Raw genomic sequence first — 57671 nt, forward strand, 5'->3', positions numbered from 1 at the left:
TTGCCATGTATGACCTAAACTATTAGACCAGGGTAAGTTTGGCTCTAATGTATGCATATCATGCATGGTAATTATCATTGGAATCTCTCTGTTCACAGGAACATATTCTGCTACAGGAGAATACAAACAATCGGTTGTGCCAATAAATTTATCCATTTTGGGAAGGCTACAAAACTTCCATAACCGCTCAGTCATTAGCCTTTTATAAGGATAAGTACACAGGTCAAATTCATGTAATGGTGTACGAGGATCAAGTTTTCCATTGGCATCAAAGTATTGATTAGAAACTAATAATGAAATTTCAATATCTTGGTGCTGAGACAGATGAAGTAATATATTATTAATATGTCTTCCTACACCTGTACAAGGTAGATATGTGCGTTCAGGCTGTAAATAAGCAGTAATATGCATTGTGTACTCAGAAAATATATAAATGTGATGAGATTATTTTGCTAATTTATAGAAACAACAAATTAATTTATTAAACATTTAAAACCATAGCTGATTCAAATTAATATTTGAATACAAAAATTTTTGAATAACATTTCAAAATTGTTGTCCTGATTAACTTATATTTATGTTCATATTTATCTATCTTAATTTTTTAAGCCAGGACGCATACATAGCTATCTCAAACAAAGCAGGAAAATTACGTAGTAGTGGTATGTATTTCTTAATAATTCGTAAACCTTCCACTAGGAATTTAGCGTTATAAAAATAATTTTGTTTCATCGGTTGTGGCTGTGGCGGTTTATCGTTATAGATATCAATGAGTAATTCTAACCATTGCTTGACAATAAATTGATAATCAAAATTTTCTCTAACAAAATTAATTCCATTTTCCCCAAACTGTTTAGCCACTTGAGGATTATTCAATAAATACAAAATATTTTTTGTTAGATCTTTGTCGCTTTTTCCTAGCAATCCGGTTTTTTGGTGTACTACAGTATCAAGCAACCCTAATTTAGCAACAGAAACAACTGGAGTACCACAAGCTTGAATCTCCAGAGCACTTGCTGGACATACTTCCGTAGCACCCGTGGGATTCACAACTCCTACATCGGCATTTTGCAAAATTTCAATCTTCTCCATACCTAATAAACCTGCAAAATGCACAGACTCAATTAATTTACCATTCTCATCGGATAAAAATGGACGTATGTAATTAGCTTCATAACTTTCTTCGGCTATCCCCCATTTTCCTAATTTCTGATTTCGATCATATAGTTTACCACTCCCAATAACAATCAGCTTTGCTTCTGGTTTTTCTTTGATGATATCAGACCAAACTCTAGCAAGAACATGAAATCCCTTTGAAAAAACAAGGCTTCCAATAAATACTACTGTATTTCCTTGTTTTAATATTTCATGTTTAGGAACAAAGTGTTCAATATTAAATGGGTCAAAAATCCGAATGGATTTATTAAAAAGCTTATGGTCTCGTAAAATATCTAGTTGCTCTTGACCAGTACAAACATGACCTTTAATTTTTGAACAATCTGTTATTTGATTTAAAGCATGAATGTTAAAATAATTAGTAGAGCGTGCTATGGCTTTTATGTTCAGTTGGCCTAGTTTTTGATATAATTCCTCTGTCCATAGGACTGTTCTAAAGACAAATATATCACATCCTTGGCGTTCACTTTTTTCTGCTGCATCAACTATATTGTCTGCATGATAAACATTCAATGATGGTGGTAACAAATCGATAATATTTGCTATTACTAACACCTCAATTTTTTCTGAATAAAGTTTATTTAAATAATAAGCTGTAGCAAGTTCAGTAAATTCACTTCCACCAATACCAGGATTCCCTTGTTCTGGAAATCTTAGATCTACATTAGGATAGTGTTTATTGTAGACGTAAAATCCTACTTTTATTTTTTTGATCATTATTGTAAACTTAAGTGATAAGTCTGTTTAAGTGTCCCACAATCAAATCTAGTTGTGACAGTTTTTATCATCAAAAAAGTATTCTTTCAACTTTATACAGGATTTTTTAAAGAATGGACTAAGCAGCTAAAATGAAACAGTTGCACCCAATCATTTTTGTATGACCAAGATTTCCTTCTCCGTTGCTATACAAAGATATAAAAATCGCATCTACAAACTCACGATGGGATACTAATCCCATCTGTTAGAATTTCTTAGTAAACCACCTTCTTTGACAAAGCAAATATCTACTTGACCTAAAGCACCATCATAACTTCTCCGTAAAAAACCAGGAAAATCGTACACAAAATAATCTTTATCTGCCATAAAAGAAATCACTTCATGAAAGATAGGCATATCTTTCAGAAATTTAAATAATGAAACTTCTAAAATGAATACCTCCGTTTGACCAAATAACTGTGAACCTCCGGATAAAGCTTCTAGCTCAAAACCCTGAATATCCAGCTTAACTAGTTGAGGTATAGGAATTGCTCCATCTTCAATTAAACTATCAATAGTAGTAATTTTTATAGACCGTTGTTTGCCACTATTTTCTGATTCTTCTGAGAGGAAAGAAGAAATATCAAGATTATCCCCCCAGATGTTAATTTTTAATTCTTCCGGTTTTGCACCAACACCAACCATAAACCAACGAGACCCAGGAAAGTCATTACAAAAACTCTCTAAATATGGCTTCATTTCAACTAGTGGTTCAATCAAAAAACAATTTGCTTTTGGAAAGACACTTTTAGCTATCCGACTCCAATGTGCATGATTTGCACCAACATCAAGAATAGACTGTGGTACAAATCCCCTTGCTCTTAAATCTTGTAGTGATGATTCTAAATTTCCAATGCTACGTTTGGGTGAAGCAGGCGGAAATTCTTTATCTCTATATCGGTGTACTTCTAGGCCTAAACGCCGGAAAATTTTCTTTAATACTTGCTTCATTTTGTCTTGACTTTAGGGTAAGTTCGGAAATTTTGTAATGTTGGAAAAATATTGCGTAGCATAATTTATATATATTTACATACAATACTAACGAGAGCTATGAATGAAGCATACACACTATTAATGTAGCCCAAGAACAATGTGAACTAATTTTACCTTTAATTTTCTCTGAGAACCCAGGGTTTCATCTGAGAGAAGTGTATATTTACCCGAAAATTTAGCAAAAAGCAAGTTAAAACTACAACAAAAATTTTCGTTATGCTGCTAATCTTGTATTTGCTACTTTATTTTATGATAAAAACTGTTAACAAAGCGATTTCTACGCAAACCTTCTTTTATAAAAAGAATAGGTTGGACTATACTGTATTGCCAGTCATATAAACTACTGTATATCCAAGATGATTTAATAAATCTGTATTTTTTAAATAGTGAGCGTTCAGGCATAATTGAATTAAGTGGTATACCTGCCCAATGAAGAAGAATTACCCTTTTTTTGTGATCTAAACCTCCATAATCCCACAAATAGTATTTTCCTTCTTTCGAGTAAATTTTCCCCGATAGTCTTGCCCAACCGTTTTGACAGATACCTCCAATTACTTCTGCCAAATGCCCATAGCATACAGGCTTCATATCGCAGCAATAGTTGATGAAAGCTTGATCTGTATTTCGAGGGTTGAGTTGGTTACGAATTTTCAAGGCACTCTCTGCTAGTTGCTCAAACTCTTCTATTGAAAATAGTCCTTTTCGGGAAGCCCAACGACCAGAGTTAAACCCACGCCCTCGTCCTTGCCTTAATAATTCTTGGCGAAATTCTCCTGGTTCGTAAACTTGATCAATGGCGCAGTCATAATGTAAAAAATCAAACCCAAAATTTTCTACTGCTTCAATAAAAGGTTTGAGATCCGCCAAGATGATTTGCCTAGCATCTAAATACATGAAATAGTCTAGTGGTCCCCAAAAAGTTGCATAGCGTCGGAACCAGTAGGGGCCTGTAGGCGTGTAACCCAGCTCAAATGCTTGACCGATCGCCTCTAAACGAGAAAAGGATGAATCAGTATATACTTCAAATTTGTAAGTATCGCTTAATTTTAGCAGGCGATCGCACTGGTCATTAAACGGAATCAAAATCAGGCGTAGTTCAGGGTTGAAGGTGCGGTAACTGTTGAGGAAAGCGATCGCCCAATCATAAACAACGTCATTAGCCGAAAAATAGACTCCAATACTCTGAGCATGAGACATATAATTGCTAATATAATTACTTAATTAACTTAACCTCAATATATTCCTCTATATTTACGTATAGCTACAATCCATTGAATAGGAAGCAATTCACGTATTTTACTAATAATGTTTTTTTGGAACCAAAAACCTTTATATTCATTAATAAAATACCAATCTTTTTGAAATGATTTACCAAAGTATTTTCTGCAAAGAGACCAACGTTCTCTAGTAAAGCTCAACAAATCTCTAGATGCTCCTCCTGATACATCAAATTTAGAGATGACTAAAGGAATTTCTAGAAAGCGGTAACCAGCCACGTACAGTTTAGCGAGGAAATCATGATCTGCACACCAAGTTAACAAAGTATTAAAGGGGTATTTAACTTGCAGTGCTCTTTTAACAAAAACACTTTGATGGCAAGTAGGTATTTCACGCCATATTATAGATAGAGGATATGGCTTGCGTTGATAGGTACGATAGCCATATTTATCATTGACAATAGATTCAAATTTTCCATAAACAACATCTACGGAATTTTCTAGGTATTCTGAAACTTTAGTGAGTGTATCTTCTGCAAAAAACTTATCCCCAGAATTCATAAATACTATCCAATCTCCAGTAGCAGTCAAGGCTCCTTTGTTCATTGCATGATAAATTCCAGCATCTTTTTCACTCACCCAATAAGTTATTATATCATCATTTACGCGCAGGAAATCCAGTGTGCCATCCTGCGAACCACCATCAATTACAATGTATTCTATATTTGTATATATCTGAGAAGTAATACTAGCAAATGTTTCGCGTAAATCTTCAATACGATTATAAGTGACTGTAATTATAGAAATACTAGGTAAGCTATCGTCAAATGTTTTTTGGTTACTATGCAAACGTCTGCCACCAACAAATTTTTCCATAAAATAGTTTATGTAAAATAAAAAATTTGTATTTTCTCGCAAAATGTAAAAAAGTTTATCTATAATTCAATTATTTTAGCACTGTACCATGCTCTAAATAAAAGTTGATTTTGCTTTTTTAATTACAAAAATTCTTGATTATAGTGAGGTAGATAATTTACTTACTATAAACATCTGCATCAGTTAATTTTGTATCTGGATCAATTCTTCCAATATTATCTGTTGGATACTTCCAGTATTCATTAAACAAATAATTTAAACGCCCATTTTCACTTGTGTCCCAACGTCTTCCTCTCAATCCAAAAAGCAACTGCACTGTACTTGCCAAATGAATAGCAGTTTTGTGGAGTTCTTCTTTTATAAAAGCCGCTAATGGAATCCCATAAGCTCCACAGCCAAGTAATGCAATATCGAACTCTGTTGCTTTTATCATTCCCTTCATAAAGTTTAATGCTTCAAACCACGAATAAAATTTATCTTGCTCAGGAGAATTGCGCTGAATTGCACGTATTGTTTTTAATTCAAAATCTGGCAATATATTAGGATTTTTGAATAAAAATTTGCGATTTACATATTGCTTTTTAATATCTTCAGCAAATGGATGAACCACTAAAACGCGTTTTCCTTCGAGTTTTTGCGACCACGGATTTTCGTAAAGCCAAGGTTCAATATCTAACATTCTAATATAGGTAGCTTTTGGGCAAATCTTAGATATTATTTTTTCTTCGTTAGGTAATCCTAACAAGCCCATGACATCTATTGCGGAAGAAGCACCTAAATATACTTCTGAAAATCTTTCGAGAAACTGAGATTTATGAGTTGGGAAAAAACCTGAATATTTTTCCATAGTAAATCTAACAAGTGCATTATAACGTTTTTCATACCAAGGTATTTCCTTGAGAAAATGTTGAATACACTCATATTCTGTTGTTCCCCATCTCCCTAAAAAAAATGGCTCTCCTTGAGCCAGAAGTTCAAAAATATAATTATTAAGCTTTTGTCTTTTAAGAATTTCTTTATCACCGTAAAATTCTGGCAAATCATCTAAAAATGAACATGGATTTTCTTTTAAAATTCCAATATGGTAGTTAGAACCAAGTAAATTTAACCCATATTTTAAGCCCATTTTAATTAATTTAGAAGTTTTATTGCCCATATTTAAATATTATAATTAATTATCTTATTTTTTCAAATTTAATTTGATTAACTTTTTAATACGGCTTGTACGAAAGTATAAACATGACCATGCAAATTTAACTAAAGATAAAATTGAGCATTTCTTTGGTTCCATCTGAGATGGAAACCAAGAAAATCTTTCACATAATTGTTCACTGTAGTAAGTGTAAAGATGGCGCATAGGTACATAATTTTGAGATGACCAGGGTTTATCTGCTCCTGTATAATGAATTATTTTTGGATTTTGCATTCGGTTGGTTATTTCCTCATGTTGAGGTAAACCTAACAACTTTTCTTTATATAACCGTGCTTCTACATTCCAAACTCCTGGTAGGTGACAATAATTTTCCCAGAAAATCACATTCAAAGCATCCTGATCTGCAAAATGCAACTTACTAGAATTTTCTATACAAAATTCTAAAACAACGTCACCTGATTTTTTAAGCCGCCAATCAGTAGCATCAATTAGCATCACTCCTGAATTAAAATAAATATCTTCATTAGCAAAATTAAAGTTTTTTCTAAAAATATATTGATAAGGTAATTGGACATGGGGAACAGCACCAATCGGTTTACCTTCTAGCTCAAAATCAAACAATTCACTTAGGTCAGCTAAAACAACAATATCACAATCTAAATAGATGACTTTTTCGCAGTTTTTGCATTGATTTAACCCGTAAATTCGTGAATAGTTATTGAGATTAAAATGCTTTTGAAAAGCAGGTAGAGAACTAAATAATTCTAGATTAATGGGAATTACTGAGACTGTGGCATCAAAGTGAGTGCAAATTTTTTCAATTCTTTGAATATTCTCCTGGGAAATATCTGGTGATAAAATATGAAACTCAAATTTCTCTGGGCTAGATGTGTTTTCCAATATTGAAAGTATTGTTACTGCACAGTATCGAGCATAATGGTTATCTGCTGACAGTAAAATGTAAACTTTTTCCTTCACTTGATTCGGCATTGATAAATTTTTTTTCAAATTAAATATAATTTATATTTTGCGTGCAACACAAAAATATCCTGATGGATATAATGAATCTAAAGTTTTCATTTTTTTACTTATATAATTACTTTTCTTCAATAAAAAAACAAAATAAAAAAGCATTATAGGTAAAATTTTCTCTATTAACGGTAAAAATCTAGAAAGGTTAGCAGTCATATATGACCAAGATTCGATTGCACCCCCTACCACTTCAAAGACTTCCAACTTAAGTCCCACTGAGCTTATAATTTCCTTGAGTGTGAATTCTGTGTACCGATAGTAATCATAGGGTGATTCATGAATGCGTTCAAAAAAAGGTACATTGAGTATAACTACTCCATCTTTTCTTAACAGGCGGTGAATTTCTTGCAATAAACTCTTGGGTTCAACTATATGTTCTAAGACATCTGAAAGTATTACTGTATCAAATGAATTATTTTCCAGAGGAATTGAATTGTTAATATCGCATAATAAATCGGCATAAGGGTTAGGATAAAGAGAATTGTCCCAATCTATACAGTAGTGAGAATTTGATAAGTCTTTGTATAGTCCATATAAAGGACACATTCCACATCCTAAGTCCAATAGATCACCTTTAACATAAAGAGGTAAATATTGACCATAAATTCTTGCTGTAGATTCAGCAAAAATCCAACCACTTGGATGAAAATTAGGGTTTTGTTGATTAACTCCTAGTCTATTATTTATTACAGAAAACTTTGTTTTTTCCCAATTAGATTTATTTTTCATATTATAAAAATTTTGTTTAATGGTTTTTGTTTACTAATTCAATGTATTACAAGCTTGAAGAATAGCTGACTGAAACCGTTCTATTGAGTAATCTTCTATAAAAGAAGAGTAACTATATTCATCTATTTTGAAATCTGTATCAATCAATTTTTCAATCGAAATTGCTATGTCTTCTGGTTGGCTTTCTGTAGCAACTTTCCAAGTATACTGGTTTATAGTTTTTTCCATAATGTAACCTTTACTAACAACGACTGGTTTACGGTGTGCCATTACTTTTATTAGTATATTACTACTAAAAGGATGATTATAATAATGTAAAAACACTATATCTGATAACTGAATTAATTCAGAAAACTCTTCTTCATCCCTTATGTAATAGTTAAGATCAATATAAGAATTATTGATTAGGACTTTTTTGTAAAACTCTATCTCCTGTTCTAAGGAGTTTGATTTTTCAAGTCTTAGTTCTCCTAGAACCAGGAAAAAATATTTTTTAAAATCAAGTTTAGAAGCTGATTCAAGAAATAAAGGCAGATTCTTTCTTGGCGTTATGATACCTAAAAGAGAGATTATTTTTCTACCTTTGGCAGCTTGTTTAATTTTTTGCAATAAATTTATATTAATATTTGATTCTACTTGTTGATTAATTTCAATTAATTCAGGGAGATATAAACAAGTTAATTGTTTAATATTTTTAGAAAAAAAACGTTGATAAATAGGGTGGAAAACCAAAATTGCTCGACAAGATGGCAAAGCAAAGTTTTTCTCACGATTAAAATTTATTCTACTTATTTCTAAACCACATTGTATTTTGGATTGATAAGAGGGCTGAACATACAAACCAACCCATTTCTTAGGCATAAAGAAGCGAGAAATGAATATTGGGACTGCGGGCATTATAGAATCAGCATGTGTAAAAAATACTGGTATATTTTCATCTAAATCTTTGAGCAGCCTTTTTACTCTCATTAGATTAATCAAAGAAGCAAATCGAAAATGCTGCATTCCTGGTAATTTAGGTGCAAAATAATCAATAGTAAACAAAACTCTGTAAATAATTTTATCTATAGGCTTGATATTGATATCGATTACTTGACAATTGTTGAGCTTTTCTTTATTAAGATTTTCTTTTAGTTTTCGGTTATTACCACAGCAAGCATATACAAAAAAATTATTATTACTTAATATTGACAAAATTTTCATGAAATAAAGTTCGAGATGGCCGCCACCATGATTTCCTATAAAGGCTAAATCTACTAACAGTATTTTTTGCATTTTTAATGAATTAAATTTAAAACAATTCGATACGATTTTTTATAGTTTGACTAAGAATTTACTGGTATAACTCCATATACTTTGAAGCGTGTAAGTCAAACCTACTTTTCACAAATATGGAAACCTAGTTGGCAAAGAAAGCGAAAACGATCGCTCTCTAATTCTGCAACACTTGATGATATAGCTCAATATATCGCTGCGCCTGAAGTTCTAGGGGGTATTCCTCTAGGGCGATCACTCGACAATTTTCACTCATTTTCTGCCGTAGCTGGCTATCTTCAAGTAATTGGACAATGCCATTACAGAAATCTTGAGTGTCTTCTGGTTGAGCCAAGTAGCCAGTCACTCCTGGACGCACTAAATCAGATACTCCACCAACTTTGAAGGATACCATTGGTGTTCCACAAGCCATGCTCTCTTGTAGTACCAAGGGTAAGTTATCAGCACGGGTAGGAAAAACAAATAAGTCAGCCGCAGAGTAAGCCATTGCCTTGAGGCGATCGCTGCTTACATACCCAAGTTTTAAAGTTGGTATGCCAACTAAATCAGCAATTTGTTCGCCTCCCTTACCCAAAGTGAGTAATAACGTTTCTGGCTTTAAAACTTCAGGGAAGTTTTGCAGAGCTTTTATAAGTAAATCCCCACCCTTACGGGAATCCCTCAGAATTTGTGCACCAAACATGAGAACTTTTTTGTTTGCTGGAATACCTAATATCTCTCTACATTTTTCTGTATTTAAAGGTTTATAAGCCTTTGTATCAATACCATACGGGATATAATAAATCGGAAAGCGACTGAGCATACTCTTTTTCGCCTGCTCAGTTAGCCATTTGCTAGGAGCTACTATACTGAGGTGAGATTTACTATAAACCCAGTTTTTCAGTTTCCATTCTAAACGCGTATTATCTCTGGCGATCTCTGGATATGTTTCAGGATAAGGACACTGACCACAGCCTTGTTTCCAGCGATCGCAATCATAAGTATAGGAACAATGTCCGGTAAAGCTCCACATATCATGGAGGGTAAAAATAGCAGGTTTATTTTCAGTTAATTTTGGCATTGCTAAGTAGTTAAAATAACCAGTATGTAGATTATGAAAATTTATAATATCTGCTTGAGTATAAAAAGGATGATTGTAGTTATCAAATGTGCTGATCAGATGGATATAATTTAATCCCAAGAACTTAGTCAAGCGGGATAATTGATTTTCTAAACGATATTTCCGATAGACAACAGCAACCCGATCGCTATCAAATTCAACATTGCCAACCAACAGGTTGGAGTGAATGCCTTGTGTCAATAAACCTTGGTGTAGTCGGTAGGCTGCGATCGCTGCTCCACCAGAAATATCCGATTGGTTGATGTGTAGAACATTCATATAAAATTTAAGATATAAAGTTCAGCTTTCTTTTTACTGCTGATAATTGCCGACGAATTTTCATAATTGGCTGATCTTGTTTTCGCATATTTTCACCTCCAAAAATATAGTCGAAGGTGTGTTGGTCTGCTTCTCGATGCCTAACCATAAATTCAGGATGCTTAATTTCCCAAATATCGGTTACTGGCAATTTGGAACGTGGGCTATCACCGGTTGTATGAGCAGCATCTGGTCGATTAAAACCTAGATTTGTAATCAGATTTTGATTAGGTGCTATCACTAAACCACTTTGAGACCAACAAGCATAAATCCATTGATAATCCCACGTGTCTAATACTTGTGGGTCTTCATACATTTGGTCAAAAATATTTGTCCAATATTGTTGTTCGTAGCAATCTTCAAAAATGTTTTCAAGTAAGCCTTGCTGTTTAAACTCCGGCCAAGTTTTCATGTAGTAATCGTAATGTTGCCAAGCTCTTCGCCAAGAAGCCCAGCCCCAGCCGTGCATATATTTTGAGAAGTAATAGCTGTATTCAGTTATACCTTGATTAACAGAATTATCACCATTAATGTGCATAATTCTTTCATCATGTCTATAACGTTCCAGCATCGCCTCACAAAAGCTAAAAAATGATGGTGCTGGTAAAGTATCGTCTTCTAAGAATATGGCTTCTTCAACCTGGGAAAAAACCCAGTCGAATCCGGTAGCTTCTCGACGACCACATCCTAAGTTCACATCTGAAAAATCCGTAAAAACTTCGCAATCCCAATCTACATTATTAATAATTCCTCTAGCTTGTTGGCACTTTTCCGCTTCTTCAGAAAAGCGTGGACCGTCAGCAATTACAAATAATTTTTCAGGTTTTGCTTGGGCAATAGCTGCAAATACCTGTTCGGTCAAATCAGGACGGTTAAAAATGAGAAAACCTACGGGAGTTTTGAGAGACATGGCTATAAATATAATCAATTTACTTTGCTCAATATAAAATTGAACGTCAATAGCTTAATCATAAATATTGAATGCTGCCATAAAATTTTAAAAAATGATTGTTTTTTTAATTTATTTTTTATTTGTTTAGAACGCAACTAATTAATTACATAAAATAAATTATGTGTTATTATTACTGTAACTCATTTTTATTTTTCATAAATTCATATCTTTGCTTAATTATTAGACAATAAAAACTGTATGTAAATTAGCTGTAAATGCTTGTACTAACTCGCTGCAAAATTTGCCGTACTCTATTTTTCAGGAAAAGCTTAATGGCTTGCTGACGAATTTTAAAGGACTGGGTACACTTGAGTGCCTCGTGAATTTGATTATTGGCACCCTCGACTTCACCTGCGGAAAGCATTTTTCTAGCAGTATCAAGAGCGCAGAGCGCGGAATGCTCTCTATTTTGATCTAATAATTTGCTAACAATTGTATTGGGTAGGTAGTTAGGTAAGTATGATTGAACAATCTCAAGACCCCTACGCACATCTTGAATATTTTCGCCTGTACGCATACTATGTCCACTATTGGAAGCTGATCGTAAACGATATACTGCCAGTGGTTCAACTTCGTACCAAACTGGATACTGTGTAGATATTCTTACCCACATTTCCCAATCTTCATAATAAAATTTGAAGTGTATATCAAAGCCTCCTAGACTTTCGTATACTTCACGCCGTACTACGATTGAGGGTGTTTGGATATATTGCTTAACAATAATGCGCTCTAACCAATTACTCAACACTCCACTTTTTGGTTGCAATAATTCTGATAGAAATTGCCAATGTCCATGTTCATCCATAAAAATATGGCGACAGAAGGCAGCACCTACTTCTGGTTTTTCCTCAAATGCCTGCTGCATTTTAGTATAAAAGCCTTCGCGCACACAATCATCACCATGCAGTAGATGAATTAATTTGCCACGCGATCGCTTTAAACAAGTGTTAAAGTTTAACGTATGACCTACATTCTCCGGTTGTCGATAAAAGCCAACACGGCCTCTTCCTAGTTCGGCAACTACTGCTTCAGGATCGTCTTTCGGAGAGCAATCATCAATTACCTCTATCTGCATCACCTCAGGCCCTGGATCTTGGGCTAATACACTAGCTAGTGTTTCGCGCAGATAGTTTGCACAGTTATAAGTAGGTATCATTACAGACCATAATGGCCGGCTTGTACCATCTGCAACTGGCGAAATAGTAGCCCGATATAGATGCTGTTCATTCATGGCAATTAACTCTGTCACTAGGCTGTGAAATTTAGCAAATTTTTAAGAAACATGATTTAGATTTGTATCTTTAAAGATAAAGTCACGCATTTGCTGACCAATGGCTTCAAAGGAAAAAGCTTGTTCTGCTCGACGACGTGCCTGCTTTCCTAATTCACGCCCAAGAGTTGGGTCATCTAAAATACGACCTAGTGCCAACGCTAAAGCTGTTGGGTCTTCTCTTGGTACTATGATTCCGCCTGAAGCTTCACCTTCGTTAAAAATATCGCGTATACCGTTAACATCGGTTGCGACTACAGGTAGTTCGCAAGTTATTGCCTCAATTGGTGCAACAGGAAAACCTTCATGTCGAGATGAAAGAACATAAACATCTGCTGCTGAGATGTATTGCCAAAGCAAGGTGCGATCGTGAATATATTCATTTACCCACAAAACATTTGTTAGTTGCATTGTGGCTATACGTTGATGTAATTCTGGTGCATCACTACCTGAACCTACTAAAAGTAAACACAATTCTTGATTTGGACGCTCACTACAAATTTGTTTCCAGGCTTCCAGTAGAATATCTAGACCCTTGTGGGCAATGTCTATGCGACCATGAGAAACAGCTACACGAGCATGATTTGAAATACCTAAAATTTTTCGTGCTTGGTCTCGATCCATAGGATGCCATGTTGTTACATCCATTGGATTGAAGATTTGTGCTAACTTTTGGGATAGTAGCTGATAGCGATCACTCACACGCTGGATTTCTGTTTTTGGCCCAATAATCAACCCTGTACTTGCTCGTAGTGCAAATGGGCGTATTGGGCGTTCAAGACGACTGCGCTGATAACTACCCCCTTGGAAACTGGCAAATACAGGCAGTTGTATTAATTTTCCTAATAGGACGCACACATCGAAGCTAGGATTTTCGTAATCTTGAAAGACAATAGCATTAATACCTTGTTGCTTTAATTCGTGAGTCAGCAATCCCAGCGGTAAAACTAAATAAGAATCTAGACTTTTACACAAACTTCTACCCGATATTTTCATTGCAAGACATATGTAGCGAAAAGTACGATGAAGCCAGGGTGATGGTAACATACAAACTGTTGCACCAGTGGGTTCATGCTTAAAGTGCAATGTTTGTGAAACACGAGATGAGATGAATATCAACACTGTCTGCACACCTACAAGTTGCAGAGCCTCTATATAGTTGAACATCCAACCCCCTGTTTGCTCGGTGCGAAATATTTCTAAGGAAACTCCGACCGTATCAAAAAAGTCCTCAAACAGACCACCACAAGACATCAAAGCGATTGTTGGTTGTGACTGAGTACTTTTCAAAACTAGATCCAGATTTTTTTCATTAGCATGAGTAGTTAACATTTTTATATTTTCTAGTCTGTTTGTCATAAAAATTTTTGAGGTAATATTGTTCGGAATCTTTTTTCGGCTGTCTATTTTTTTCTGTTTGCGAGCTTAAATGGCTCATGATTTTTTTGTTTTTTTTTCCGTTTTGTGAATTATTTTTTTATTTTTAAACTTTGTTCCTATTAAAGTCTAAAGTCCCAAAATGCAGCCATATGTTACTGTTATACAATCATGGTATTTTTCTATGATTATTCAGGAGCTAAAGATTCAAGTAAAAGACGAATACCAGATTGCACCGACCATTGTGGTTGAAAATTTAATAGCGAAATGAATTTTGTAATATCGGCTTGAGAATCTTGGATGTCTCCAATTCTGGGTCTTGTAAAATTAATGTCTGATTTATAGTTTGGAAACATATTTTGTAAAATATTTATTAGTTGCATGAGGGAAGTTTCTTTGCCTGTACCAACATTACATATTATGCAAGAATTGTTGGGTGTAGAAATAGTAAGGGCTTTTGTAAATGCAGATGCAACATCTTGCACATAGATAAAATCTCTGGTTTGTGTTCCATCTCCATAAATTGTAATTGGTAAACCTTGACTTATAGCTTTAGTAAATATAGAAATAACACCAGAATACGGTGAAGAAGGGTCTTGGCGAGGGCCAAATACGTTAAACAGTCTGAGAGCAATAAAAGATATGTTTAACTCTTTAGCAAATAAACTAGCATATTGCTCACTTACTAATTTTTGTAAACCATAAGGGGAAATGGGAATTGTCTGTTGGTCTTCTGAAATCGGTAAATTAACTTTGTTTCCATACACAGCTGCTGAACTAGCAAAGACAAGTTTCGGAATTTTTAAAGCTTGACATAAAAGAAGCACAGCTATAATTGCTGAAAGATTATTATGATGAGTTTCTAAAGGTTTGTGCCAAGATAAATTAACAGATGGGGTTGCTGCTAAATGAGCTATGCCGTCAATTGGTTGCGTAAAATCTTCTGCTCTACATTCCAATATATCTTTGCATACAAATTTCAAACGAGAATGTTTAGGTAAGTTTTTTAAGCTACCTGTGCTTAAATTATCTACTACAGTTACACTGTGACCTTCTATTAAAAGTTGTTCCGTTAAATGAGAACCAATAAAACCTGCTCCTCCAGTTATAATAAAATTCATTATGGTTATTTCTCCAATTATTTATTTTATTAATATCTTTGGTATCTATATTTGAGTAAGATAGGAAGCTATTTCTTTTATGAAAAACTGAGTAACACTTGAATAGTCTGCTTTCTATTTGCCTATTATCTATGCTAGAGAAACAGAGTTGGCTTATTTAAATATGAAACCACTTTGATAGTCGCTTGATAAACTCTTCTCCATTCCAGTTGCCAACAGCGAAGCGAGGTAACTGGAAATAGTCACTTTGTTGCCAAATAATATCTTCATTTGTAGAGCAAGCACAGTTGAATCCGACTGATTTAGTTAGCTCAACTGTTTCTGCTGTGCGATCGCCAAACGGATAAGAGAAACTGGTGACTGGACGATGCAAAATTTTCTCTAAATCAGTTTTGCTTTGCAGGATTTCATCACGTTGCAGTTTTGTTGACTGTGATGAAAGAAATGGATGGCTAACTGTATGTGCGCCAATTTCTACAAGTTCCCCATCAGCTAATGCAGATAATTCTTCAAGTAACAGAGGACGATAAGTTTGACGTGCTGTGGATTTGCTGGTACTCCAGGTATGGGTATCTGCTAAAGCTTGCAGTCGCTCACTAGCAGACAAAGGTCGCAATACTTGCCAAATTGTGTAATAAAAATCCATTCGCGAACCTGGTGCGGCTTCCCAGGCTTTACAAGTGCGATCACGCTGATAATCCTCTAAAGTATAATCTGCTGCTGTACCTAAATCCCACTGATGAACACTACCGTTAATAGTCAAGGAAAGCTTTTCTGGTAATTTACCCGGTTTTAACAGTAGTCGTTCTAACTCATCCCACCAAAACTCGCGTTCTTGTCCTATATAACCAGTGCTGACAAAGACTGTTGCTGGAGTGTTATATTCTTCTAACAGGGGTTTTGCATTATGGAAATTATCTGCATAACCATCGTCAAATGTGATAACTACTGCCCGGTTTGGAATATTGCCATCCCGATAAGTTCGCACAAACTGCTTCAGGCTCAGAGGATGAGCATATTTTTGCAAAACTTCTAGCTGTTCAGCGAAGTTCTGGGGAGTTACACATAGTCCCCAAGGGTCTAAATCTACTTCGGCAACACGGTGGTACATCAAAATCAATGCCTTTGATGCAATTCGTTTCTGAGCCTGCTGAATTACTCGCTGTAATCGACCGAATCCACGTATTACCATAACGTTTATTCTGGTTTTACTGCTCTGACCGTGATTAAAACTTGATAGCTTGGGTCGTGATAATCCAACTCTTGTTTTTCCAGTTCCTCAGTTGCTAATCCCTGGAGAAAGGAAGTTGCTGCTAGTACATTGCCATAGGTATTGATCAGCACATTTTCTTGGGGAAAGAATTCCTCAAACAACTTCTGCACAGATATAGCAGTGAAACTCCAACACCAGTAATCTTTCCACTCGTCAACACTAATCTGGGTAATTCCCGGAATGGTAATTAAAGCCACGCCGCCTGGTTTTAATATGCGGTAGATAGTTTTGAGTGCAGCCTGGATATCATAAATTAGATGCAGAGTTTGTGTTAACACAAGACAGTCAAATGCCTCTGAAGGAATATTCTCAGCATTAGCTAAGTCACCAACAATAGTTGCATCTGGGTTGCCTTCTTTAACGTGCAGCACATCGCTTTTGGTAATGCGATCGCCTCCAAATCTAGTCGTGTAAAAATTATCACCTATTTCTAGGACTCTTCCGCAAATATCTTCAGCCTGCTGAGAAAGAAAATTTTCAATATAGTAACGGTCAATTGGTAGGCCTCTGTCAGAACCAAAGTATTGACTGATAGGTTTTACCCGACGCAAATCACCAAATTTTACCTCTCCTACTAAAGGAGAATATTTTACTTCTAGGAGATGAGACTTGAGCTTCATCTGAATAGACACAGGTAATGTCTGTCGCGCAATTGATTTTATAAATCCTTTCATACGTGTTTTTAGATAAAGATGGCGTTGTGATAAATAATACATATGAGGATGGCGGTAAGGAAATAGGGCTGTGTTGAGTGCTTGCCAGACTTTTTTTTCTTTGACATCTTGTTGAGATAAATATTTCTCTACCCAATTTAAGAACGGCAAATTTTGACTATTGTAAACTCCTTGAGCTTTCGCTACGTAACAACAGCTTTGGGGATGTTGGCGATATCTGTCCCAACATCCACTTTCTACAAATACAGGGAATTGAAGACAGACTTTGTAAAAGAACACTTGATCCTCAAACATCCCTCGAAAGGACTCCTCGAATCCACCAACATCTTTGGCTACATCACGTCTGATGAGAATGCTACAAGTACCTGGAGTTTCTGCGGAACCGTCTAAAAACAGGGTTAGTAATGTTGGGGGTTCTACCAAAGTATCAGGTATTACACCCAAAACTCTTTGGCGCTCGTGTTTCGCATCCTCTGTATTACCTGTCCAACTGAACCAGATCATGGTTGAGCCATAAACCATCGCAGCTTCCGGTTGTGCTTCTAGGATTGCTACCTGCTTTTCCAGTTTTTGGGGTAGCCATATATCATCAGCATCTAGTAAAGCAATATACTCACCTTTAGAGTGGCGAATACCTAAATTGCGTGTCGCACTCATACCCAGATTTTGATGACCTTCATGCTCCAGATAACGCACTTTGTCAGGGTATTGTTGAGCATATTGCAAAGCAATCCCAGTGCTCTCGTCGGTTGAGCCGTCGTCGGCTAACAAAAGTTCCCAGTTATCGTAGGTTTGACTAAAAACGCTTTCTATGGCTTCGATAAAGAATTTTTCTCCAGCATTCAAAAAGATGATGATGCAGGAAACTAAGGGTTTCTTATTTATCTGTTCACTCATGAAACCACCTCAATAGTTGCTGGGCAAATTCTTCTCCATTCCAGTTATTGGCTGCCAACCAAGGACTTCTCAAATTTGAGCCATAGACCGTTTTAACAATAGATACTGCTGCTGTTGGTAACATTCAAATCAAGGATTTTGTACTGTGATAAAACTGTGTTTATTAATATGCGATTCACGCTTGTTTTTCCAGTTTATCATTTCCTAATAATTTTAAATAAAACCTATATCTCTGTTCACAAATGACTGATTGTGAATAGTAGTTTTTTATGATAGCTTGAGCATTTTTGCAAATCATAAATGTACGTTCTAAATCTTCTAACAAGTATTCAATAGCCCAGCAAAATGATTTTTTATCTTCAGCAATAATTACACTTTCTAAATGCTTTGAATTTATCCCATCGAGTGCTAGCTTCGTAGCTATAACAGGGATACCTTGAGCCATAGATAATAGTATTTTACTTCTTAAACCTCCACCTATTCTCAAGGGAGCTATACTTATACTATTTTTCGTTACTTCGTATAAATCATCCACAAATCCTGTGAACTCAACGCCACTTGGATGTCCCTTATATTTGTCTACTGTTTGTTGATGCCACTCTCCTACAACATAAAGTTTTAAACCAAATTTCCTGAAAATTTCTAATGCTACTTCCTCAATAAACCATTCAATAGCATCTTTATTAGGGAAATGTTCTTCCCATCCGACAAATACTAATTTTGTTGGTTTACAAAAATTATTCCTATCAATTGGAATGAAGTATTGATCTAGAATAGGAAACGGAGAGATAAACAAATCGATATTGCTAGAAGAATTTAAAGCCCATTTTAAAATTTCATATTCGCTTTCAGTGAATGTAATTATTCCATCGAATTTTTTCAAAAAAGAAATCTCTATACATTTATAATAATTATGAATATAACTACTATAAAACGAGTTTATTTGTTTGGCTTTAATATGGGTTTCAATTCTATTAAATCTACATTCATGCTCGATAAATACTTTTTTTACTGTGCCTGGTAGAGCAGTAACTAAGTCTATATTTTCATCAAATTCTAACTGAACAACATCAATCTTATCTTGAATAATTATTTCATTAATTTTATCAATATATTGTTTTTTATGAGGCAAATATGGATTGTACAAGTACATACTTGCAAATTCGTCTTCTATAGATGGTATTTCTTTTTGATTGATCACATTTTTTTGGGTAATATTTTTTTTTCTTAAAAGTATCTTAAATATATTTATCAAATGACGAGCTGTATTAATTACATTTGAACCAAAATTTTTACTATTTAAAGTATCACTTGTACTTAAGTTATCACTTTGTTCAAATATATATATTTTTACTTTTGGTAAAAGAGTTTGAAGTTCGTTAATTTCTTTTTTATTTGGTTTATATTCTTGGGGTATGATTAAACTAATATTACACTTATGACTTAAATTTTCAAGAACACCAAATTGTGCAATGCTTGATCCACCAGTGAAAGGATAAATTTGATAATATGAAACAATAAGTATGTTCATTGTATTCCTAATTGCTAATTGTCCTAAACCCAACTTTCAAAAAAATGAACAAATTTTTTAACTTGATACTGGGGATCAAACTCTTGCCGTTGACTATTTTGAAAAGCCAGTTTCGATAATTCTGTATATAAGTTATCGTCAGTACGTAATAGTCTGATAGCATCCACATAGGCTTGAGGCTTATCAATAGGTTCAATTAAAATTCCTCCCTTGCCCAGAGTGTAGGCAATACCACATCTATTAGCAGCAACTACAGGAATGCTGTTGATTTGAGCTTCAACGATAACTCGACCAAAAGCTTCCTCAAACTGAGAAGGAACCAGCAGGATATCCGTAAGTGCATAAACATGACGCATATCCTGCTGGTGTTCCCAAATCTCCACATTAGGGAGTGTGTCAACTTGTTCTAAAAGAGAGTTTTGCAATTCACTGTAACCTGGCCATTTGCCTTTGACAAACAGAAACTTTTCTTCAGGTAATTGACGAGCTACTTCTATTGCTACATTTACTCCCTTCTCAGGAATAGGATTGATGAATGTAATATATTCGCGTTGGCGATGACTAACCTGATAACGCTCTACCTCTATAAAAGGCAAAATAACTTTGGGTACATGTGTACTAAGTTGGGTAACAATTGACGCGGTAAATGGTGAATTCGCCAGTACTTTAACACCATCAGGAATTAAAGTATTATCACCAGATTCAAAGCCTGCCATATCTCTCGCAAAGTAGATAGTCAAATAAGCTTGACTTGCAGCGTAATTGAGTAATGGACAAGTAGGAGTGGTATGACCAAGAACAACATCAGGTTGATATTCCCTTAGCCGTTTGTCCAGAAATTCTAGCCATGAGTGTTCATTAATAAATCTACTAGGAGTAATCACACGCCAGCATGGATAACCAAGCTCTTCGTCCCTCGAAAGGGGAAAAAGTATCCGAAGATGCAGCAAGGAATACCAGCACGACTTCCAGTAATATGCTGATCGCCACTTAGGGACATAGGGCAAATCACGGGTACAGATTACTTCAATTTGCCAACCCATCTCAAGTAGACTTTTGAATAAGTAAAGAGCTGATTGCTCACTACCACCGGATATATCAGGATAGAAAGGGTACTGAGAAACAAATAGAAGTTTAACCATTATTAATAATAATTAATAAAAATCAAAATTATAATACTTACATCTTGCACCAGTTGCTTTATTGCGATTACAGGGCGGTGGGCAATGCCAAAAATTCGCTCAAACCCTGATTTTTACGTTGTGGGCATTGCCCACCCTACGGTTATTGAGAATGGTGCAAGATATCAGAATAGGTATTTTGAATGGTACATCCTATTTTTCGTATTAATGCGCTTTTAATTTATATTTATTTTGAGATATTAACTGCTTATTCTTCGCCAAGCTCGTGGTTGATAAAATAAACATTGACTCATATTAATAGACTCATCAACTTTGAATCCAAAAGCTTCAACCGCATCTAAATAATCATGCCCAGGTTGACCTATTAGAACCTTCATAATGTAAAAACCAGGTTTTAGTCCAAAATATGGCATTTGAAGCTGTATTTCTTGCCGTTCAGCTATAAGGTTAAATGTTACTTTATCACTAAAACTACTCAAGCGAAGCGTAGTTCCTCCTTCTCCAACCTTCTCTTGAATTAAAATAATTATGCCTACATCTTTAAGAGAGCAATGAGCTTTATAACCTATACAAAAATTAGTAGGTTGACCACATATAGGTGATTCAATGATTTTTCCTTGATAATCTTGAAAACATAGATAAGTAATATCCAAGCCTAAACTTTCATTTTGAGGTTTTTCTGGTAGGAATAATGGCCCTGTAGAGTATTCTGCCTGTTCCCTCGAAAATAAATCTGCTTCATACCTGCTCATAATCGCATGAGGTTCTCCAGAGGCAATAACATTCCCACCGGAAAGGTAAACTGCCGAACTACATGCTGTTAAAATCACATTTGTATCATGAGAAACTAGTATTAAAGCTGTGCCATTTCTGCGTAACTTACCCAGACGATGAAAGCATTTAACTCTAAACTTCATATCTCCTACAGCCAGCACTTCATCAACCAGCAAAATATCAGGGTTCGTATGAATCGCACTAGCAAAGCCTAACCGCGCTGCCATCCCAGAACTGTAGCTCTGCACAGGTGCATCAATCGCATCACCAATTTCTGCAAAATCTACAACTTCATCAAATCGCTCATCAATTTCCTTTTTAGATAAACCCAAAATAGACATATTCGCATAAATATTTTCCCGACCTGTCAAAATGGGGTTAAATCCAGCTCCCAAGGCAATTAGTGGAGCTATTCTGCCTTTACCTTCTACGTATCCACTATCTGGTCTTATTAATCCTGAAATTATACGTAATAAAGTTGTTTTACCACTACCATTTTTCCCAACTAAACCTACAGCCTCTCCTCGCCGTAACTCGAAGCTGACATTCTTCAAAGCCCAAAATTCATTAGGTCGCAGTTTCTCACTTTCTTTCCTAATTCCTAATAACTCAGTAGTAATATCCTGAACACCATATAACAAAGAGCGTTTGAAGCTTCGACAAAACTTTTTGGAAACTCCCTTGACTGACAGTATAACTTCGCTATCCTGGGGCTTTTCTAAAGTTTCTTGCTGGGTAATATTAATCGTCATTAGGCACTCATCCTTTCAACAATAAACGGCATCGCCAACCGATAAACCAGCCATGCCACCAGCAAACCAACGATAGCTATGACACTGACAACCCAAAATCCTTGGGGGTTAGATAGTACACCTGTTGTTGCTAATTCTCGCACCGTCACCAGTAAGGGAGTGACAGGATTTAAATTTACAAGTATTGCAAATTTTCCTGTTTGGGGAACTGCATATATTACCGGAGTTATCAGTAGCCAAAACCCCAGAAAAACCGTAATAAGTTTGGGAATATCTTGATACAAAGTGCCTATCGGTGCTAATAGCAAGCCAATAGCTGTTCCTAGTATCACCAAATGAATTAAAGCCACTGGTGCTAAAATCGCGATCCAAGTAACTGGTATCTGAAACCAGATAAACAGAGCTACTATGAGAATTAACTTAATTCCAAAATTGAAAAATACTTTACCCAATCCTGCAAGAATAAGGGCTTCACGAGGAAAATTGATTTTCGCTAGCATCCCTTTCGCAGCATTTACTTCCTGCAATGGGCTATTCAGTGCCTCTGTAAAAGTCTGCCATAGGGCTGTACTAAACATTACGTATGCTGGATATGGTAAGTCTGTATTGCCTAAATTTACTATATTGGCATTTCTAGCAAAGGTTAAACCTGCGGCGGTAATGATGGGTGGAATAAAAGCCCAGAAAATACCCAAAAAAGATTGACGATATTGAGCACTGATATCCCGCACGATGAGTTGCCAAGCCAGCCCTCGTGAGTTCAATAAATCTCTCCACATTTGCTTAAATAGCTGAAGTGGATGCCGCAATCTACTCTCAGGTGCATAAAAGAATTTGGGCAATTCTTGTCTTGCTGTCTGAAAATGCTGTAATTTTATATTTTTAAATTTACCCATTATCAAATTCTATGAATAAGCTCACCTAATAGGATTTAGTAGGATAACCATAAAAATCTAAAAAATTTCACAATAATGCCAATTCCGTCTAGAACAAATTACCAGTTCGTGCTTGAAGGTAATGTCTCGATAATTCATAGATGAGATGCCTAACCCACAAACTTGAAATCTTTGATACAGTTTTAGCCTAAGCAATGAAAAGCATTTAATGTATGACAGTTAACTTGTCTAGCATTTCGCCGCGTAAATTCACCCACAGAAGGATTACCATGAGGATCAATCACCCCTGCTACCTGCTGCCATAATTCCCTCGGTGCTAGGGAAATTTCATATGTGCGATCGCTAGATTGCCGAACATAGTACCATTTCGTTTCCTGACACTCTTCACACCAAAAAGCTTCTAACCATTCTCCCTCTACGGGAACTGCTGTTTGGTTTGTGATTAACAGCGATGCAGCCCGCCGACTTAAACCCCTTTGTTGTAACTGACCTGGTTGGTCAGCAAACATTCTATATTTTTGACTGACGCTATCAAGAAAACAGCCGTGAATTGGGCAGTAGATAGCTCTACGTTTTGAACGTTTCCGATTTCGGTCACACCTTCTCTGCAATTCGACCTCCTAATATATATCCAACAATTGAACTAGGAAGGTTACGTTTGGAGGGACTGAGATCAACAAGACCATCGAAGCCCAACTCCTAAGAACTAGCAGTCTATATTTAGAGCAAGTATTGTTTATGCCTTGCTAAATTGTTACTTGATTTTCTTACCAACCCTATGACAGCCAATACTGAGAGAAATCTAGCGGCAAGATTAAAATTGATTTTTTATCTCGAATATTCGCTAAATAACGAATCGAGATTCGGATTTTTTGCCTGGATTTATTCTTATTTAATTATACCATAAAGGCGTAAATTCTATACACAAATTTGTTGGAAGTATATAGAAAAATTATCTGAGGCTGGGAATTGCATCAACTTACTTTTTATTAATTGGAGAAGTAGTTGTACTCTCATCATTAAACAAAGCCTGACGCAAAACATCCAGGTACTGCTGCGATATGACTTTAGGTGTAAAGTGCGATCGCAGATACTGCCGACCTGCTTGACCCATGCGCTCCCCTAGTTGTTGGTCACGCTTCAGCAAGCGGATAAATTGAGCTAGTCCATGACCATCACCATTATCAAATGTTGCACCACAGTCGGCTGTAGCAATTAGTTGTCTGAGGTATGAGTGGGGTGAACAAATCACTGCTAACGGTCTTCCGGCTGCTAAGGCTGAGTACAGCTTGCTAGGTACAACCAAACTTTCACTGGATGGGTCAACACTTACCAAAGATAAATCGCAAGCTGTGAGAGAATAGGGCAGAACTTGTTTGTCTTGATAAGGCAAGAACGTAAAATTATTTAGTCCTAATTGATTCACTTGTGCAATTAATTCTTCCCGTTTGGCTCCCCCACCAATACACACAAATTGTACTGGCTCGTCTTGCAGTTCTATAGCAGCCTTGAATAAGGTATCGATGTCATGACATCGACCCATATTGCCAGAGTACAGCACAGTGAATTTATTCACCAAATCGTACTTCCATGCAAACCAGTTTTCCTGCTTGGCAATCGGTACGATTAATTCAGGGTTAGCCCAGCTATGTATGACAGCAACTTTATGAGCTACTTGTGGACAGTGCGCCAAAACGCACTGTTTCATCCCAGGGCTAAGAACTACAATCCCTTGAGCTTTGAGCCAAACTCGCTGATTAATTGCTTGCCAAAGCTGTGCTACCCAATGATGCTTAGATACTACACCCAGCGCGATCGCAATATCTGGGTAGAGATCATATATGATGCAGACATAGGGCAATTTAAATAGCAGGTTGGCGAAGTAACCCAGAACTGGCAAGAATGGTGGGGCTGTAGTTACTAATAATATATTGTTACGCCGCCAGGCTCGCAGCAAATATAGTAAAGCACGTAAGGTATATAACACCCCATTCACCGCTTTACCACGAATTCTCCCAGGCCAAAGTTGAGCAGTACGCGATCGCTGGATTTTGATTCTATCAAAACGTTCACGAGATGGAGCTGTACTAGAGCTAAACGCATATCCAGGCTGACTGGTAAAAACTTCGATATTTACCCCTTGCTGCTCTAATTGTTTTACCAGATCCTCAATCAATTGTCCCGTAGCAGCATAGTCTGGAGGAAAAAACTGTGTTACTACAGATAAGTTAATTGATTGCTGAACTGTCAGAGGATTTTTATGTTCAGCTTCTGACGGGATAGAAATGGATGGAGATACCTTTTGATTAATCCATTCGTTGAGCTTCATCGATGTATCCTAGAGCTAATAAACTTTGTTGACGATACCACCGAACTACTCAAGCCACTAAGGAATCCACAGGGTTCAAGTTCCATTTGCAGTTAATTGACCATTTTTATCTTTAAATCGGTTGACTAGGATAATTTTTAGTTTATCTAGTCTTCACCAATTTTTATTTTCGGAACACAAAAACCAAAGGTAACACACACAAAAGAAATTAAAATCTAAGTATCTAGTCGATGGAACAACATAGATATTTAAATTAGGGAACATTTATACGAGGATATCCACTACCAACTTCGATAATAATTCTTTGGTATCCAAATACTTAACTATCAGGATATTAACGATGCTTCATATATCTCACCACTAAGATACATAGTTGAGTGTTTTACAGTTGCATTCGATTCTGGTTGGATATTGACCATATCTTCCTAGAATTATTTGGTACTGTTAACTAAATTTAACAGTATAGCCATTGTTGCTTACACACTTTTTTAACAATTTCAGCATACCATGTTTCAAACTAGCAGAGTATTCTTCATTTAATTTTCAATGAAATTTAACGTAAAAGACATAATCCAAAACTTTACCTATTAAGAAAGAATATTTTTACTATATAATTTTATTTATATAAATAAAAAAAATTGCCCTTTGCCCCTAAGATAAAACCTGCAAAAGTGCTTGCTAATTAAGCAATAGACCCCAAAAGTTTATATTCTTAAACCCGGAAAATGCTTTGATAACAATTTAATAATGAGTCAAGTTTGTCAATACGTCTACAGGCATAAATTGAGGCAATATCAGCATGATAATCACAAAAAGTTAGAGCTAGAGGTCAGCTGCCTCTACCCACTCCTTGATGATTTATTTAAAGATGGTTGCTCGTAGACTGGAGCATTTTCAGTAGCTCATCAACAAGATAGGGCGTTAGCCTAAAAGCAGCATAAAATTTAGTAAATATTTACTGTTTTAAAGGTTTTTGACTAATATATTTATCTGAAAGTATTTTTTGCTCTAAACTATATCATACTTACAATCTGCCACATCAAATCAATAAGTGCGGCTTATGAAGTTTGGGGAAAAATTCCAGTATTCAATAAAAAAAATATATGGATAAAAAAATTAACAAATCGCTATTATTTATACCAGCAGAACCGACAAATACCACTAGATTCATTCAGCAATAGACTAATTCATAATTTCATCATCAATATATATATATGGAAAATCAAGCATATAAGCCTGCAAATCCTGAAGATAGTAGAAACTATATAACTCCAATTTTTCAACATCAGAATGTTCCTGAAAATGAGGAAAAAGGTGAGGAATGGAACTATCAAGAATTTCTGGGTTTGTTACAGCGCAGAGTAGTTGTTGTTGTAGGGGTAGCGACAACTGTAATGACAGGCGTAGTTATTCACTTGATATTAAATCCCAAACCACCAGAATATGAAAGCAGTTTTCACATGCTTGTTGAACCTGTGACTGATGACACCAAAGTAGTTGATATTGTCAAAGAGACTAACCCATCTAATAAATCTACTTTAGATTATGACAGTCAAATTCTAGTTCTCAAGAGTCCTGAACTAATTGCCAACAGCATTAAGCAATTACAAGCTGCTTATCCATACATTAACTATAACTATCTGATCAAATCTCTCCAGATTGTTCGTTTAGGTGAAACCAAGATTCTACAAGTCAGTTATCGTAGTAAAGATCCACTGGAATCGAAAGTAGTATTAGAGCAAATTGCTCAAGAATATTTAGAATACAGCCAGGAAAAACGGCAAACTAGGCTCCGTCAAGGAATCCAATTTCTGGAAAAAGAACTACCATCTCTACAAAATCGAGTAGCTCAAATTCAAACACAACTGCAAATTTTTCAACAAAGATATAATTTTAATACTCCAGAATCCCTGGCACAGCAAATTGCTGAACAAACGGCTAATTTAACTCAACAAAAGCAAGAATTTGAATTACAGCTAGCCCAAGCTCGTGCGAATTATGCTTTCTTACAAAGTGAAGAGGGTAAGAAGGCAGTGCTGGATAGTTATCCTGTGTATCAGGTTTTAAATAGTGAATTGCGCCAAGTCGATATTCAAATTGCTACTGCATTATCTCTTTTACAGGAAGAAAATCCAAATATTATCACATTGAAGGAGAAAAAGAACAGCCTGCTACCATTAATACAGCAAGAATCGGAGCGGTATATACGAACTAAGCGAGCAGAAGCCGCGTCTATAGTTCAGGGTTTGGAGGTTAACAAACAGGCACTGGAAAGAGACGAACAAATCTTGGAACAAAAACGCCAGCAATTACCCATTATCACACGAAGATATACGGAACTACAACGCCAATTACAAATTGCGACTGACAGTCTGAATCGTTTTTTATCTACCCGCGAAAATTTGCAGATTCAAGTTTCTCAAACAGAAATAGGTTGGCAGTTGATTCAGGAACCCTACCAGCCAGCATATCCTGTGACTTCTTCAAATATCATCCGCGATATCATTCAAGGGTTAGCTGCGAGTATCTTTTTGGCTATTGGTGCGGCGTTACTCATGGAAAAACTTGATCGTACCTACCACAACACCCGAAGCCTCAAGGAAAGGATCAAAATTCCACTATTAGGAAACATTCCCTTCGATCACCAATTACAAAGTGGTCAATCTCAAACTATTAAACCACAAAAACCCATAATTAAATTCTCAAACACATTTTCTGAAACTATTACCGGGGTAACTACTGTATTAGAGCAAGAGTATAGTAACTATTCCACACAATTTGTAGAAGCTTTACGGGTACTTTATACCAATATTCAATTGTTAAATTCAGATCGGCACATACGGTCTATTACTATTAGTTCAGCTATGCCAGGTGATGGGAAATCTACAATTGCTTTTTATTTAGCTCAAATCGCTACAGCTATGGGGCAACGAGTATTACTTGTAGATGCTGATCTGCGCCAACCACAGATTCACACATTATCCAATTTAAATAATCTCTGGGGATTGAGTAGTCTCATTACTTCCAATTTGCCAGTTGAAGAAGTAGTGAAACAACTACCTTCTATGAACGCATTATCTGTAATTACTGCTGGGCCTGTTCCACCTGATTCCACAAAGTTGCTCTCATCTGAAAAAATGAAGCGTTTGATGGTAGATTTACATCACACCTTTGATTTAGTTATTTATGATGCTCCTCCCTTAGTTGGGCTAGCAGATGCTAGTTTGATAGCTCCCCAAACAGACGGACTTGTAATGGTAGCAAGGATACATCAAACAGATCGTTCCATGTTTGAGAGAGCGTTAGCTGACCTGAGAATGGCTCCTATTAATGTTTTAGGTATAGTTGCTAATGGAGAAAAAAGTAATTTCAACAATTATTCTTAAAAAATGAATCAAGTTTGCTCACCTACTTTATGTAAAAATGAGAGGGTTTAATTATCTACTTAGGGGTTCTAGGAATTCTTATCACTAATTAAAATTTATATTGTTTAGGTCTATTGACGATTTAGTTCGCGTAATAATCGTGGATTTTTTGCTGACTTTTTTTCAAGTAATCCTCCTATGATTTTAATATATAAATTAACTCAGAATTTGAGAAAAATAATGATGTCAATTTTCATAATTTATTGAAGAGGATTTGGAAATATTTTTCTGTATTTTTGATTAATTTATCTCTAGATTTCAATATTAATGAAGATTGTACATATATTTAATTAAGTTTTGAACTTAGAGATATTCAAGGATTAAATGATTTGTTATATTCATCATAACAACAATATAGATAAATGTATTTTCCTATAGTTATGAGTATATGCTAATAATAGAAAATGCAAGTATACTTCAGTTTTTTGTCCAACCAGATCAAGTTGAGAGATGGGAGCAAGATATTGTTATTTGCAAGATTTTAAATCCCACTCCAGCTATTGAAGCCAACAGTTATTACTTTGGACATCCAGAATGGGGACTAAATTATTTTGCAGCCTGCCATAGAGATGAACGATTTGTTGAACTGTGGCAAGCTGTGATTGGTAATTGGGATGGTAAAGTTGTTGTGGATATTGGTTGTGGCCCTGGCAACCTGTATGCGTCTTTGAAAGAGTTTTGTGGTGAACCTGATTTGTTAATTGGTGTAGACGTTTCACTGGGGGCGTTAAAAATGGCTCGCCAACTGGGATACACAGCAATCTTGGCAGATGCCCACAATTTACCTTTTGTTTCTGAGTTTGCAGATATTGTTATGCTCAATGCTTGCTTACATCATTGTGATGATATGGCAAAGGTTTTGCAGGAGGCTGCTAAGTTGGTTCGTCCTGGCGGACTTTTAATTACAGATCATGATCCACAGCGAAGTGCTTATCAGTTGAAGGGTTTAGGGTTGCTGTTGTGGCAGTTCCGTCTGCCAATTTACAGATGTTTAAAACGAGGTGGACACTCTACGACTGAGGAACAACGCTGGGGTTTGGCAACGGAGGTGCATCATCAAGTGGGTGATGGTATCACATCCGAGATGTTTTACGAAGTGCTGGAACCCCAGGGTTTTGTAGTGAAGGTTTATCCACATAATCATACGGTAGGTGCGGAGGCATTGAAGGGCAACTACGGTAGAGCATTTTGGAAGTTCCGTTTAGCTCAGAGATTATCAGGTATCAACCCCAACTCTCCCGAAGCTGCTTTATCCTTAATGTGTGTTGCCACTCGTACAGCTTAGATACTAAATATAGTGCTGCTAGCTACGTTATTTTAAGTTTTCGGCTTCCATCAAACGCAGCGCGAGAATTGTTTCAGCTAAGACACGCTGGAAGACGTAATACCAACCACGCCAACCATAAAAAATCCAGCCTTCAATAATCAAGCAATAGATCAAAACCATCAAAGGTGCTAAGATTTTTTGTCTGCGGATACGATCAACCCAATCCAGTTCGTTCCAGGGTGTTTCTAGTATTTTCTTGCATTCCAGCACTGTATAGCGTTCTTGTGACCATAACCAGCGACTTAACGGTTTGCGGTCATCATGGTATATGTAAGCAGAGAGTAAAGTTGATTTACCTGTTTGCTGCAAAATTTGCGTATGTCCATCATCAATATAAATGGCTTTGCTTTTGCGAAATAGAACTTGACGGGGGGGAAGTATTCTAGTGTTACGGACTGGTTTACCTAGTACACAATATTTGAATTGCACAAAATAGCCGTCAATTATGCCATCTACTGGTAAAGCTGACATTTCTGCAACTAGCTCCTCCGTGACGATGTAATCTGCATCTAGAGACAGCACCCAAGGCGATCGCACTTGTTCTAATCCGTAGTTCCACTGTTGGGCATGGGTGTCAAACTTTCTTTTAAATACCTGGACTTGTGTATAAGAGTTAAGAATTTCCAGCGTTGTATCGGTACTATAACTATCAATAACTATAATATTTTTCGCCCAGGTGAGATGGTCAAGGGTGCGCTGAATATTTGGGGCTTCATTATAGGTTAAAATTAGTGGAGTAATTTGATCTAGCATCGATGCAATTATTCCATCGGAATGAGAGGAATTATCTGTAGTAGGTGTTTGCATACAGGCTTGAGATAGTTGATTTAGTTGGGTTGTCTTCTGGAATAGCATACATAAGCTTGTGTTTGTGGATTTATTTCTAAATTCAGGTGCTTGAGCATATCCACAAAGTTAGTTAAATTCACAAGTCAAAAACATGATCAGGTTTTAACATATCTACAGTCTGAAAATTACTAGATTTGTTTAGTGATTTATCATACAATGCTCCTGAAGACCGAACCTACAGACAAGAGTGTTTTCATGGGTGATTGTGAGATACGTGAACAACTGACATGATAACTTACTCAATGTGAGAGTTTTTACAGTGTTATTGCCCAAAAATCCACAATTATCAATAAAATACTGAGAGAAAAATACTAACAACGATTGACAAAAATAGTATTATTTAGTATGCAGTTAGCCACGATCGCCTCACACACCCTCAGACTATGCTTCTTAAGCATATATACTTATGTGGATTTACGTTCATGGATGTACTGAATTCTTGTCTGGAGGGTGTGCGAGCAAAAACATGAGCTATTTTGGCTGATAAGTCAGCATCAGAAGTATGAAAGCAGAAAGACGTTGTTTGTGGCGATCGCGATCATTATCATCTTTCTCGATTTGGCTTAATTTATTTGCTTTAAAAACTTATTAGTACTAGCCAGTACCGCAATTAACAGTACAAGTTGAATCGGCCAAGGTGCTAAAACCAAACTGAGAATTAAACTGAGAATTGTAAATATACTCACAAGGTAAGCAATTTCGTCATGACATTTTTTAGATATGTAACCAGTAGCTAAACCTGTAACTAACGGAATCAAAAACAACAAAGGCATTTATACCTACCTCCAAACTCAAAATTGCCAGATTTCATCTGCTGTGATCAAATCTGTTTTTGTGTGTGTGGTTGATCTTACATCTAAGCTATTTATCCCACAATACATTACTTAAAATAATTGAAATGTTTGTAAAGTTTTGGCAATCATATAGTAAATTAGCTTAACACTTGCTTTTGTTGTTGTCACAACTCCTGAGCATAATTACCTTTAGGAATCACGTTTTTAAATTAGACACCCAATGCTGGACATTCCTCAAACACTGGCAACTGAACTAGAACTAAAATCTTATCAGGTACAAAACGCCCTAGAACTTTTGGCTGAGGGTGCAACAGTTCCCTTCATCGCGCGTTACCGCAAAGAACGCACTGGTGAAATGAATGAAATTCAACTGCGTGAACTGGCTGATAGGTATACATACTTAACAGAATTAGAAGCCAGGAAGTCAGTAATTTTAAAAGCGATCGCGGAACAAGGTAAACTGACAGACGAATTGCAAGCCAAAATTTCATCTTGTTTACAAAAAACTGAACTTGAGGATTTATACCTACCATATCGCCCCAAGCGACGCACTCGCGCCACTATCGCCAGAGAGAAAGGTTTGCAACCTCTCGCAGAATTCATCAAATCTTTAAATGTTAAAAATTCGGTTGCTGCTAACCTCAACCAAGAAGCCACAAAATATATTTCGGAAACAACAGGCGTAAAAACAGCAGATGAAGCTTTAAAAGGTGCATCTGACATCTTAGCGGAAGAAGTCGCAGAAAAAGCCGATTTACGAGCATATATTCGCGATTATCTCCTAGAAGATGGCGTATTTGTCTCTCGCATCAAAGATGATTATCCTGAAGGTACAACTAAGTTTGAAATGTACCGCAATTATCAAAATCGCGTCAAAAATATCGCCCCTCATAATATGTTGGCATTATGTCGGGGTGAAGCTGAGGGAGTATTAAACTACGATATTGCTTTTGATGAAGATTTTGTCCTTTCCTATCTAGAATCCCAAGAAATTAAAGCCAAAGTCCGAGAAATTCGGGATTTTTATCAAGCAATGCTCAAAGATGCTTTCAACCGTCTGATGAAAACTTCCCTAATAGGTGAAGTAATTGCAGACAAGAAAACCTATGCTGACATTGAATCAATTAAAACCTTTGAAGCCAATTTGCGGGAATTATTGTTATCTGCACCGGCGGGAATGAAACCAACCTTAGCCATAGATCCAGGGTTCAGAACTGGTTGTAAAGTGGCTATTATGAATCAAACTGGCAAATTTTTAGAATATCAGGCGATATTCCCCCATCTAGGTGCTGAACAACGGACAAAAGCGGCGCAAACTCTCAAACATCTCATTGAAAAATATCACATTGAGTTAATCGCTATTGGCAATGGTACAGCTTCCCGCGAGACAGATGAGTTTGTCACGCAAGTATTACAAGCCTTAGAACATAAACCGATTAAAGTAATAGTCAATGAGTCTGGTGCATCTATCTATTCTGCCAGTAAAGTTGCGATCGCAGAATTTCCCGATTTAGATGTAACAGTGCGTGGTGCTATTAGTATCGGTCGGCGGTTACAAGATCCTTTAGCAGAATTGGTGAAAATTGACCCTAAATCCATAGGTGTAGGACAATATCAGCATGATGTGGATCAAAAGTTGCTGAAGAAGAAATTAGATGAAACTGTAGAAAGTTGCGTTAACTACGTTGGTGTAGACTTAAACACCGCATCTAAAGAATTGTTAACTTTTGTTTCGGGAATTACACCGACAATTGCTAATAATATAGTCAGTTATCGCAACCAGAACGGAGCGTTTAAAAATCGGCAACAACTGCTGAAAGTGAGCAAATTAGGGCCAAAAGCATTTGAACAAGCGGCGGGATTTCTTCGCATTCGCAACGGAGACAACCCCTTAGATAATACAGCAGTGCATCCAGAAAGTTATCCAGTTGTGCAAGCGATCGCCTCCGATTTAAATGTACCCTTAAATCAAGTCACGCAAATTGCCGAGAAACTGCAAAAAGCCAACTTAAAAAAATACGTCACCGATACAGTTGGTGAACCCACCCTGCGCGACATCCTCAAAGAACTAGAAAAACCCGGTAGAGACCCCCGTGCAGAATTTAAATACGCCACCTTTAAAGAAGGAATTAAAGAAATTAGCGACTTACAGGTGGGAATGGAACTAGAGGGAATAGTCACCAACGTTGCTAATTTTGGTGCATTTGTGGATATTGGTGTACATCAAGATGGTTTAGTACATATCTCCCAACTCGCCGACAGATATATTGATGATCCCAAAAAAGTTGTCAAAGTCGGTCAAGTTGTGAAAGTACGGGTATTAGAAGTCAACGAAAAATTAAAACGTATTAGTTTATCAATGAAAGCAGTCAAGCAATAAATCAAAGCTCAAGTTCGTAGTAAGGACTAAAGTCCTTACTTTCTCAACACACTTGGTACTGATACCAATTCTCTACGAAGTTACACCAAATGAATGATGTAGAGACGTTGCATGCAACGTCTCTACAGTGCTTGGTAGGGTGCGTCAGATAACAAAATCTGTTCATATTTACGCACCCTACTAATATAATGCAATTTGCTATCAATTATAAAATAGTCCCATTGGTAGAAACACAATCTATCTGACAAGAGATGCTAAGGTTTTGCCCAATATTTAAAGATAGGAGAAGATAACGCCAATTATCTTTTTCTGATTTTTAGGTAAAAAAATGTTGGGAACATTTCTCACAATTCTAGCTACAGCCCTAAGTCTACTAATCGTTGATTTAGTTGTGCCTGGTGTGAACCTGGCTAATTTTCCAGCCGCTTTAATTGCTGGTGTAGTAATTGGTTTAATTAACGGCTCAATCAAGCCAATAATTTCCACTTTATCCTTACCATTGAATTTCTTAACTTTAGGGGCATTTTCACTCGTCGTCAATGGTATTTGTTTTTCATTGGCAGCAGGTTTAGTTCCTGGGTTTAGTGTTCATGGGATTATTGCCTTTATTTTAGGCCCTGTTGTTCTATCTTTCGCTAACACCTTTATCACCAAATACTTTGCAGAGAAAAATCTAGCTTTAAGTGGCAACGTGGAAAATCAAGGCGAATTGCCTTCTAGATAACCACAATACGTCTTTATTTCACCTAATTTTAAATCAAATTAATTCCTGAGATGGAGTTAGTAACTTGGTGAATTAAAGACAATCTGAGTAAATAAAGTTTCAAAAACAACAATCTTATGAAATTAGTACGTTTTCTTCTGGGTTTATTAGTCCCACCATTAGGTGTTTTCTTAACAGTTGGAGTAGGGCCAACCTTAGTAATTAATATTTTACTCACCCTTTTAGGCTGGCTACCGGGTAGCATTCACGCAATTTGGGTAATTGCCAAACATGAAGAACAATTAAATGCAGGTAGGGGTACTTATTAAGGTAATACCCAGAACCCCGACTTCTCAAAAAAGTCGGGGTTCTATTTCTATTTATGAACAACTTCTTTATCAGTCGGTTCTTTATCTTTGAACAAATCAGCAGTTGCTAGTAGTAAATCTCGCAAGATATGTTTAATTTGACGCTCTTTTTGAGCAACAATTGTACCAGCTTCGCCGAGTTTATCATCTAGTTGCGATCGCTTCTGTTCTACCTGAGTAGCCAAAGCCTCAGCTTGGGGTCGAGCTTGATTGTACCAGTTTTTGGCTTCCTCTAGATAATTCTGCACCTCATCACCACGTCCACCGTAACGTGCAGCCATGTTAGCGCGCACAATGGCTAACTGCGCTTGTAACTGCGCGTAGCGTTTCTTTAATAGTGCGACTTCTTCGCTACTCTTGATAGTATCAACAGCAGATTCAATCGCACTTTTCACGTTAGAAGTTTTTTCCTTACCAGTTTCTTGAATCTCTGCTAAAATTCCATCAACATCTTGTTGAATTTTTTCTTCTTCGCTATCGATTTGAGCTTGTAGTTTTTGCAATTCTGACTGAGTTTTAACAATAGCTGCGTGTCTATTAGTATTAACACCTTCTATCGCACCTTCTATTGATGCTGTAACTTCTTCTTTTAATTCCGTACCTTTGTCTTGTAAGTTATCAACTACGGCTGCCACCGCATCCTTGACAATAGTACGAATTTCACTCGAACCTTCTTTAAACTCAGAAGATAATTGAGCCACTGCTGATTTTACAATCTCACGGATACGTTCACTTCTTAACTGACCCGTTGCTTTGGCTTGCTGCAAATCAGATTGAATTCTGTCTTTGATATTGTTAGTCATATCCAACTCTTACTATTTAGCTAATTTGGATTAATTTCTCTAGACATGGTTTTATATGGCCATTATGGCGTGAGGTTTTAAGTTTAGGCACTGTCTGAAGATAGAACCTGGGGTAAGAGATGTTTTAATCACCAGATACCCGACTGCTTTGAGAAGTCGGGTATCTATCTCACAAATAACTGATAATGTGTGAGATAACGCCTATTTATGGCAAGATAAATAACGGTGTATATCACGACTAATTAACAGGTAAAATCACCGTGAAAAAATTCCTCACATTAGTATTGACTATATTGTTGATTACTACCACTTTCCCGTCACCTGTAAACGCAGCAGACACAGCCAACGGCGCGAAAATTTTTGAAGTTCACTGTGCCGGGTGTCATATTAATGGTGGTAACATTATTAGGCGTGGTAAAAACCTACATAAGAAAGCACTTAAGAAATATGGTATGGATTCCATAGAGGCAATTCAATCAATTGTCACCAATGGTAAAAATAATATGTCAGCTTACAAAGAACGTCTGACTGAGCAAGAAATTCAGGATGTCGCTGCTTATGTTCTCGAACAAGCAGAAACAGACTGGAAATAATTCCCAATACCCACATAGAAAACAATGATATTACCAGCAGAAAGCCGTTTACAATTTACCTCAGATTTAAACATTTGTCGGATATTAAATGGAATGTGGCAAGTGTCCGGCGCACATGGTCGAATTAATCCCAAAGCTGCCATTGAAACTATGTTTAAATATGTGGATGCAGGTTATACAACTTGGGATTTAGCAGACCATTATGGACCAGCAGAAGATTTTATTGGGGAATTTCGCCGTCAATGGGTTGCTAACCGGGGAAAAGAGTCTTTATCTCAAATTCAAGCCTTTACTAAATGGGTTCCTCGTCCTGGTAAAATGACTAAAAAACTGGTTGAGGAAAACATTGATATTTCCCTAAAAAGAATGGATGTAGAATCTTTAGATTTAATGCAGTTTCACTGGTGGGAATATCAAGATAAAAATTATTTAGATGCCCTCAAATATATGGCAGAATTGCAAACAGAGGGCAAAATTAAACATTTGGCTTTGACAAACTTTGACACAGAACACCTGCAAATTATTACAGAAGCAGGTATTAAAATTGTATCTAACCAAGTGCAATTTTCTTTAGTTGACCGCCGTCCAGAAATAAATATGGTCAAGTTTTGTCAACAGCATGACATTAAACTGTTTACTTATGGTACATTATGCGGTGGTTTCCTATCAGAAAAATATTTAGGTAAGCCAGAACCACGAGGTTTTGATTTAACTACAGTCAGCTTGCGAAAATACAAAAATATGATTGATGGTTGGGGTGGTTGGCGATTATTTCAAGAATTGTTATCTACCTTGAAGCAAATAGCTGATAAGCATGGGGTGAGTATTGCTAACGTTGCGGTGCGTTACATCTTAGATCAACCAACCGTGGGTGGTGTTATCGTTGGTGCGAGGCTGGGGATAGCTGAACATATAGAAGATAACGCCAAAGTGTTTAGTTTTAGTTTAGATGCAGAAGATTGCGATCGCATCAACACTATATCTCATCAGTCACGCGATTTGTATCAGCTCATCGGTGATTGTGGCGACGAATATCGACGCTAACATCCACAGCATATCAGCACATAAGTAAGGTGCGTGAGATGTCAATAATCTGTAAATTATGACCGAATTATCTACTCTGACGCACCCTACAAGCTTGATTTTCTAAGGACTAAAGTCCTTACTACAAACAAATCTCCACCCGACAACAGACTAGACTCGCATCCGGCGAGTATGTCATAAGTACAATCAGGCTGTTAACTCCAAATTGAATTATGACTGCTGCTGTAAACACTGCTCCTAGCATAGCTTCCCGCTTGATAAACGGAATATTAGCAATTAAACCTTTAGCAAACCTCGCCAAACACCAAGCCCGTCAAATGATGATTAAACGGGCAGAGAAAATTGGTGTACCTTGGACGCAAGAAGTCAAAACCCTACAAGCGCGTGATTGGACATCAGACTTAGACCAAATCCAAAATCCTCAAATCACCTACCCAGATTATTATCTCACTTCATTCCACGGTTATGAACAAGGAGACCTTTGTTGGTTAGCTGCCTTTGAGTTAGAAGTGGCTGCGCGTGCCGTCCATGCTAAAATTTGGCCGGATGCAGAAGCGCAAGGCGATGCGAAACTACGCCAAAGTTACCACGATATCGTTAAAGCCAAAATTCCCCAAGCACCACAAAATATCCTTGACTTGGGATGTAGCGTTGGGTTAAGCACATTTGCATTACAAGAACTTTATCCCCAAGCTAAAGTCACAGGTTTAGATTTGTCTCCCTATTTCTTAGCCGTTGCCAACTATCGCACCCAACAGCATCAAGCAAATATCAACTGGGTTCACGCCCCAGGTGAATCTACAGGCTTACCAGATGCTAGCTTTGATTTTGTCTCGATTTTCTTGGTATGTCATGAATTACCCCAGTCAGCCACCCGCCAGATTTTTGCAGAGGTGCGGCGGGTATTGCGTCCGGGCGGTTACATTGGCATTATGGATATGAATCCCCAAGCGGAAGCATATAAGAAAATGCCGCCCTACATTTTGACATTGCTGAAAAGTACAGAACCGTATTTAGATCAATATTTTGCTTTGGATATTGAGCAAGCTTTGGTAGAGGCTGGTTTCCAAACACCGACAATTACCCCTAACAGCCCCCGTCACCGGACTATAATTGCTCAGGTACGTGGCTGATTTTGAGTTGGTGCTGTGGGCGACAATTCCCACACTGGTATTTTTGGCATATTACTATTATCGTGCTGATTTTGCCCCACCTGTGAGACACTTATTGTTGTTCTTTGTGGTTGGGGCTATATCTGGTTTTGTTGCCCTTGGCTTACAAATAGTTTTTGAAAATATCGCTAATGCCATTGTAAACTGGCAACAAGTCCAGCGTTATCTTCCTGGCATTGCCCTCAGACAAATTATACAAATAGGCCCAATAGAAGAAGGTTGCAAGCTAGCCGCAGTCATTGTACCCACCTACTATTTTCAACGTCCCCATCGCCTACGCGCCAGCACTGTTTACTTATTTACCATAGCTGCGGCTTTAGGATTCACAGCCGAAGAAAACTGGATTTATTTATTTCATGGTACAGCATCCATCCTTGACCGCACAATCGGCACACCAGTCCATGCAATGTTTTCCGCACCTTGGGGCTATGCTTTAGGACTATATTTTGCGGCTAATGTGCGATTAAATCGCTACAAAAATTTAATTTTTCAGGCTTGGGTTAATTCTGTTATCTTTCACGCTTTGGTAAATGTCCTTTCTAGTGCTTGGCGTTACTCACCACCTCTACAGTATCTCAGCTATGGTTTATTTCCTTTGCTGTTGTGGATGTTTTGGCGTATGGAAGGGTTATTTAGAAAGGTGCAGAACAAACCCCCAATTAAATTAATATCTGGTAGAACATCTCAACATCGTTACTGGCAAAGGGGTTTAATATTCTTTGCCCTCATGTTAGGTGGTAATGCCATTTTTGGGTTATTTCTGTTAGCGAGAATTATCAGCCCTTTAAGGTTATCACAGCTTTTTTATCCTGATGTTTTATCGTTTATAGTCAGTCGGCTTTTACTTAATTCTGTTTTTGCAATTTTAGCTGGGTTAATTTATTGGTATTTGAGATATTCAGCCAGACATTGATTAAGTAAATCATAGATAAAATCAAATTCACAACCTCAAAGTCAGCAATTATGAATTACAAACTATTCATTATTAGAGGCTGTATTAGCAGTATTCTGGAAACAAGCCAACAACCTCACTAATGGCTGTCGAGATAAATCTTAACTTTACTTGAGTAAATACTGCTATCCAGCCTGATTTTCAGTTAGCGAAATCTTTACAATTAACAGAGTGTTAACTCAGCAGTCTTGTCACCCTGACATCATATTCTGTACCATGAGGATGCTCGTATCTAGCTTGACTCCGAGCCATATAATCAGCTTTTTGTCTTGATTCTGCACTAATTTCGTATCGGGACGTTCCGCATTGACAGCTACTGTTAGTTGTATCGGCAAATTCTTTGATATCAACTAACACCTCGTAAGTATGAACCATTTTGGCACCTCCTAGTGCTAATGGCAAACTGTAGGAATACATTCCAGTATAGGTAGATAAAGAGTATCTGTTATCTCACGAATACAATTCTTTATCAAAAATCTAGACCATGCTCACTGTACTGCATGAAAAATTTTCACCGTCAACCATGAGACTGTTTTTTTCTCTGCCTACCTACAAATCAGGAGACAGATAACCCGTCAATTCTATCAACCTCATCACTATAGAGAGAAATACACTCTCATTATATTACCGAAAACTCCAAAAATCTCTTCTGATTCCTCTCATCCTATTTATGAGTCATTCAGGTATTTTTAAATTACTCAATCAGTGCATCATTACGGCGACTAAATATAGTAAACCTGAACTTTTTGCAACCAAACAGAGGTATTCAAAGAAATGATTAACCAAATCAATGCTTTAGAAACCTGTTGGTATATTTCTCCTCCTTGGGGACGAAAACTATCTATGCCAATATTTGGCTTATTAGAAAGAGTTTACGTGATGAATACTGATATTTTTGCTTATTGTTGCGGGATGCAGTGGGAACAAGAAGGATGGAATTATGCGATCGCCATTGGTAAAAACATTATCTATACATCAGGAAGCGAAATCACGGGTACTGGTAGGCTACACCTTGTAACTCCCGAAAAACCTGTTTTTAGACTGGGGGAGTTAGTTGAGTTTCGCTTTGCTGGCAACATTCCAAAACTGCGGACAGTGCTTGGTATTCAGCTAATTAACCAATCATGGTTTTATGTCATCGAATGGAAATCACCCACCATTGATGATACTGTCACCTCTAGGAATTGGAACACTGACTGTAGTCATTCTTGTTTAAGCGATCGCTTGGCATGGGTGACTGACTACGACTTAATGAAGATTAAGGATTGGGATTAGTCTAGCAACTTATGTCTAAATATTTAATTAACAATTCAGATAGAAATTTTGAGAGAATGCCTAATAATTACCACACAACGAAAACTAAAGACGTTTTGTAACAATAACTGATAATTTATCTGCGTTCATCTGCGTTCATCTGCGTTCAATTCTAACTGACTGTACCTCACTTGAATTAATTCCCTGACTCAAACCAACGTAATCAAATAGTATAACTCATGACCAAATCAATGAAATTGCACTGAGTTTTTATATAGTTTTTTCGCGAAATCTCCCGTTTATGTCGCCATTTGAGCTATATTGTCAGCTATTTCCCAGATATGATCAAAGCGCAGACTGCTGAATTTTCGTAAATCTATGACAATTAACCTCACAGTTCCCAACATGGCTTGTTCTGTTTGTGCAAGCAAAATTACTAATGCAGTAAAATCAGTTGATGCTGAGGCGATAGTTGAAGCTGATCCACAGACTAAACTTGTTAATGTAGAATCAACAGCATCAGAAACAGCTATTAAAGATGCTTTAGCTGCTGCTGGCTATCCAGTAGCTTAATTTTTTCTACAGAGTATTACTATATATTCATAACCCTGATGTCTTTGAGATATCGGGGTTATTTGTTTTGCTAAGGACTAAAGTCCTTACTACTAACTTGTTTTTTTTCACAAGTTGTCTGCTTGTAGTCTTAACTAAAATTTCTCGCCATACAAGCAGATTATTTCAATTGTGTATTTTAGCATTACCGTACTCAAAATAACTGTTTTGTGAATCTCCTCATGCTATTTGTAAAGCAACCGCTTCACTGAACAGTGAAACCTAAAAAATGGATGACAATTCTCTACACATTAGACCAACTCTAAAACCTAAAACTTTCAATAATCCAGAACGTTTTATTGAAGGTTGGTATTGGGTAATACCATCTCAAAATTTGCTTGTAGGTGAGGTAAAACCTTTAACAATTTTGGGCAGAAAATTAGTAATTTATCGTGGTGAAGACAAACAACCCGTAATTGCAGATGCTTACTGTCCACACATGGGTGCTGACTTGGCAGAAGGTACTGTAGAAGGTAATGAATTACGCTGTGGTTTTCACCAATGGAAGTTTAACTATCAGGGTATATGTGTAGAAATTCCCTGTTTAGAAGAACCCCTACCTTTAAAGTTGAAAACTTGGCCGACAGCCGAAAAATACGGCTTAATTTGGGTTTGGACTGGCGAAAATCCTAGACAACCTATACCATTTGTGCCAGAGTTAGAATTTCATGACTGTGAAAGTGTTCTGGGTTCACGGTTTGTAATTAACTGTCACCCTCATGTATTCATGGTTAATTCTATTGATATTCAACATTTTCATGTTGTTGATAAATTGCCTTTAGATATTAGTTTTGAAAAACAGGAACTCAATCAAAATGCCATTATTTTTACTAAACCTAGACACAACAATAAACAGACTGGTTTCTTTAAATTGTTGCGTTCTTACAAGAAAAATTTTTACAGTATTTCCTATTGGTATGGTAGCACCTTTACTGTTAGCGTTGGTACAGATTCATTACATTTACATATCATGTTAACTTTACGAATGCTTGAGGGGGGTAAATCGGAAATTCAAACTATATTTTTAACTAAGAAGCGTAAAGGTTTAAGAGGTTGGTTATCCAATAATTTGGTGCTGTGGTTAACTAATATTGTTGTGCAGCATTTAATTAAGGATAATGCTACAATTTTACAGACGATGAATTTTGATTTAAAGTCTCCGACTAAGGTCGATGTGTCTATTATGCAGTTAATTAAGCATTTGGAACTGCAAAAACCTTTGCGTTGGAAGACTTGGATATTGGCGCGATCGCCTGAAGCAGAAACGCGAGAAAATCAAGCTAAATGGCGTGATGATATGTCTAATGACTAAAAAATAAAAAGTAAAAAGTGCCTCAACATGACTTTTTACTTTTTTCAACAGGCAATTGCACCCATAAAAAGAAGTGGCAAAGCCACTTCACATTTCCCAGGTAGAACCTAACAATGAGTATAACGACTGGAGAAATTTAAAATCGTATAAATTGACACCAATTGTTGAGAGAATGGAGTTGAGAGGTAGGGTTGAAGTTTTAAACGCGGAGGGGCGCGGAGGTAAACGCAGAGGTACGCGGAGAGTTAAGAACTTCGTTGTTAATTTGTCTGAAGGGTAAGTGTCCCCGAAATTCCTTAATTTTGAATTTTGAATTGATTTATCCCCCAATCCCCAATCCCCAATCCCCAATCCCCAATCCCCAATCCCCATCCCCCAATCCCCAGTCCCCAATCCCCTATAATGAAAAATGTGATATAGTGTCTTTTCTCTCCTCTCAATTACCCTAGGTTTATGGGACTGCCAATTGTTGCTATTATCGGTCGCCCAAATGTGGGCAAATCTACCCTGGTTAATCGACTCGCCGGGGAACAAACGGCGATTGTCCATGATGAACCGGGTGTAACGCGCGATCGCACTTATCTACCAGCCTATTGGGGCGATCGCGAGTTTTTAGTGGTAGACACTGGTGGGTTAGTATTTAACGATGATACGGAATTTCTCCCCCTGATTCGTCAACAAGCATTAGCAGCCCTTTCTGAAGCTAGTGCGGCTATTTTTGTTGTTAATGGTCAAACAGGGCCTAACTCGGCTGATGAAGAAATCGCCGAATGGTTACGTCAACAGCCAGTCCCTGTGTTACTGGCGGTGAATAAGTGCGAATCCCCAGAACAAGGATTAATTCAAGCTGCGGAATTTTGGCAACTGGGTTTAGGTGAACCATACCCCATTTCGGCAATTCATGGCAACGGTACAGGTGATTTACTCGATGAACTCATTAAACACATCCCCGTCGTTACCGATGTCCCGGAAAATAATGAAATTAAAATTGCTATTGTCGGACGGCCTAATGTTGGTAAGTCTAGTTTATTGAATGCTTTCGTGGGTGAAGAAAGGGTGATTGTTAGTCCGATTTCTGGAACCACCCGCGATGCAATTGATACTTTTCTCGAACGAGACGGGCAAGCTTACCGTCTGATTGACACCGCCGGAATTCGCAAAAAGAAAAATGTGGAATACGGGACGGAATTCTTTAGTATTAATCGCGCTTTTAAAGCAATTCGTCGCGCAGATGTGGTTTTATTAGTCTTAGATGCTTTAGATGGTGTCACTGACCAAGACCAAAAATTAGCCGGGCGGATTATTGAAGAAGGTCGCGCTTGTGTTATAGTCGTTAATAAGTGGGATGCTGTCGAAAAAGACTCCTATACGATTTACGACTACGAAAAAAATCTCGAAGCTAGACTACATTTCACCGAATGGGCAGACACTATCTATGTCAGTGCCTTAACCGGACAACGGGTAGAAAAGATTTTAGCATTGGTAAATCAAGGGGCGGCGGAACATAAACGCCGGGTGAGTACCTCGGTAATTAACGAAGTTTTAGAAGATGCGGTGAGATGGCATTCTCCCCCAACCTCACGCAGTGGCAAACAAGGCAGAATTTATTACGGTACGCAAGTCAGCACTCAACCGCCTACCATTGCCCTATTCGTCAATGATGCTAAACGCTTCAATGATAACTATCGCCGTTACATTGAAAGACAATTCCGCGAACAACTCGGTTTTAAGGGGACTCCCATTCGTTTGTTATGGCGGAGTAAAAAAGTCAGGGATATGGAAGTTGGTAGCACCAACCGCGCAACTCGCGTTTAAGATGGGTTAGTAGTCAGTGGTCAATGGTGAAGTTAGTTATAACTATTGAATGTTGACTATTGACTATTGAGTGTTAACTTAACATGGATTTACTGCGATCGCTACCTCTAGGGCTTTATCTCGAACAACCTCAAACTTGGCTGCACAAACTCGATCCACGAGTTAAGTTTATCTGGTTGATGAGCTTTTTGACCAGTTACAGTTTCGCTAATAATCAATGGCGTGTATTACTGGTAGCACTATTGATTATCTTTACCTTAATTGCCAGAATTCCCCGTCGAGTATGGCAGCAACAGATGGGCTGGTTATTAACATTAGCATTTTTAGTGTTTGCGATCGCAGCTATCAGTCCCGATGGCTTACGTGTAGATTATCAGCCACGCCTACCAGTTAACGCCCAAATTCTTCAGCCAGCTAACACTAATAATTCTCCAGATGTTGCCGAAGCAGTCACCAGTAGCACAGGTTATAGCTATGTTTTATTTCAAAAAGGCCCTGTAAAAGTTACTCGCCGTTCACTAGATTTAGCAACGCGCTTGAGTACGATTTTGTTTACTGTCATCTACAGCACTAACTTATATCTTCTCACAACCGCGCCAGAAGAAATCACGGCTAGTATAGAAAGTTTAATGCAACCTCTGAGACGATTTAAAATACCTGTCACCGAAATTACATTAACTTTAACTTTATCTTTACGCTTTATTCCCTTAGTCTTAGAAGAAGTGCAGAATTTAGTCCGTTCCGTGATGACAAGGGCGATTAATTGGAAAAAATTAGGTTTAAAAGGTGCTTTTAAAGTTTGGATGATTGTCGCCGAAAGATTATTAGAAAATTTACTTTTACGTGCCGAACAAATGGCTAGCGCGATGATGGTACGTGGTTTTACCAGTCCCAACGAACACCGAGTACCCTGGCATGATTTACGTTTAAAATCATGGGATTGGCTAGCGATCGCTACTTTAACCCTATTCTGGGGAGTCAGACTAGCTTTAGGCAATCAAGTTTAAGGAAACAATGAGAGTGTTGACTGTTGACTGGGGAGAAGAACTTTTACCAGCGACTAATAACTAATGACTAAGAGGATGTCTGAGAAGTTAAGAAGGATACTAAAAACCCCTCTCCAAACCTCTCCCCTGCAAGGAGAGAGGCTTTTAAACCCCCCATCCCTACCAGGGAAGGGGGGCTGGGGGGTTAGGTTTAAGAGACTTTGCTGTTAATAACAATACTTTTCAGACATCCTCTCATGACTAATAACTAATGACTAATAACTAATGACTAATGACCAATGACTAATAACTAATGACTATTATGTGGTATTGGCGATCGCTTCCATTAGAAAATCGTACTGGTTCAGAAATTTTCTCTGCCCTATTTCACCCCAAAACTACACCCGGAATCGCTACACTCTTAGAAAGTCCCTACCCCACACCCACCAACCAACCCCAACTCAGTCGCTATTCTATTTGTGCCGGCGCGCCTCGGATAATCAACGGAGTCCCCCAGATGTGGACACCAAAATTAGGGCGTATTCTGCCTTTTCTACAGGAATTGTTGCAATCTAGAGGACAAAGTAGCAATTCTCCCCCTGCTTCCCCTGCCTCCCCTGCCTCCCCTGCTGCCTTATCCCCCCCACCCACACACCTCCCCTTCATCGGTGGTTGGCTAGGATGGCTAGGTTATGATGTCGCCTGGGAAATTGAACAACTACCCCACAACAAAGTTGACTCTTTACCGTTTCCTGTGGCTTTTTGGTATGAACCAGATACTTTTGCCGTCTTAGATCATACACAACAAATTCTCTGGTTAGCCGCTAGTAATCTTACTGAGTTAGATGAGTTAGAATGGCGTTTAGTTAACACAGATACAGTCAATTCCCTTCAGTACGTCACCCCAGCATCCTCTTATCCGGTGGCACCGAAATTTTTCACATCTCAAGCAGATTATGAGACATCTGTCAATAGGGCGAAAAAATATATTCAAGCCGGGGACATCTTTCAAGCAAACCTATCTTTGCGATTTGCGGCGACTACCTCGGCTGATGGCTGGTTAATTTACCAAGCGTTACACAAAATCAATCCTTCACCCTTTGCGAGTTATTGGCGCACCCCTTGGGGAGAAGTCATCAGCTGTTCCCCAGAACGGTTAGTCATGTTGCAAAATAGACAAGCCCAAACCAGACCCATCGCCGGGACGCGATCGCGTGGTATAACTCCAGAACAAGATCAGCAATTAGCGCAAGAACTCCTCAGCAACACCAAAGAACGAGCAGAACACATCATGCTGGTAGATTTGGAACGGAACGATTTAGGGCGAGTTTGTGAATGGGGAACAGTCAGCGTCAATGAATTACTGACGATAGAGAGATATAGTCATGTGATGCACCTAGTGAGTAATGTTAAAGGAAAATTGAGAAGCGATCGCACCCCCATAGACTTAATTCGTGCCTTATTCCCCGGTGGTACAATTACAGGCTGTCCTAAAGTCCGTTGTATGGAAATTATCGAAGAATTAGAACCCGTGCGCCGCAGTTTATTTTATGGTTCTTGTGGCTATTTAGATGCGCGAGGCAACCTAGACTTAAATATTTTCATCCGCACCCTACTACTAACCCCCCACTCCCCACACAACACCGTCTGGGGGCAAGTAGGCGCGGGCATAGTTGCCGACAGCAACCCGGAAAAAGAATGGTATGAATCTCTGCACAAAGCCCAAGCGCAGCTAGCCGCCTTGAAAATTGTCACGTAGGGGAAGATGAGGGAGACAAGGCAGACAAGGCAGACAAGGGAGAAATTCTTTCCCAATACCCAATACCCAGTCCCCAGCCCCCAGTCCCCAGTCCCCAATCCCCAATTTCCCAAACTGTAACAAGACAGACTGTTATCACAAACAGTTATGTGGAAAATTCCCCTGTTGGCTATTTTGCTCTAACGAGCGATAATTATGTCAACATAGAGAGATGTCAGAGTCAACAGAGTAAACAGCAGATGAGCGTAAGCTGTTACCCTCAGCTACTTCACAGGGTGTATTGCATTGTAAGTAGCAACTGCCCACAAACCAGTGATAACTTTTCTGTATCGCCAACTCAGCCAAAAAGCGATCGCGTGAACAGTCTTATCGCCTAACTGCTCAACAATTAGATGAGGATAAATCAGACGATTACCTTTGTTGAGCCTCGCTGTTTCCCTACCCCTAGCTACATCTACCCCCATGCGAACTAGAATAAAGTCTTAATAAGCACGATTCAAGGGTAAAATCTGCTAATTCACACATGAAGAATGTACAAATATTCTGGCGACAGGGAGATATTATCGTCTGAATGTTTGTATTTCACTGCAAAAAAATATATTATTCTCCTACTTGATCCCTAGATGAATCCAGAAAACGTAGAAACCTACATAAATCATCCAACTTGGGGCTTGCTATATCGGATCTGCATGGTTGATGAAGCCCAGGATTTGTTCACTACACTGTATGCACAACGCTTATTTTTTTTGGTGGTGAATGACATTAAAGGCGTTAAATTTCAGCCTATAGGCCGTACCGAGGCGAGAATGTTGTTGGAAAATCGTTTGCGTACTTTACGTCGTCATGGTCATTTACAGGAGTACGATCAGCTTCAGAGTGTTTTCCAGCGCACCTTCCAATGATGAGTTCGATTAGCGAACGTATTACTCAAATTCGTGCATTCATTCCTCCTTCAGTACGGTTAATTGCTGTCACTAAGCAAGTACCGGCTGAAGTGATTCGCGCTGCTTATGCAGCCGGTATCCGTGATTTTGGCGAAAATCGCATTCAAGAGGCGGCTAATAAACAAGCCGAGTTGCAAGACTTATCTGATATTACTTGGCACTTTATTGGGCATTTGCAAAGCAACAAAGCTAAAAAAGCCCTAGAACAATTTGACTGGATTCACTCCGTAGATAACTTGAAATTAGCACAGCGTTTAGATCAATTAGCGCAACAGCTAGGAGTCACTCCCCAAGTGTGTCTGCAAGTGAAAATTCTCCCAGATCCCAATAAATCCGGTTGGAGTGTACCAGAACTACTAGCTGATTTACCTGCACTCAATCAATGTAAAAATTTACAAATTCAGGGTTTAATGACAATTCCGCCACTCGGTTTAAACGATGCGGAAGTTGCTTATGTATTTAATAGCACTCGCAACTTAGCCAAAGAAATTACTGAACAAAATTGGTCTCACATCAAAATGTCAGAGTTGTCGATGGGTATGTCAGGAGATTACCAGCTAGCCGTGCAAGCTGGGGCAACTATGGTTAGATTAGGGACTATTTTGTTTGGCAACCGTACTTAAAGGGACTGGGGATTGAGGATTGGAAGGGATTGGGTAATGGGTAATGGGTACTGGATTTTTCCCCTCCGCTTCCCCTGCTCCCCTGCTCCCCTGCTCTCCTGCCTCCCCTGCCTCCCCTGCCCAATCTACTCCCCAAGGAGTACAGACAATTTTCTACCGTATTGGTAAAATCAGGCACTTTAAAATATATTATTAAGAAAAATAAAATATTTGAAAATTTCGGAGAAAATCAACTATCTTTCGGATGATTGTTGAGCTATAATTCTCACTCAATTATCATATCTAGGTGAATGTAACTGCCTTACCAGCAGCGCGAGTTTATTGCCAATAGCAGTAGTAGATGCTACAAATAGCGATAAAATTAATTGGCCGTTTGGCCTTTTTAGGGTTCCGATTGGCTAGATCAACAAAGAACCGGATATATAAGGGCAATTTGCAGAAGGAGTGCAGCTAAATGAACAACCTATTTTCTAAACTGCGAGACTTTGTAGGTCTCAACGAGCAGGTAGAATACGAATACTACGAAGAAGAGGCAGATACAGATAACTACCAAAACTTGTATCAACAGGAAAATCCCCAACCAGCACCAGCAGAACCAGCCCCAGCCAATAGACGTTGGCGCGAACCTGTGAATACAATTAGTGATGAAGTAGCAGCAGGATCAAAATCAACAATGGGGAATGTAATTGGTATGCCAGGCGCAATTAACGGGATTTCGGAAGTATTAGTGCTTGAACCTCGTACATTTGAAGAAATGCCCCAGGCGATTCAAGCATTACGTGAGCGTAAATCAGTAGTCTTGAACTTGACAATTATGGATCCTGATCAAGCTCAACGGGCTGTAGATTTTGTTGCAGGTGGAACTTACGCACTAGATGGGCATCAAGAACGCATCGGAGAAAGTATCTTTTTGTTTACGCCTAGTTGTGTGCAAGTTAGCACCCAAGGTGGAGTTATTCATGAAGTACCCCAACCCCCAGTACGTCCCTCTCGCCCTGCAAGTCCCACACCAAATTGGGGTAACGAAGGCAACCGCATGGCACAATAAAGTTAAATTAGTCAATAGTCTATAGTCACAAGTCCAAAGCCGAAAGTTTGCGACTAATGACTAATGACTAATGACTAATGACTAATGACTAATAACTCATGACTAAAAAATTTGGTTTGATCGGTGGTGGGGTAATGGGAGAATCGCTGTTATCCCGCCTTATTGCGCGTGGAATTTATCACCCATCAGAAGTTATAGTCAGCGAACCCCAAACAACACGCCAAGCTTTTTTACAAGAAAAATATGACGTGACTGTGACTACAGATAATCGTCTGGTGTTCAGTCAAGCCCAAGAAGTGGTATTTTTGGCAATAAAGCCACAAGTATTTACAGCGATCGCTCAAGAATTAGCAGATATTATTTTAGTTACAGACAACTCACCCCTAGTCATTTCCATATTGGCGGGAGTGTCGTTAAATCAACTAGAAGCAGCATTCCCAGAATTACCAGTGATTCGAGCCATGCCCAACACCCCCGCCACCGTGGGCGCAGGGATGACAGCGATTTGCTACGGTGCATACACCCACCGCGAACACCACCAGTTAGCACAGCAAATATTTTCCGCCGTCGGGCAAGTGGTTGAAGTCTCGGAATCCTTGATGGATGCAGTTACCGGTTTATCTGGCAGTGGCCCGGCTTACGTTGCAGTATTAGTAGAAGCCCTCGCCGATGGTGGAGTCGCCGCCGGACTACCTAGGACAATTGCCAATCAACTGGCATTACAAACCGTGTTGGGTACAGCCCAATTATTGCAAGAGAGCAAAATGCACCCAGCAGAACTAAAAGACAGAGTTACTAGCCCCGGTGGTACAACAATTGCAGGTTTAGCCAAATTAGAACAGGCAGGATTTCGTTCCGCCTTAATTGAAGCCGTCAAAGCTGCCACAATGCGATCGCAAGAATTAGGGAAGTGAGGGAGACAAATCAATTCAAAATACCCTGCGGGAACGCCAAAGGCGTACAAAATTCAAAATTCAAAATGGGGATTGTTGACTGTTGACTGTTGACAAAATTTCTACCTCGTCTACCTTGTCTACCTTGTCTTCCCCTGCTCCCCTGCTCCCCTGCTCCCCCTGCTCCCCCGCTTCCTCATCCCCAGTCCCCAGTCCCCATTCCCCAGTCCCCAGTCCCCAATCCCCAATCCCCAATTCCCCATTCCCACTAACGAAGTTGACAAAAGACTCGTTAATATAGTAAACAGTTCGGTTGCAAATAGTAATTGAGTGAATTATCCCGCGTCATCACAAGAACTAGACTTAGGGTTGATATTTCCCTTTGAACTAGATCAATTTCAAAAAGATGCGATCGCGTCGCTAAATGCGGGGCGTTCTGTTGTCGTATGTGCGCCCACAGGGTCGGGCAAAACTTTAGTCGGTGAATACGCCATTTATCGCGCCCTAGCACGAGGGAAACGGGTGTTTTACACCACTCCTTTAAAGGCGTTATCCAATCAAAAATTACGGGACTTCCGCGATAAATTTGGGTATGATTTGGTGGGCTTGTTAACGGGGGATGCCTCGATTAACAGAGATGCCCCGATTTTGGTGATGACTACCGAGATTTTCCGTAATATGCTCTATGGCACACCCATAGGACAAGTTGGAATTTCCTTGGTAGATGTAGAAGCGGTGGTGTTAGACGAATGCCACTACATGAACGATCGCCAACGGGGTACAGTTTGGGAAGAATCGATTATTTATTGTCCCCGTGAAGTGCAACTGGTAGCCCTATCCGCCACCGTTGCCAATAGCGACCAACTCACCGATTGGCTAAATCGCGTTCACGGCCCCACAGACCTGATTTACTCCGATTTTCGCCCCGTCCCCTTAGAATTTCACTACTGTAATCCCAAGGGGTTATTTCCCCTGCTGAATGACAGCAAAACCAAAATTAACCCCCGTCTCGCCAACCGAGGTAAAAGAAGACCACGGGATACAGGCAGAAATGGCAGACCCGAAGCCCCCAGCATCCTCTATACCCTAAACCAGCTACAGCAACGGGATATGCTCCCGGCAATTTACTTTATCTTCAGTCGCCGGGGATGTGACAAAGCTGTGGCAGAGGTGGGTGACTTATGGCTGGTAGATAATGAAGAATCTCAGGTGTTGCGACGACAAATCGACGAATTTTTAAGCCGTAACCCCGAAGCCGGACGTTCAGGACAAATTGCCCCCTTATATCGGGGAATAGCTGCCCACCACGCCGGAATTCTCCCCGCTTGGAAGGTATTAGTAGAAGAATTATTTCAACAAGGCTTAATTAAAGTCGTATTCGCCACGGAAACCCTAGCCGCAGGTATTAATATGCCCGCTAGGACAACCGTAATATCTACCCTATCCAAACGTACCGACACCGGACACCGCCTATTAAACGCCTCGGAATTTTTGCAAATGGCGGGTAGGGCTGGCCGTCGGGGGATGGATAAACAAGGTCATGTAGTGACAGTACAAACTCCCTTTGAAGGAGCCAAAGAAGCCTCCTATTTAGCCACATCCAAACCTGATCCGCTAGTCAGTCAGTTTACCCCTAGCTACGGCATGGTGTTGAACTTGCTGCAAACCCACACCCTAGAAGAAGCCAGGGAACTGATAGAGCGCAGTTTCGGGCAGTACATGGCGACGTTACACTTAAGACCAGACTATGAGTTAATTGACGCAATTAAAGCCGAATTAGCCACAATCGAGGAGCAAATCGCCTCCGTTACGGAAAATGAACTGGCGATTTATGAAAAACTGCGTCAACGCCTGAAAGTAGAACGCCAGTTATTGAAAACCCTGCAAGCACAAGCCCAGGAAACCAGACGAGAACAAGTGAAAATGCTCTTGGACTTTGCTGTGTGCGGCACAATGTTGAGTCTTAAGGGTAAAAATATTACAACCTCTGAGCCTATCACCGCCGTTTTAGTAGGTCAGTCACCTACTGCTGGTAATTCTAGCTACTTGGTGTGCTTAGGGAAAGATAACCGATGGTATGTAGCAGCTACAGAGGATGTAGTTGATTTATATGCGGAATTACCACGGGTGGAAGTACCACAGAATATTCTCCCGCCCCAGGAGTTGGTGTTTAAACCGGGTCAATCATATCGTGGGAATGATATCACAGATGCGATCGCTCAAACTATCCCTGACCCTGATGAATCCTTGCACCTCTCCCCAGAAGTAGCAGAACAACTCAGTCGCATGACTGCGGTACAGGCTCAATTAGAAGCAAATCCCCTGTATCAATCAGGTAAGGTGGCGAAGTTTTTCAAACGACGGGAACGCTACGCTGAACTTCAAGAAGAACTGCAAGAATTACAGGCGCAAGTCGAGCAACAATCCCAACGTCACTGGGAAGAATTTCTCAACTTAATTACCATTTTGCAGCAATTTAATTGTTTAGATAACCTAGTCCCCACAGAACTAGGACAAATCGCCGCCGCCATTCGCGGAGAAAATGAACTATGGCTAGGTTTAGCCTTAGCTAGCGGTGATTTGAACAACTTAGATCCGCAGCAGTTAGCCGCCGTCATCGCTGCTTTAGTCACAGAAAGCCCCCGCCCCGATAGTCGAGTCAACTTTAACCTCTCGCCAGAAATAGACGCAGCTTGGGCAAGTTTACAACGAATCCGTCGGGCTGTGTTAAAGGTGCAGTATCGTCATGGTGTAGCATTACCCGTAGGCTTAGAAAATCGATATATTGGCTTAATTGCCATTGTCGAACAGTGGGCTTTAGGAACTGACTGGGTAGAATTGTGTCAAAACACCACCTTAGATGAAGGTGATGTAGTGCGGATTTTACGTAGGACATTGGATTTATTATCACAAATACCCCACGTTCCCCATTTACCGGATATTTTACAGCGTAACGCTTACCGTGCTATGCAATTGATTGATCGATTCCCTGTAAATGAGGTGGTGGAATAAATTAAGACAAATTTTTCAATGGGATAAAATACGCAAACCGCAAGGAACAATCTTGTAGAGACGTTGCATGCAACGTCTCTACATTTTTAGAAGGAACTTCACGAAACCGCTCAGGAACTTCCAGATAAAAAAATATTCAAAATGTAGGGTGCGTCAGTACGAGCAACCCCAGGTGTACCAAGAAAATCTTCATCCTGACGCACCCTACTAATTAACAGTCAAAAAAAATTATTGATGCGTTAGCTATAAGAAACTGGCTAGTTGGGAATTGTAGATCAAGAGAAGCGATCGCATCTTACCAGAATTTCATCCAGGGAGGTCAATTGTGAACACAGTTATCAAAAGCATTGCTGCGGCTACATTAACTGTATTAGTCGGCTACTCAACTCATGCAGTAGTTGCACAACCCCAAAACAATCATCAAGGACTTACCATTGCTCAAGCCGCAAACTTACAAGACACCTTGATTGTACCAGGGGAAAGAGTAGGCCCGGTAACACGCAAAACCACCAGGAGAGATTTAGCCAGAATTTTTGGTGCTTCCCGTGTCGTTGATAAAACGATTTCCGGGCCTGAAGGGATGGGTAGTTTTCCCGCCACTCAAGTAAATCTGAATCGGGGACGTTCATTTTTGGTAGTCTGGACTGATAACACCCGGACTAAACCCGTAGAGGTGCGTATCTTGGGTACTGCCTGGAAAACTCGCGAAGGTATTGGTGTAGGAACTCCTTGGAGTGAGTTACGCCAAAAGTTGGGTAATTTCAAAGTCTCAGGTTTGGGTTGGGACTATGGCGGGACTGTTTTCTTGGAAAATACTAAATTATCTCGCTATCAAGGTAAAATCTTTTTAAGAGTAGATGCAGATACCAAAGCCCCCGAAAGGTATCCTCAAGATTACCAAGCAGTGTCAGGAGATGCAATTTTTGCTTCTACAAATCCTCACTGGAAACGATTAGGCATGAAGGTAGATCAAGTTATTGTTTTTCTCAACCCAAATTAAATGACAACTTCTACCAAATTTCGGTAACAATGGGCTTAATATAATTTAAGCAACTTTTGCGCCTACCCTACGGTTTTCGCTTTAACAGTATGCGTGAATATTAAGCTCAACTGGATAGAGAAATGGTAGGACTAAACAAACCAGTTCTCTGGCGACAGTTCTGAGAAATCCGCATAGTCTGATATATTATTAGTGACTAAAGTCAGACTATTTACCTTAGCGATCGCTGCAATCTGTCCATCTGCATAAGCTGGCGTTTTGCCTATACTCACTAATCGCGCTCTTTCCACCGCAAACCATTCACTTGCTACATGACAATAGGGCAGAATAGGAATCTTGGGTTGAACTATCTCTCTGAGATAATGTTCAACTCTTTCTCGCCTTCTAGAAGCAGGTAGACGATAGCAGCCAAATAGTAGTTCGTGCCATGTAATCGAGGAAATTGCAACTTCTCCATCATACTGTTGCAACTTTGAAATAACTGCTGGATTCGGTCGCATCCTCACAGGCTCAGAGATTATATTAGTATCGAGCAAAAAGCGACTCACAAATTTACCTCGCGCCCAGGCGACTTGTCACGCACATCCCGCCAAATTTCATCAGGATCAATTTCAATACCTTCTTCTATAATTTCTTGACGAAATTGTGCTAAAGATTGCCAAAAACTTGACTGGCTTTGCAATAGACGTTCATATTCAGCCAGAGATAAGATGACAGCAACTTGCGCCCCCTCTCGCGTAATTTGCACTGATTCACCTTGCTCGACTTCCTGAAAAATTTTGTCCAAATTTGCAGGAACTTGCTCAATAGAATACTGATGAGACATTGGGCTTTTAGCTGTTGACATTACTAAAAGTATACAACCATTCTTGAGCTTGCTGGCGGATAGACTCTAATTCTTCAGTAGACATTTTGTCGAGGTTTTTTAAAATAAAACTCATCCGCCCTTGAGTTTGCAATTTATCACGGTGTTGGTCGAGAAAGTTCCAATAAAAGAAGTTAAACGGACAAGCATTCTTACCAACCCGTTCTTTATGATTGTAAACACAACCTTTGCAATAATCGCTCATCTTATTTATGTAATTGGCAGATGCAGCATAAGGTTTTGATGCTAATATTCCCCCATCTGCAAATAAACCCATACCAATGACATTAGTTTGCATCACCCAATCATAAGCATCAATAAATACAGCGTGAAACCAATTTTCTACTGCTTGCGGTGAAATTCCCGCAATCAGAGCAAAGTTACTCAATACCATTAATCTTTGGATATGATGAGCGTATCCTGTATTTTTTATTTGGTTAAAAGTCTGGTGTAAACAATTCATTTGAGTTTCACCAGTCCAAAAGAATTCCGGTAATGGTTGGGTGTGGTTAAACCAATTTTTATCAGGGTATTCTGTCTCTACAAAATGATAAACTCCCCGCATATATTCCCGCCATCCCAACACCTGACGAATAAAACCTTCTACACTATTTAACGGCAGTTGGTACTGGTGATAAGCTGTTTCTGCTGCTTGAATAACTTCTAAAGGTTGCAGTAAACCGAGATTTAAGTAAGGAGAAATTAAAGCGTGCCATAATGTTTCTTCTCCAGTTACCATTGCATCTTGGTGAGTACCAAAATTAGATAACCGATATTTAATAAACCAATTTAAAACTTGTAGTGCTTGTTGGCGAGTTACCCCCCAACGAAACGGTTCTACATTTCCGTAGGTGGGAATATTTAAAGACTTGACTTGGGCGATAACATCAAGAGTAATCTCATCGGGTTCAAACCATTGGGCTGGAGGTGTATTTAATTTACCTTTGGGTGGTTGACGATTTTCTTTGTCTAAATTCCACTGTCCCCCAATTGGTTTATCTTTGTCCATTAAAATCTGAAACCGTCGCCTACCTTCACGATAAAAATCTTCCATTAATAGGCGTTTACGCTTTTTAGCCCAATGGTGAAATTCTTCTGTACTCCACAAAAAAAGATTATTAGAAATAAAGGTAATTTTACAGGGTAAATCTAAACTGTGAATGAATTGGGTAAATGGTTTATCATTAGGTGTCATCACCCGTAATTCAGAAATATGATTATCTTGAATCCAAGCTGTTAACGGTATGATGAAATCTGTGGCTATTTTGTAGGTGACAGCATATTTTTTCAGGCGTAATTCTTCAGCAAAGTGCCGCATGGCTGACCAAACTAACACTAATTTTTGCTGATGATAAGCCCGTGTTTGGATATGTTCTAGTGATTCAATAAAAATCACAGGGACATTTTTTTGATCAACACAACTTTGTAATGCGGCTTGTTGTTCGTAAAGTTGATCACCTAATATCCAAATACCAATAGTCACGTCGCTGCGCTCCGAATGCAAAATTCAAAATTCAAAATTAAAT

General features: G+C 38.5%; 51 protein-coding genes (1 of these 51 only partly in view). 21 read left to right on the forward strand and 30 right to left on the reverse strand.

The features are described from left to right. The 22 genes from A3775_RS12475 to A3775_RS12580 all read right to left on the reverse strand — a co-directional run. On the reverse strand, positions 1 to 411 hold the start of the coding sequence (locus A3775_RS12475) for a glycosyltransferase family 1 protein (RefSeq protein WP_066425180.1). Its footprint begins 717 nt before the window's first position; only the first 411 of its 1128 coding nucleotides appear in the window; it begins with the start codon at positions 409 to 411; its stop codon lies beyond the left edge, outside the window. 180 nt (positions 412 to 591) lie between these two features. Continuing rightward, the gene (locus A3775_RS12480) at positions 592 to 1893 is read right to left on the reverse strand and encodes a glycosyltransferase family 4 protein (protein ID WP_066425182.1); all 1302 of its coding nucleotides are present in this window, start codon (positions 1891 to 1893) and stop codon (positions 592 to 594) included. 231 nt (positions 1894 to 2124) lie between these two features. Continuing rightward, entirely contained in the window at positions 2125 to 2883 is a 759-nt protein-coding gene (locus tag A3775_RS12485; RefSeq protein WP_066425184.1) for an FkbM family methyltransferase, read from the reverse strand. Between the two features lie 279 nt (positions 2884 to 3162). Beyond that, on the reverse strand, positions 3163 to 4122 hold the full coding sequence (locus A3775_RS12490; RefSeq protein ID WP_066425186.1) for a hypothetical protein: 960 nt from the start codon (positions 4120 to 4122) through the stop codon (positions 3163 to 3165). Between the two features lie 35 nt (positions 4123 to 4157). Further along, positions 4158 to 5018, reverse strand: coding sequence for a glycosyltransferase family 2 protein (locus A3775_RS12495; RefSeq protein WP_066377207.1), 861 nt, complete (start codon positions 5016 to 5018; stop codon positions 4158 to 4160). A gap of 157 nt (positions 5019 to 5175) precedes the next feature. Then, on the reverse strand, positions 5176 to 6174 hold the full coding sequence (locus tag A3775_RS12500) for a hypothetical protein (protein ID WP_066425188.1): 999 nt from the start codon (positions 6172 to 6174) through the stop codon (positions 5176 to 5178). A gap of 24 nt (positions 6175 to 6198) precedes the next feature. Then, complete coding sequence (locus A3775_RS12505; protein WP_066425190.1) at positions 6199 to 7179, reverse strand: glycosyltransferase family 8 protein; 981 nt, start codon at positions 7177 to 7179, stop codon at positions 6199 to 6201. A 12-nt stretch (positions 7180 to 7191) separates the two neighbouring features. Then, entirely contained in the window at positions 7192 to 7932 is a 741-nt protein-coding gene (locus A3775_RS12510; RefSeq protein WP_066377203.1) for a class I SAM-dependent methyltransferase, read from the reverse strand. A 33-nt stretch (positions 7933 to 7965) separates the two neighbouring features. Next, positions 7966 to 9207, reverse strand: a complete 1242-nt coding sequence (locus A3775_RS12515; RefSeq protein ID WP_066425192.1) for a glycosyltransferase — start codon at positions 9205 to 9207, stop codon at positions 7966 to 7968. 157 nt (positions 9208 to 9364) lie between these two features. After that, on the reverse strand, positions 9365 to 10585 hold the full coding sequence (locus A3775_RS12520; RefSeq protein WP_066425194.1) for a glycosyltransferase family 4 protein: 1221 nt from the start codon (positions 10583 to 10585) through the stop codon (positions 9365 to 9367). Between the two features lie 7 nt (positions 10586 to 10592). Then, positions 10593 to 11534, reverse strand: a complete 942-nt coding sequence (locus tag A3775_RS12525) for a hemolytic protein HlpA-like protein (RefSeq protein WP_066377198.1) — start codon at positions 11532 to 11534, stop codon at positions 10593 to 10595. Between the two features lie 247 nt (positions 11535 to 11781). After that, entirely contained in the window at positions 11782 to 12807 is a 1026-nt protein-coding gene (locus tag A3775_RS12530) for a glycosyltransferase (RefSeq protein ID WP_066377197.1), read from the reverse strand. Between the two features lie 42 nt (positions 12808 to 12849). Continuing rightward, positions 12850 to 14136, reverse strand: coding sequence for a glycosyltransferase family 4 protein (locus A3775_RS12535; RefSeq protein ID WP_231867001.1), 1287 nt, complete (start codon positions 14134 to 14136; stop codon positions 12850 to 12852). Positions 14137 to 14411: 275 nt separating this feature from the next. Further along, positions 14412 to 15344, reverse strand: a complete 933-nt coding sequence (locus A3775_RS12540; RefSeq protein WP_066377192.1) for an NAD-dependent epimerase/dehydratase family protein — start codon at positions 15342 to 15344, stop codon at positions 14412 to 14414. Positions 15345 to 15501: 157 nt separating this feature from the next. Beyond that, positions 15502 to 16536, reverse strand: coding sequence for a polysaccharide deacetylase family protein (locus tag A3775_RS12545; protein ID WP_066377190.1), 1035 nt, complete (start codon positions 16534 to 16536; stop codon positions 15502 to 15504). 5 nt (positions 16537 to 16541) lie between these two features. Beyond that, positions 16542 to 18188, reverse strand: a complete 1647-nt coding sequence (locus A3775_RS12550) for a glycosyltransferase (protein WP_082803732.1) — start codon at positions 18186 to 18188, stop codon at positions 16542 to 16544. A gap of 175 nt (positions 18189 to 18363) precedes the next feature. Then, on the reverse strand, positions 18364 to 19719 hold the full coding sequence (locus A3775_RS12555; protein WP_066377188.1) for a glycosyltransferase: 1356 nt from the start codon (positions 19717 to 19719) through the stop codon (positions 18364 to 18366). 23 nt (positions 19720 to 19742) lie between these two features. After that, entirely contained in the window at positions 19743 to 20861 is a 1119-nt protein-coding gene (locus A3775_RS12560) for a glycosyltransferase (protein WP_082803733.1), read from the reverse strand. A gap of 239 nt (positions 20862 to 21100) precedes the next feature. Then, a complete protein-coding gene (locus tag A3775_RS12565) occupies positions 21101 to 22387 on the reverse strand; it encodes a polysaccharide ABC transporter ATP-binding protein (protein ID WP_066425196.1) in 1287 nt (428 codons plus the stop codon). Continuing rightward, positions 22387 to 23283 (reverse strand): ABC transporter permease, encoded by an 897-nt coding sequence (locus A3775_RS12570; protein ID WP_066425198.1) that lies wholly within the window; start codon positions 23281 to 23283, stop codon positions 22387 to 22389. Before A3775_RS12570 ends, A3775_RS12565 begins: the two co-directional genes overlap by 1 nt. Before the next feature lie 182 nt (positions 23284 to 23465). Further along, positions 23466 to 23894: a hypothetical protein gene (locus A3775_RS12575; protein ID WP_082803734.1), complete on the reverse strand. Its 429-nt coding sequence runs from the start codon at positions 23892 to 23894 to the stop codon at positions 23466 to 23468. Positions 23895 to 24262: 368 nt separating this feature from the next. Next, positions 24263 to 25612 (reverse strand): glycosyltransferase family 4 protein, encoded by a 1350-nt coding sequence (locus tag A3775_RS12580; protein ID WP_066377177.1) that lies wholly within the window; start codon positions 25610 to 25612, stop codon positions 24263 to 24265. A 1214-nt stretch (positions 25613 to 26826) separates the two neighbouring features. Between A3775_RS12580 and A3775_RS12585 the strand changes: the two genes are divergently transcribed. After that, a complete protein-coding gene (locus A3775_RS12585) occupies positions 26827 to 28998 on the forward strand; it encodes a polysaccharide biosynthesis tyrosine autokinase (protein ID WP_066377175.1) in 2172 nt (723 codons plus the stop codon). A 427-nt stretch (positions 28999 to 29425) separates the two neighbouring features. Beyond that, positions 29426 to 30322 carry a class I SAM-dependent methyltransferase gene (locus tag A3775_RS12590; RefSeq protein WP_066377173.1) on the forward strand — a complete coding sequence of 299 codons (897 nt, stop codon included), beginning with the start codon at positions 29426 to 29428 and terminating at the stop codon, positions 30320 to 30322. A gap of 27 nt (positions 30323 to 30349) precedes the next feature. On the opposite strand, the gene A3775_RS12595 is transcribed toward A3775_RS12590, so the two are convergent. Continuing rightward, on the reverse strand, positions 30350 to 31117 hold the full coding sequence (locus A3775_RS12595) for a glycosyltransferase family 2 protein (protein WP_066377294.1): 768 nt from the start codon (positions 31115 to 31117) through the stop codon (positions 30350 to 30352). Positions 31118 to 31776: 659 nt separating this feature from the next. Further along, positions 31777 to 31986, reverse strand: a complete 210-nt coding sequence (locus A3775_RS12600) for a hypothetical protein (protein ID WP_066377171.1) — start codon at positions 31984 to 31986, stop codon at positions 31777 to 31779. A gap of 241 nt (positions 31987 to 32227) precedes the next feature. On the opposite strand from A3775_RS12600, the gene A3775_RS12605 reads away from it, so the two are divergent. From A3775_RS12605 to A3775_RS12615, 3 genes are all read left to right on the forward strand, one after another. Continuing rightward, positions 32228 to 34387 carry a Tex family protein gene (locus A3775_RS12605; RefSeq protein WP_066377169.1) on the forward strand — a complete coding sequence of 720 codons (2160 nt, stop codon included), beginning with the start codon at positions 32228 to 32230 and terminating at the stop codon, positions 34385 to 34387. Between the two features lie 328 nt (positions 34388 to 34715). Next, a complete protein-coding gene (locus A3775_RS12610; RefSeq protein ID WP_066377168.1) occupies positions 34716 to 35111 on the forward strand; it encodes a phage holin family protein in 396 nt (131 codons plus the stop codon). 116 nt (positions 35112 to 35227) lie between these two features. Then, the gene (locus A3775_RS12615) at positions 35228 to 35419 is read left to right on the forward strand and encodes a YqaE/Pmp3 family membrane protein (protein WP_066377163.1); all 192 of its coding nucleotides are present in this window, start codon (positions 35228 to 35230) and stop codon (positions 35417 to 35419) included. Between the two features lie 47 nt (positions 35420 to 35466). On the opposite strand, the gene A3775_RS12620 is transcribed toward A3775_RS12615, so the two are convergent. Next, positions 35467 to 36261, reverse strand: a complete 795-nt coding sequence (locus tag A3775_RS12620; RefSeq protein WP_066377161.1) for a histidine kinase — start codon at positions 36259 to 36261, stop codon at positions 35467 to 35469. 260 nt (positions 36262 to 36521) lie between these two features. Between A3775_RS12620 and petJ the strand changes: the two genes are divergently transcribed. From petJ to A3775_RS12640, 4 genes are all read left to right on the forward strand, one after another. Then, complete coding sequence (gene petJ, locus A3775_RS12625) at positions 36522 to 36854, forward strand: cytochrome c6 PetJ (protein ID WP_066377159.1); 333 nt, start codon at positions 36522 to 36524, stop codon at positions 36852 to 36854. A gap of 24 nt (positions 36855 to 36878) precedes the next feature. Beyond that, positions 36879 to 37898, forward strand: a complete 1020-nt coding sequence (locus tag A3775_RS12630) for an aldo/keto reductase (RefSeq protein ID WP_066425201.1) — start codon at positions 36879 to 36881, stop codon at positions 37896 to 37898. Between the two features lie 212 nt (positions 37899 to 38110). Next, positions 38111 to 39031, forward strand: a complete 921-nt coding sequence (locus tag A3775_RS12635; RefSeq protein ID WP_066425202.1) for a class I SAM-dependent methyltransferase — start codon at positions 38111 to 38113, stop codon at positions 39029 to 39031. Continuing rightward, complete coding sequence (locus A3775_RS12640) at positions 39024 to 39983, forward strand: PrsW family intramembrane metalloprotease (RefSeq protein WP_066377151.1); 960 nt, start codon at positions 39024 to 39026, stop codon at positions 39981 to 39983. The genes A3775_RS12635 and A3775_RS12640 overlap by 8 nt, the downstream gene beginning before the upstream one ends. 213 nt (positions 39984 to 40196) lie before the next feature. Here A3775_RS12640 and A3775_RS12645 read toward each other — a convergent pair whose 3' ends face one another. Then, complete coding sequence (locus A3775_RS12645) at positions 40197 to 40397, reverse strand: hypothetical protein (RefSeq protein ID WP_066377293.1); 201 nt, start codon at positions 40395 to 40397, stop codon at positions 40197 to 40199. Positions 40398 to 40796: 399 nt separating this feature from the next. On the opposite strand from A3775_RS12645, the gene A3775_RS12650 reads away from it, so the two are divergent. From A3775_RS12650 to A3775_RS12675, 6 genes are all read left to right on the forward strand, one after another. Further along, positions 40797 to 41297 (forward strand): DUF1392 family protein, encoded by a 501-nt coding sequence (locus tag A3775_RS12650; RefSeq protein ID WP_066377149.1) that lies wholly within the window; start codon positions 40797 to 40799, stop codon positions 41295 to 41297. Positions 41298 to 41654: 357 nt separating this feature from the next. Next, positions 41655 to 41849: a heavy-metal-associated domain-containing protein gene (locus tag A3775_RS12655; protein ID WP_066377147.1), complete on the forward strand. Its 195-nt coding sequence runs from the start codon at positions 41655 to 41657 to the stop codon at positions 41847 to 41849. Between the two features lie 268 nt (positions 41850 to 42117). Then, positions 42118 to 43200 carry an aromatic ring-hydroxylating dioxygenase subunit alpha gene (locus tag A3775_RS12660; protein WP_066425210.1) on the forward strand — a complete coding sequence of 361 codons (1083 nt, stop codon included), beginning with the start codon at positions 42118 to 42120 and terminating at the stop codon, positions 43198 to 43200. A gap of 453 nt (positions 43201 to 43653) precedes the next feature. Next, positions 43654 to 45015, forward strand: coding sequence for a ribosome biogenesis GTPase Der (der, locus tag A3775_RS12665; protein ID WP_066425213.1), 1362 nt, complete (start codon positions 43654 to 43656; stop codon positions 45013 to 45015). 83 nt (positions 45016 to 45098) lie between these two features. Continuing rightward, positions 45099 to 46022 (forward strand): energy-coupling factor transporter transmembrane protein EcfT, encoded by a 924-nt coding sequence (locus tag A3775_RS12670; RefSeq protein ID WP_066425215.1) that lies wholly within the window; start codon positions 45099 to 45101, stop codon positions 46020 to 46022. A gap of 292 nt (positions 46023 to 46314) precedes the next feature. Continuing rightward, positions 46315 to 47760 carry an anthranilate synthase component I gene (locus A3775_RS12675; protein WP_066425217.1) on the forward strand — a complete coding sequence of 482 codons (1446 nt, stop codon included), beginning with the start codon at positions 46315 to 46317 and terminating at the stop codon, positions 47758 to 47760. A 263-nt stretch (positions 47761 to 48023) separates the two neighbouring features. On the opposite strand, the gene A3775_RS12680 is transcribed toward A3775_RS12675, so the two are convergent. Then, positions 48024 to 48224 carry a hypothetical protein gene (locus tag A3775_RS12680; RefSeq protein ID WP_066377138.1) on the reverse strand — a complete coding sequence of 67 codons (201 nt, stop codon included), beginning with the start codon at positions 48222 to 48224 and terminating at the stop codon, positions 48024 to 48026. Positions 48225 to 48383: 159 nt separating this feature from the next. Here A3775_RS12680 and pipX point away from each other — a divergent pair, with 159 nt between their 5' ends. From pipX to A3775_RS12710, 6 genes are all read left to right on the forward strand, one after another. Then, the gene (gene pipX, locus A3775_RS12685; protein ID WP_066377137.1) at positions 48384 to 48662 is read left to right on the forward strand and encodes a transcriptional coactivator PipX; all 279 of its coding nucleotides are present in this window, start codon (positions 48384 to 48386) and stop codon (positions 48660 to 48662) included. After that, positions 48659 to 49327 (forward strand): YggS family pyridoxal phosphate-dependent enzyme, encoded by a 669-nt coding sequence (locus A3775_RS12690; RefSeq protein ID WP_066377136.1) that lies wholly within the window; start codon positions 48659 to 48661, stop codon positions 49325 to 49327. The genes pipX and A3775_RS12690 overlap by 4 nt, the downstream gene beginning before the upstream one ends. A gap of 454 nt (positions 49328 to 49781) precedes the next feature. Further along, on the forward strand, positions 49782 to 50375 hold the full coding sequence (locus A3775_RS12695; protein ID WP_066377135.1) for a cell division protein SepF: 594 nt from the start codon (positions 49782 to 49784) through the stop codon (positions 50373 to 50375). Between the two features lie 98 nt (positions 50376 to 50473). Next, complete coding sequence (gene proC, locus A3775_RS12700; protein WP_066425219.1) at positions 50474 to 51289, forward strand: pyrroline-5-carboxylate reductase; 816 nt, start codon at positions 50474 to 50476, stop codon at positions 51287 to 51289. 309 nt (positions 51290 to 51598) lie between these two features. Then, a complete protein-coding gene (locus A3775_RS12705) occupies positions 51599 to 54280 on the forward strand; it encodes an RNA helicase (RefSeq protein ID WP_066377132.1) in 2682 nt (893 codons plus the stop codon). Positions 54281 to 54605: 325 nt separating this feature from the next. Further along, positions 54606 to 55280, forward strand: coding sequence for a hypothetical protein (locus tag A3775_RS12710; protein WP_066425220.1), 675 nt, complete (start codon positions 54606 to 54608; stop codon positions 55278 to 55280). Between the two features lie 131 nt (positions 55281 to 55411). Here A3775_RS12710 and A3775_RS12715 read toward each other — a convergent pair whose 3' ends face one another. The 3 genes from A3775_RS12715 to A3775_RS12725 are packed head-to-tail and all read right to left on the reverse strand — an operon-like array spanning position 55412 to position 57628. After that, positions 55412 to 55828 (reverse strand): type II toxin-antitoxin system VapC family toxin, encoded by a 417-nt coding sequence (locus tag A3775_RS12715; RefSeq protein WP_231867002.1) that lies wholly within the window; start codon positions 55826 to 55828, stop codon positions 55412 to 55414. Then, a complete protein-coding gene (locus A3775_RS12720) occupies positions 55825 to 56106 on the reverse strand; it encodes a type II toxin-antitoxin system Phd/YefM family antitoxin (protein WP_066377288.1) in 282 nt (93 codons plus the stop codon). Before A3775_RS12720 ends, A3775_RS12715 begins: the two co-directional genes overlap by 4 nt. A 7-nt stretch (positions 56107 to 56113) precedes the next feature. Further along, positions 56114 to 57628: a cryptochrome/photolyase family protein gene (locus A3775_RS12725; RefSeq protein ID WP_066425224.1), complete on the reverse strand. Its 1515-nt coding sequence runs from the start codon at positions 57626 to 57628 to the stop codon at positions 56114 to 56116. Positions 57629 to 57671 lie beyond the last annotated feature (43 nt).

The organism is Anabaena sp. 4-3 (assembly GCF_001597745.1).
GTDB lineage: Bacteria > Cyanobacteriota > Cyanobacteriia > Cyanobacteriales > Nostocaceae > Trichormus.

Excerpts from the sequence above, each read along its gene's own strand:
- A3775_RS12480 (WP_066425182.1), bottom strand. The coding sequence starts at position 1,893 with ATGATCAAAAAAATAAAAGTAGGATTTTACGTCTACAATAAACACTAT.
- A3775_RS12485 (WP_066425184.1), bottom strand. The coding sequence starts at position 2,883 with ATGAAGCAAGTATTAAAGAAAATTTTCCGGCGTTTAGGCCTAGAAGTA.
- A3775_RS12490 (WP_066425186.1), bottom strand. The coding sequence starts at position 4,122 with ATGTCTCATGCTCAGAGTATTGGAGTCTATTTTTCGGCTAATGACGTT.
- A3775_RS12495 (WP_066377207.1), bottom strand. The coding sequence starts at position 5,018 with ATGGAAAAATTTGTTGGTGGCAGACGTTTGCATAGTAACCAAAAAACA.
- A3775_RS12500 (WP_066425188.1), bottom strand. The coding sequence starts at position 6,174 with ATGGGCAATAAAACTTCTAAATTAATTAAAATGGGCTTAAAATATGGG.
- A3775_RS12510 (WP_066377203.1), bottom strand. The coding sequence starts at position 7,932 with ATGAAAAATAAATCTAATTGGGAAAAAACAAAGTTTTCTGTAATAAAT.
- A3775_RS12515 (WP_066425192.1), bottom strand. The coding sequence starts at position 9,207 with ATGCAAAAAATACTGTTAGTAGATTTAGCCTTTATAGGAAATCATGGT.
- A3775_RS12520 (WP_066425194.1), bottom strand. The coding sequence starts at position 10,585 with ATGAATGTTCTACACATCAACCAATCGGATATTTCTGGTGGAGCAGCG.
- A3775_RS12525 (WP_066377198.1), bottom strand. The coding sequence starts at position 11,534 with ATGTCTCTCAAAACTCCCGTAGGTTTTCTCATTTTTAACCGTCCTGAT.
- A3775_RS12530 (WP_066377197.1), bottom strand. The coding sequence starts at position 12,807 with ATGAATGAACAGCATCTATATCGGGCTACTATTTCGCCAGTTGCAGAT.
- A3775_RS12540 (WP_066377192.1), bottom strand. The coding sequence starts at position 15,344 with ATGAATTTTATTATAACTGGAGGAGCAGGTTTTATTGGTTCTCATTTA.
- A3775_RS12545 (WP_066377190.1), bottom strand. The coding sequence starts at position 16,536 with ATGGTAATACGTGGATTCGGTCGATTACAGCGAGTAATTCAGCAGGCT.
- A3775_RS12550 (WP_082803732.1), bottom strand. The coding sequence starts at position 18,188 with ATGAGTGAACAGATAAATAAGAAACCCTTAGTTTCCTGCATCATCATC.
- A3775_RS12555 (WP_066377188.1), bottom strand. The coding sequence starts at position 19,719 with ATGAACATACTTATTGTTTCATATTATCAAATTTATCCTTTCACTGGT.
- A3775_RS12560 (WP_082803733.1), bottom strand. The coding sequence starts at position 20,861 with ATGGTTAAACTTCTATTTGTTTCTCAGTACCCTTTCTATCCTGATATA.
- A3775_RS12565 (WP_066425196.1), bottom strand. The coding sequence starts at position 22,387 with ATGACGATTAATATTACCCAGCAAGAAACTTTAGAAAAGCCCCAGGAT.
- A3775_RS12570 (WP_066425198.1), bottom strand. The coding sequence starts at position 23,283 with ATGGGTAAATTTAAAAATATAAAATTACAGCATTTTCAGACAGCAAGA.
- A3775_RS12580 (WP_066377177.1), bottom strand. The coding sequence starts at position 25,612 with ATGAAGCTCAACGAATGGATTAATCAAAAGGTATCTCCATCCATTTCT.
- A3775_RS12585 (WP_066377175.1), top strand. The coding sequence starts at position 26,827 with ATGGAAAATCAAGCATATAAGCCTGCAAATCCTGAAGATAGTAGAAAC.
- A3775_RS12590 (WP_066377173.1), top strand. The coding sequence starts at position 29,426 with ATGCTAATAATAGAAAATGCAAGTATACTTCAGTTTTTTGTCCAACCA.
- A3775_RS12595 (WP_066377294.1), bottom strand. The coding sequence starts at position 31,117 with ATGCTAGATCAAATTACTCCACTAATTTTAACCTATAATGAAGCCCCA.
- A3775_RS12600 (WP_066377171.1), bottom strand. The coding sequence starts at position 31,986 with ATGCCTTTGTTGTTTTTGATTCCGTTAGTTACAGGTTTAGCTACTGGT.
- A3775_RS12605 (WP_066377169.1), top strand. The coding sequence starts at position 32,228 with ATGCTGGACATTCCTCAAACACTGGCAACTGAACTAGAACTAAAATCT.
- A3775_RS12610 (WP_066377168.1), top strand. The coding sequence starts at position 34,716 with ATGTTGGGAACATTTCTCACAATTCTAGCTACAGCCCTAAGTCTACTA.
- A3775_RS12615 (WP_066377163.1), top strand. The coding sequence starts at position 35,228 with ATGAAATTAGTACGTTTTCTTCTGGGTTTATTAGTCCCACCATTAGGT.
- A3775_RS12620 (WP_066377161.1), bottom strand. The coding sequence starts at position 36,261 with ATGACTAACAATATCAAAGACAGAATTCAATCTGATTTGCAGCAAGCC.
- A3775_RS12630 (WP_066425201.1), top strand. The coding sequence starts at position 36,879 with ATGATATTACCAGCAGAAAGCCGTTTACAATTTACCTCAGATTTAAAC.
- A3775_RS12635 (WP_066425202.1), top strand. The coding sequence starts at position 38,111 with ATGACTGCTGCTGTAAACACTGCTCCTAGCATAGCTTCCCGCTTGATA.
- A3775_RS12645 (WP_066377293.1), bottom strand. The coding sequence starts at position 40,397 with ATGGTTCATACTTACGAGGTGTTAGTTGATATCAAAGAATTTGCCGAT.
- A3775_RS12650 (WP_066377149.1), top strand. The coding sequence starts at position 40,797 with ATGATTAACCAAATCAATGCTTTAGAAACCTGTTGGTATATTTCTCCT.
- A3775_RS12655 (WP_066377147.1), top strand. The coding sequence starts at position 41,655 with ATGACAATTAACCTCACAGTTCCCAACATGGCTTGTTCTGTTTGTGCA.
- A3775_RS12660 (WP_066425210.1), top strand. The coding sequence starts at position 42,118 with ATGGATGACAATTCTCTACACATTAGACCAACTCTAAAACCTAAAACT.
- der (WP_066425213.1), top strand. The coding sequence starts at position 43,654 with ATGGGACTGCCAATTGTTGCTATTATCGGTCGCCCAAATGTGGGCAAA.
- A3775_RS12670 (WP_066425215.1), top strand. The coding sequence starts at position 45,099 with ATGGATTTACTGCGATCGCTACCTCTAGGGCTTTATCTCGAACAACCT.
- A3775_RS12675 (WP_066425217.1), top strand. The coding sequence starts at position 46,315 with ATGACTATTATGTGGTATTGGCGATCGCTTCCATTAGAAAATCGTACT.
- A3775_RS12680 (WP_066377138.1), bottom strand. The coding sequence starts at position 48,224 with ATGGGGGTAGATGTAGCTAGGGGTAGGGAAACAGCGAGGCTCAACAAA.
- pipX (WP_066377137.1), top strand. The coding sequence starts at position 48,384 with ATGAATCCAGAAAACGTAGAAACCTACATAAATCATCCAACTTGGGGC.
- A3775_RS12690 (WP_066377136.1), top strand. The coding sequence starts at position 48,659 with ATGATGAGTTCGATTAGCGAACGTATTACTCAAATTCGTGCATTCATT.
- A3775_RS12695 (WP_066377135.1), top strand. The coding sequence starts at position 49,782 with ATGAACAACCTATTTTCTAAACTGCGAGACTTTGTAGGTCTCAACGAG.
- proC (WP_066425219.1), top strand. The coding sequence starts at position 50,474 with ATGACTAAAAAATTTGGTTTGATCGGTGGTGGGGTAATGGGAGAATCG.
- A3775_RS12720 (WP_066377288.1), bottom strand. The coding sequence starts at position 56,106 with ATGTCTCATCAGTATTCTATTGAGCAAGTTCCTGCAAATTTGGACAAA.